Below are 57,671 nucleotides of genomic sequence, written 5' to 3'. Positions count from 1 at the left end.
GCGGTTAAAACACTGCCAAAATCTCCCACCCTTTTTTCACTCCTGATTACCCATGTTTTTATATCTTGGTGGTTCTTTATTGTAATAACCTATCTGCAAATTGCTTTCAAGTGTCATTAGTCTTTTGTCACTTGTCCTTCGTCCTTTGTTGCTTAACCAATGACAAAGGACTAATGACTAATAGCTAATGGTTTGAGTAGATTTTTCTCTACTAACAACTCGGCGATTTGTACTGCATTTAATGCTGCGCCTTTGCGGATTTGGTCGCCACACAACCATAATTCCAAGCCACAAGGATGAGAAATATCCTGGCGAATTCTTCCCACTAAAACTTCATCTCGACCTGTTGCTTCTATTGGCATCGGAAAATGGTTAGTTCCCCAATCTTCTACCAATTTTACTCCAGGGGAGGAATTTAAAATTTCTCTGGCTTCCTTCGCACTAAAAGGAGTCTCAAATTCTAAATTAATGGCTTCTGAGTGGGCGCGGAGTACGGGAACCCGTATACAGGTTGCAGTGATTCTGATTTGCTGCGTACCAAATATTTTTCGGGTTTCGTTGACCATTTTCATTTCTTCCTCACAATAACCCAAATCGTTTAATGGGGAGTTATGCGGGAATAAATTAAATGCCAATGGGTAAGGCAATATTTCGGCAATCGGTGGCTGTCCTTGTAGTATAGCGCTTGTTTGGGTTTTGACTTCTGCCATTGCCCTAGCACCCGCACCACTAGCCGATTGGTAGGTTGCAGCGACGATGCGTTGCACTGGTTTAACTTTATGCAATGGCCAGACTGCCACAGCCATTAAAATCGTTGTGCAGTTGGGGTTAGCAATAATACCTTGGTGATGCGCTGCGGCTTGAGGATTCACCTCTGGCACTACTAAGGGAACTTCCGGGTTCATCCGAAAGGCACTGGAGTTGTCAATCACCACTGCGCCCTTTTCGACGGCAACTGCTGCCCAAGCTTTGGATGTGGAACCACCTGCACTAGCCAGTACTATATCGACATTTTCAAAGGCGCGATCGCTCACTGCCTCTATTGGTATATTTTCACCTTTAAACTGTAGCGATCGCCCAACACTCCGCTCTGATGCCAATAACTTCAAGTCAGCAACCGGAAAATTACGACTTTCTAATAATTCCAGCAACTCTGTGCCAACTGCACCAGTCGCTCCCAAAATAGCTAAACGATAGGATTTCGACAAACTTGCTTCCTCCTTTAAGATACTTATCTGCAATTTCTTGGAACAATTGACAATTTAGTTATATTTAAATAGCGATCGCAGTCTGGAAATACATTTTTAATAGGTATTATATTTTTCTCTAATTTAGTCTATCTTTAGATATTTAATACATTTATTTTTTTGCTTATTTAATTAAGTTAAATGATATTGCATTTTTAAATAACAGTATATTTATTTTTTTCATCTATTCTAACTATAAATATATATTATACAACAATCCGCCATTTTTATAATAAATGGAGATATCTGCACTTAGGGGTTTAACAAGCATCCTACCTGTAAATAAACAAATGTATTGGCTACAAGCTTGCTTGCCAAGATGATGAATATACTATGATCTAAATCCATAAAGCCAGCACGAGGTCAAACTGAGCGATGTGGTTAAGTAACAGATGCACTCTCGTACCACACACAACTTAATAATAGCTAGATAATAGCTAGACTAAATACTATAACTTTAACCTGAGGTACTAACCACTATTTGAGAACCAGGATATCACGGCATTAGCCCACTGGATAATTAATTACCAAGTTTTAGAGTGAGTCGGGGGTGAAGAAGAGGATAGGTTACAGGGTACACTTTACAGATTTATTCCCTATCAACTGTCACCTCCCCTTAATCCAAATGCCCCATTAACTAAATTGTTATGAAGGTAAAATGTCAAGTCCTTGATAATTGGCAGTAAACTGGATGTTTGCCCCAGGACAAACATCCATCCTTGGATGTCACAAGACCTTTTGGCAAACTCCCATTACCCCTAAGAGACATCAAGCCATAAACGCAAACAATTATTTTATTGCGTTTTGTGTGTACTCGGAGTATAAAATACCAGAAAACTAGAGACGAAGCATGAAAGTCACCCAGGAAAAACTTCCCGCCAGCCAAATTGGTCTGGAAATAGAGATTACGCCGGAAATTACCAAGCAAACTTACGAACAGGTCATTAAAAACTTAGCGAGTACTGCCAATATTCCTGGGTTTCGTAAAGGCAAGGTGCCTCGGCCGATATTACTACAACGGCTGGGTACAACTCGAATCAAAGCAGCGGCGCTGGAAGAACTAATTCAAGATGGTATTGAGCAAGCAGTCAAACAAGAAGCCATTCCAGCAATTGGTCAGCCGCAATTGCGCTCCTCTTTTGAGGATTTGATTAATAATTATGAACCTGGAAAACCCCTGACGATTTCCGCTGCTGTCGATGTAGAACCAGAAGTGAATTTAGTTCAGTACACTGATTTGCAAGCTAAGGCTGAAGAAGTCAAGTACGATCCAGAGCGAGTGGAGAACACTCTGGATAAGGAACGTCAAGAATTGGCGACATTGATTCCTGTGGAAGGACGTGCAGCCCAAATCGGCGATATTGCCGTAGTCGATTTTAAAGGTTCCTTCGCCAGAGTTGAGGGCGAGGACGAAACAGCTGAACTAGAACCGATTCCCGGAGCCGAAGCAACTGATTTTCAAGTTGAATTGCAGGAAGATAAGTTTATTCCAGGCTTTATTTCGGGAATAGTCGGGATGAATCCTGAAGAAACCAAAGAAATTGCGGCGCAGTTCCCAGATCCTTATGCTAATGAAGAATTAGCTGGAAAAGCGGCAACTTTCACCGTGACGCTCAAAGAGTTAAAAGAAAAGGAGCTACCAGAAGTAAATGACGATTTCGCCCAGGAAGTCAGCGATTTTGAAACCTTAGAGGAGTTACGCGCTTCTTTGGTAGAGCAATATCAAAAAGAGGCGGACGACAAAACAAAAACCAATAAGCAGGAAGCCTTGTTAACGGAACTGCTCAAGCACGTAGAAGTTGACTTACCAGCAACTTTGATTGAGCAAGAAGTGGATGCGATGCTCACGCAAACAGCAATCCGGCTGTCTCAGCAGGGATTGGATGTGAGAAAGCTGTTTACTCAAGATATTATTCCGCAATTGCGGGAGCGATCGCGTACTGAAGCAATTGAACGCATCAAACGCTCCTTATCCTTGCGGGAAATCGGCAAACGCGAATCTATCGAGGTAACACCAGAAGAAATCGCAGCCAGAGTTACAGAACTTTTGGAACAATACTCAGAGGAACAGGATGTTGATGAAGATAAACTGCGCTCAATCGTAGAAAACGAACTGTTAACCGAAAAAATCATCGATTGGCTCTTAGAACACTCCTCAGTTGAACTTGTACCCGAAGGTTCCTTGAGTCTTGCGGAGGAAACGGAAGACACAGAATCTGATGCTGATGGTGATACACCTCAGACCGAGGAAGAAAGCAGCGAAGCTTCTACAGAAGTTACAGAAGGATAATAAAAAATCCCACAACCATGAGTTCACCAGTTCTGAGTTAAAGTACTGGTGAAATGGGTAAGGTAAGGGAGATGAGGAAGTAGAGGGAGAAATAACCAATGCCCCATGCCCCATACCCAATGCCCTATAACTCAGGGATGAAGTCAAAATAATTAAAGAATTAATGAATTTTCGGCAAATAGTGACACCTGTTATCACTTGAGCTTGATACTGTGTTACACGAGAGGAAATTATATGAGGCATAATGGTTAACACGTAGCTTATAAAAATTCCATTCGTTGAAAAGGCAGCATCTGCTGCTGAAACATTTGTCCTAAATAATTGTCAAAGAAAGCTTGTATGCTTGAATCGCAGTCGGGAAATTCCCCAATCAGCAACTTAAGTCGAATAAACATTAACTCCCAGTTAAGCAGCCCTAGCAACATCGTGCCGATGGTGATAGAGCAATCTGGTATGGGAGAAAGAGCTTTCGACATCTACTCCCGCCTGCTGCGAGAGCGGATTATCTTTTTAGGAACGCCAATAGATGATGCCGTAGCCAACTCAATTGTGGCTCAATTGTTATTCCTAGACGCCGAAGACTCAGAAAAAGACATCCAATTGTATGTTAATTCTCCTGGCGGCTCCGTCTACGCAGGGATGGCAATCTATGATACAATACAGCAAATTCGCCCTGATGTTGTTACCATCTGTTTTGGATTAGCCGCGAGCATGGGGGCATTTTTGTTGACAGCAGGAGCTGCCGGTAAGCGAATGTCTCTGCCCGACTCCCGGATTATGATTCACCAACCACTTGGTGGCGCTCAAGGTCAAGCCATTGACATTGAAATTCAAGCCAGAGAAATTCTTTACGTTAAGGCTAAGTTGAATCAGTTAATGGCTCACCATACTGGTCAACCCTTAGAAAGACTTGAAGCAGATACTGAGCGCGACTTTTTTATGTCGGCTGAAGAGGCAAAAAACTACGGTTTGATTGATCAGGTCATTTCCAGGCAAAATCTTCCCGTAGCAGGGGAAAACGTCACCATTCTGAAATAAGAGGCTGGTATGTCTAAGTACGACTCCCATTTGAAATGTTCATTTTGTGGCAAGTCTCAAGAGCAGGTGCGTAAATTAATCGCAGGGCCGGGAGTCTACATCTGCGATGAATGCGTTGACTTGTGTAATGAAATACTAGACGAGGAGTTACTCGATACTAATGGTGCGGCAGCACAACCAGCACCGAGAGCAGAGCCACCTGAAAAACGGCGTACTCACTCTGCTAGTATTTCGTTTAATCAAATACCCAAGCCAAGAGAGATTAAAAAGTATCTAGACGAACACGTTATTGGTCAAGACGAAGCGAAGAAAGTTCTGTCAGTAGCTGTTTATAATCACTACAAGCGGCTGGCAGTCATTCAGTCTAAAGCCAGTGGCAAACCTGGGTCAGATGATGCCATAGAACTGCAAAAGTCCAACATCTTGTTAATCGGCCCGACTGGTTGCGGCAAAACTCTCTTAGCGCAAACTCTAGCGAAAATCCTGGATGTACCTTTTGCTGTCGCCGATGCGACGACGCTGACGGAAGCAGGGTATGTGGGAGAAGATGTAGAAAATATCTTGCTGCGACTGTTGCAGGTGGCAGATTTGGATATAGAAGAAGCGCAAAGGGGAATTATTTACATTGACGAAATTGACAAAATTGCTCGTAAGAGCGAGAACACGTCAATTACCCGTGATGTTTCTGGCGAAGGCGTGCAGCAAGCCTTGCTGAAAATGTTAGAGGGAACGATCGCTAATGTACCACCCCAAGGAGGGCGTAAGCATCCTTATCAAGACTGCATCCAGATTGATACAAGTAATATTTTGTTCGTCTGTGGTGGTGCCTTCGTAGGCTTAGAAAAAATTGTAGATCAGAGAGTTGGCAAAAAAGCAATCGGCTTTGTGCAACCGGGAGAAGGCCAATCGAAGGAGAAACGAGCAGCAGACACTCTTCGCCATCTAGAACCGGATGATTTAGTAAAATTTGGCCTGATTCCAGAATTTATTGGGCGGATGCCAATGGTAGCAGTTGTAGATCCGCTAGATGAAGAAGCGCTGATGGCGATTCTTACTCAACCACGCAGCGCCCTAGTGAAGCAGTACCAAAAGCTGCTGAAGATGGATAATGTCCAGCTAGATTTTAAAGCAGATGCTTTACGAGCGATCGCTCAAGAAGCTTACCGCCGTAAAACTGGTGCTAGAGCATTACGTGGGATTGTCGAAGAATTGATGTTGGATGTAATGTATGAGTTACCATCCCGTAAGGATGTGACACGCTGTACAGTTACAAGGGAGATGGTCGAGAAGCGATCAACTGCTGAACTGATAATACATCCGTCTTCACTACCGAAGCCAGAATCAGCTTAATGAGTCATTAGTTATTGGTCATTAGTCATTGGTCAAAAAATAAGGAATAATAACCATATACCAGGGACTAATGACAACTGACAAAGGACAAATGACTAATGCCTTATATTAATGTTCGTGGCGTTGAGCATTACTACGAATGGGTGAAAAAACCATCCGGTTCTTTGGTAAAACCAGTGATGGTTTTTATGCATGGTTGGGCTGGTTCGGCTAGATATTGGCAAAATACTGCTGATGCTTTATCAGAGCAATTTGATTGTTTACTCTACGATATGCGGGGATTTGGCCGTTCTGGTGGAAAGCCAACCATAGCCGAAGCAAGTGAAGCTGTTACTGAATCTGAGTCCCCACAGGAAGAATCAGAGGCAATTAAAGAGCTAACCTATGAGTTAGAGGAATACGCTGATGATTTGGCAGCTTTCTTAGATGGGTTGCATCTTCAGCGTGTTTATATCAATGCTCATTCGATGGGCGCGTCTGTTGCTACTTTATTTTTTAACCGCTATCCCGAACGAGTAGAACGAGGAATTTTAACTTGTAGCGGCATTTTCGAGTACGACGAAAAATCCTTTAGTGCTTTTCATAAATTCGGTGGCTATGTAGTGAAATTCCGTCCCAAATGGTTAAGCAAAATTCCATTTGTTGACCGGATGTTTATGGCCAGATTTTTATATAGTTCCATACCACATTCTGAGCGGCAAGCTTTTTTGGAAGATTTTCTGGAAGCAGATTACGATGCGGCTTTAGGAACAATTTTTACTTCAGTCAGTAAGGCTCAATCTGAAGTGATGCCGCAAGAGTTTGCCAAGCTGACAGTGCCGACTCTGCTTGTGGCAGGGGAGTATGACAAGATTATTCCAGCCGAGATGGGTCGTCAAGCAGCGGCACTGAATGAAAAAGTGGAATTTGTGATGATTCGTAACACAGCGCATTTCCCAATGTTGGAAGATGCCCCAACTTATCTGCAACGGGTACAAGAATTTTTGCAAATTAACACGCCAAAACCACAAGTGGGGTAACTGCTGGCGATTTTTAGACAGTTAAGTGTACCTGCGTGATACCTTGACGCATTTTATATTGTCGCCTTAACCAAGACTTTTTAATTATTTTACGGAGTAAGGGAGCAAGTTGAATCAACAGCGATCGCAGCAGTGCATTTTTTCGCAGTAGTTCGCCTTGTTTAGCTTCTTCTAACTGGAGTTGCTGGGCACGGATAATTTCTGGCTGACGTTCTGCTTGGATGTGCGATAGTGCTATGTCAATATCCTGCTGTCCAGCTTCTTTTTGCAACAGTGGTACAAGATGATTAGCAGCGACAATCACATCACGGAATGCGAGATTAATTCCTTGGGCACGGACGGGAGACATTGGGTGTGCAGCATCACCTAGAAGCAGTACTCCTGGTGCGTGCCATTGGGGGCAATAACCAACCACAACAGAGAGCCGAATGGGAGATTCGATGGTGTCTGCATGATTACGGAAATGCTCTGCTAGCCATGAGGGTGATAAGGAGGCAAAAACCTCTGCCCAGTTGGCTTGTTTGGAGTCAGTGTTTTCGGTTGCCGACATCACCCAAGCCAGATGTAGTTTTCCTGATTCTGCTCCGTGAAAGATGGTAAATACGCGATCGCCATTTACAATAGTACGAAACACATTATCGGCTGCAAACTCAGGACTGGCGGCAAGTTTAAACCAAAGAATATCAATATTTTTGGGCTGGCGTACCAATTCCAATCCTATCCGTTGTCGTACAAGAGAATTTCGACCATCTGCCCCAATCACTAAGTCAGCAGCAAATTCTCTGCCATCGCTCAGTACTACACCTGCTACACGTTGGTTACTCCACAATAAATCCTTGACAGGAACACCTTGGATAAATTCAAACCCATCATTCGTTTGAGCTTCCGAAATCAGTGCTTTGAGTAGCGGTGGTTGTGAAACTAGTGTACAGGGTTGGCTTGCTCCCATTGGTTCATCAACTCGAAACAACTGCTTGTCCCCGATAATGAATTCCCACGCGTCGAGTTGCCGATGGGGAATATGTTCTAATAATGCCGATAGACGCATTTGCTCTAGAGCATCTAAGCCACTGGGCATTAATCCTTCGCCGCGAAATACACGATAAAAGTCTTTTGCTGCTTCAATTAACGTTACAGCAATACCACGTTTTACAAGAAGCAGGGCAAGGGTTACACCTGTTGGGCCTGCGCCCACAATCACAATTTGCACTACTTTATCCCTTCTGTATCAGTTGCTCTTAAAGATATTGGTCGAATTATCTTGAGATTAATAGGACTGGTACGAGTTGGAGAATAACGAACCGCAGAGGCGCAGAGGGCACAGAGAATGAGAGTTTGAGAAATATTTTGCGTAAGTTTTAATTAACTTAAACCCAGTTCTCGTTTTAGCAAGTTAATCGAGTTAGCGCCGATATAATTCTCAACCTTAATCAGCTTTGGCGGACGAATAATATCTTCATCAGAGGCTTGCACGGCTGCTTGTACTGCCGCAAAGCTGGCTTGATCGCTTATGATTACCTCAGCACGTTTAACCATTGCCTGAAGTTTGTAAGCATCTTTTGGTTGTGAAGTCATTACCAGTAGTTCATCACCGCGCAAACCGTGGAGAATGACTTCTGCGGCTCGTGCAATCCCAGAACTGAGGCTAACTATCCCAACACAGTTTTCTTTTGGTAAGGTTTTCAAGATGCTGAGTTCTTTGCTGTAGTCGTAGATATCGAGAGGAATTACTCGTGCGGCTTTTGGAGCTGCGATCGCTTCTACATTACTGATAAAATACCGACTGGTGACGACTGTCGCAGAGGTAGTTTTATCTAGCACGGCGGTTAATTCTTCCATTGCTACCAACTGGACTGGGATTTTTAGCGATCGCTCTAATTCATAAACCATCAACTCACCAGCACCCATATCATAAGATGGAACTGCAACCAGTACCCGCGCACTACAACGCAAGCGCCAGTCAATTTCCGCTAAAAATAGCTCTCTAGCTTGATTCAGCGAACATCCTTGGGAGAGCAGTTCGTCAAGTGCTTGCTGGACAACTTGATATGCATCAGGATTTTGTTTGAGAATTGGTGATTGCAGCCTACTACCGCCCTCATGACCTTGGGCACGAACATAAATACCCGAACCAGCCATGCTTTCAACAAATCCGTCTTCCTCTAGTTGACGGTAAACTTTACTTATGGTATTGCGGTGTAACCCCGTTTGCATTGCCAGCGCCCGTGTGCTTGGTAATTTGTAAGCCGGGGGATATTGCCGAGAAGCGATCGCAAATCGGATTTGATTAAACAGCTGGGTTGATGCGGGAATTTCGCTGTCTGGCTGAATACGGAATTGAATCATCACCAAACCTCCTGAATACTAAGTGCTAATGAGTGCTAAGTTCTGAGTGTTGCTTTTATACTCAACACTTTTTACTCAGCCCTCCCTTTGTGACCAGCTACATTTGCTACATCTCAAATATGTTTATTTACATATAAAGTTTTTCTGATACAAATTTCTAATGCGCTCACTATTGGTTATTGATAATTTAATTAGAAAAAAGCTAGGCATACTGGCATAGTTATATCAAATAAACACACGGTTAATCACATAGCACTGGTAAAAATTATTATGACAGAGCAAGCAACAAGTACCACAACGATTAATCTTTTGCAAGATAATATTCAAGTGTCTGCTTATCTAGCAGAGCCAAAAGAACCTGGCTCTTACCCAGGAGTTGTAGTATTACAAGAAATTTTTGGTATTAACGCTCACATTCGGGAAGTTACAGAACGGATTGCCCAACTTGGGTATGTAGCGATCGCACCTGCACTTTTTCAACGGATTGCTCCTGGTTTTGAAACCGGATACACACCCGAAGATATTGAAACAGGCAGAAGTTACGCCATGCAAACTCAAGCCTCAGAGTTATTGAGCGATATTCAACTAGCAATTGACTACCTCAAAAATCTGCCCCATGTGAAAAAAGATGGTTTTGGCTGTATTGGCTTCTGCTTTGGCGGTCATGTCGCATATCTTGCAGCCACCTTGCCAGATATTAAAGCTACGGCTTCCTTCTACGGTGCTGGAATTACTACTCGTACACCGGGAGGCGGCGCTCCTACTGTCACCCGCACTAGAGAAATAACAGGTACTCTCTATGCCTTCTTTGGCACAGAAGATGCTAGCATCCCAGCCGAACAAGTAGATGAGATTGCAGCAGAGTTAGAAAAATATAAAATTCTTCATCATGTGTTTCGCTACGATGGAGCTGATCACGGATTTTTCTGTAACCACCGTGCCAGTTATAATCCTAAAGCTGCGGCCGATGCTTGGGAGCAAGTAAAACAACTCTTTGGTCAACTAAACTGAAGCATACGCAGCCAAGTTAGTCATTGGTCATTGGTCATTGGTGAATACAAAGGACAAATGACAAATGACAAATGACAACATAAACTTCAGTTGCACCATATCAAATAACAACTAATCTTCAAAAGTCATGAATTCCGAATCGAAACTTTCTCAAACAGCCAATTCGCCCTTTACAATGGACGATTTTGCCAAAGCACTAGAAAAACACGACTACCAATTTCAAAAGGGACAGCTTGTACATGGCAAAGTTTTCCAACTTGACCATGATGGGGCTTATGTGGATATTGGTGGCAAGTCGTCAGCTTTTCTGCCGCGCGATGAGGCTTCTTTGAGAGCAGTTACCGATTTATCGGAAGTGCTGCCATTGCAAGAGGAAATGCAGTTTTTGATTATCCGAGATCAAGATGCAGAAGGGCAAGTTACCCTTTCCCGAAAGCAGTTGGAAATTCAGCACATCTGGGAACGACTGACTGAAATGCAGGAAAATGCTCAGACTGTACAAGTACGGGTTATGGGTGTGAATAAAGGTGGTGTCACCGTCGATATTCTTTCTTTGCGGGGATTTATCCCGCGATCGCACCTGGCAGAGCGTGATAATTTAGAAGCACTCAAAGGTCAAAATCTGACTGTGGGCTTTTTGGAAATTAATAAAAACACCAACAAACTCATCCTTTCTCAGCGTTTAGCAACTCGTTCTAGCAACTTCAGCTTATTAGAACTAGGTCAACTGGTGGAAGGTAAAGTTACTGGCATCAAACCTTTTGGTGTATTTGTCGATTTAAGTGGGATGAGCGCCTTACTTCATATCAAGCAGGTAAGCCAGAAATTCATTGATTCTCTAGAAAAAGTATTTCAAGTTGGCCAGCCAATTAAAGCTGTAATTATTGACTTGGATGAGGGTAAAGGGCGGGTTGCTCTTTCTACCAGAGTTTTGGAAAACTTCCCTGGCGAAGTGCTAGAAAATTTTGATGAGGTCATGGCTTCAGCTGAGGCGCGTGCTAATAGAGCTAATAACAAAGCGTCTGAATAGTTTTGAGGTGGGCTGCTTGCACAAAGTATAAATAGTGCGTAGGCGTAGCTCTGCGTAGACATCGCACCTGCGATATGTAGGATTAATCGGTGAATACTGCCCAAAAATTGAGCAAAAATCCAAATTGTGGGTTATTTTATTATTCCCCCTGCATCTATAAAGATGCGGGGGATTGAAATTGGGATAATTTTTTAATCTCTCACGTTTTTTAGTACTTTGTCAAGCTAGTATCGAGGGTTTTTAGTAAGCATTTTAGTGATTAGAAAATAAAGACTAAAGCTATTACTAAAAAATTTATTACCTACTAAGATAAACTTGACATCCTAATAGCCTCTAGCTAGTAATGTGGGTAAAATAATAATTTTAGTCAGCTTCAGATAACTTTCACTTTGAACTACAGAAATTATTCTGAGGAAGACGTGTAGGCAATGCCAAAATTATGCAAGAGGTCTACCGCAGAAATATTTTGTGTTACGATTTAGATACTTATCCTAGTTGTGAATTTAATTATTCCAGTTGAAAAACGCCACGATTTCCCGCAAAACTTTACCCAGTGAAATTATCTAACTGAAAAATTATTTATGAATGTTAGTACAGATCGGACACTTATTCACCAGAAAATATATGCGAAAGAATTACGTTCTCTGATGCCACCTGAAGCATTTATCCCCGATCCAAGCAAGTTAATTATATTGTTCATTAATCTGGCAATTTTGATATTAGGTTGGATGATAGCGGCGCGGTTAGATTCTTGGTCGCCATATCTTTTATGGCTTTATGTACCTTTAAGCATAATTATGGGCAATAGCGTGGTTGTCTTACTATTTAGCACCCACGATTTGATGCATGGTAGCGTCATTAAAAATCCTCGATTAATCTATATAATTGGTCTTCTAGGGCTAACAATGTTGTGGATGCCACCAACGTTATGGAAAGCAGTTCATAACCGAGTACATCATAATCACACTAACGATTTAGGCGACCCAGATCGTAATTACTTATATGAACAATCTTCAACCTGGGGAAAATGGATTCAGGACTTATTTGTACCTTCAACTGAAGTCAATCCTGTATGGTTCATAGTGGGAATGACTTCTGCTTGGGGAGTACATACTTTTCGCAATCTGACATCTGTGCTATTTTTCAATCATGAATCTGTCGATTATGTTCCGGCTGCATTTACAGTCAGTGCTAAAGATCGTCGAGCGATCGCAGGGGAATTATTGATGATGATAATGATTCATCTAAGTATCCTCATCTATCTCCAATTTGACCCCATAAAACTCATACTTGGTTACTTTTTACCGATTGCAATTGGTTATGCTGGAGTAATTTTTTATATTTATACAAATCATTTACTTTGTCGGATGACCAGCGTTAATGACCCACTAATTAATAGTATGTCTCTCCGGGTTTATAAAATATTTGACCTGTTGCATTTAAATTTTTCTTACCATACTGAACATCATATTTTTCCAGGAATGAACTCTGATTACTATTGTATGGTTAGAGATTTGTTAGAAACTCAATATTCTGAAAAGTTTAATTTATTGGATGCTGGAGAAGCTTGGTATTTGCTGCTGAAAACTCCCCGGCATTATAAGGATGAAAATACTCTTACAGATTGGTCAGGGAAAAAGTCTGTTACCTGTCCTACAAGCGACAGTTAAAAAGGTTTATTGCAAATGAATATGCTGCTAAATACTGAGGATTTTGCAAGAAATATCGACCACAGTTCAAGCCAGGGAATAAGCCGAAAAAGTCACGATGGACAATAACTAGTACTGCAAGGCGGAATTAAAAATTAAAAATGAATATATCATAAGCATTTCATTGATTTGCAATGGATAGTTTATTTCCGCTGTATTGTACTAGTTAATTTATCGAAAAAATATATAAAGTCGAATTTAATAAGCAAAATGGCATTTGACTTACTCAAACCCCAGTTTGCTTACTCAAAAGCTGTGTTTGCTTTCTCATTTCAGTGTTTTCCGCAAGCAAAAGAAGCTTTGACTTATTCAAACCCCGGTTTGCTTTCTCATTTTGGTGTTTTCCGCAAGCAAAAGAAGCTTTGACTTATTCAAACTCCGGTTTGCTTTCTCATTTTGGTGTTTTCCGCAAGCAAAAGGAGCTTTTACTTACTAATTTCAGTGTTTTCAGCAAGCAATCAAGCATATTGCTTTCTCAATATGCTTGATTGCTGACTCATTCCAGTAATTCACGCACTTGTGACAACTATCCCTTTGAAATTACTTTTCTCTATCTTTATCTAACGCTTCCTGGATTGCACGACGACAAAATTCTGGAGAATCATCCTTGGTGGATAGTTCTTCCTTCATCGTTTTTGTGACACGTAAGTTAAGACGCTCACTTAAAGGTTCTTCCCTCTCTGATTTAAATGGTTTTAAATTTTCTGGATGACCTTTAGGGTTAGGCATTTATGTAGAAATATAAATATAATTTGAATCACTGGTAGGCAGCAGATTAAATTGGTTTTTGGTGGTTATCACAACTTGCCGGAAGTACAACCACCAATATCCAATTTAAAAAATGGACACTACTATTTTATGTTCACGCGTTCCGAACTTGAAATCAAGACTATTAAAGAATTACGCGATTTGTGTCGTAGATACGGCATCAAACCAACTGGGAATGCAGGATACAAAACCTCGTACATCGTAACTCTGATGGCATTTCCACTTTTAGCCCTGCAACAAATGAAGCAAGGTAAAGGGTTAAAATTCCCTAACTTTAACGCTATCCAGATAATCAGTTCTGCTATAGATGAGATGAATTCACCCACAGATGAGCAAGCAGCACTAATTCGGATAACTTTAGAGGGCAGGAAAATGAGCTATCCTGACCGATACGACCAAGAGAACCTGCTGAATTTGCACAAGGCTAAGATGTTGCTTGAACAAACTATTGACTTGTTGAGCCAGTAAAACTAATCCCAATACTCTATCCCTGCATCTACAAAGATGTAGGGGATCATTTTTAGAGTATTAAAATGAATAAGGTGTGACTTATTGCCATGAGAATATCTTGAGCATGGTAACAAAGTATAAAAATATGCTCATATCTCGATTTAAGTATTGCTCAATGGGTTTTGATCATATATCGAGCATTTTGACAACTATAAACGCTGTAACTATTCAATTTAGGTATTTGTATGTTTCTGGTAACTGGAGCAACGGGAGGAATTGGTCGCAGAGTTGTGCGACTCCTACGACAACGAGAACAGTCTGTGCGGGCATTTGTCCGCCTTACGTCGCGCTATAGCGAGTTAGAACATCGGGGTGCAGAAATCTTCATCGGTGACTTGCTAGAACAAAAAGATATCCAGAAAGCTAGCCAGGGTGTGCGGTATATTATCAGCACCCACGGTTCTGATAGCGATGCCCTATCTTTAGATTACCGCGCCAATATTGAGCTCATCGACCAAGCCAAAGCCAATGGCGTAGAGCATTTTGTCTTCATTTCCGTACTGGGAGCCGATCGCGGTTATGAAGATGCTCCCGTTTTCAAAGCTAAACGAGCAGTAGAGCGATATTTGGCAGCTAGTGGCTTAAATTACACTATTTTACGCCCATCTGGATTAGCATCTAACTTGCTGCCACTGGTAGAAAGATTTCGGGAAACGGGATTATATCTGCTTGTTGGCGATCGCAAAAACCGTACCTCAATTGTCAGTACTGATGATTTGGCAAAAATAGTTGTGGATTCTGTGACAGTTGAAGGCGCTCGTAACCAGATTTTATCCGTCGGAGGGCCAGAGATTTTATTACGAGAAGATATTCCCCGGATTTTTGGTCGGATTTTCGCCAAAGAACCAGTAATAATTAACTCACCCCTATTTGTCATTGATGGGTTACAGGGTGCATTGGGTTTATTTAATCCCAAAATCCAAAAAGCTTTGGGAACTTATCGCACATTGCTAGCTAATGAATTTTTCTGTACAAAAGATGAAATTGCCAATTTAGAGGCGATTTTTAACTTCCAATTAGAGACATTAGACAGTTTTTTGCGGCGCTATTTAGCAGTTTGAATAGTCATTGGTCATTAGTCATTGGTCATTCGTGAATAATCAAGGACAAATGACAAATGACAAATGACAAATGACAAAGGACAAAAATATATGGTAAATGCTGCTCAAGCACGTCAGACAAAAGAACGATTCGCCAAACCGGAGGAACAACTTACTTATGAGTTGGGGAAGGCGGTACAGGAATTGCCACCCCTGTACACTAGATTATTAGCGGGAACGATGAGCGCCATCGTCTTTGGAGCGATCGCCTGGGCGTACTTCTCGCAAATAGATGAAGTAGCAACAGCACCGGGGGAATTAATTGCCTCCGCACAGGTAAGACCGGTGACATCTTTGGGTGGAGGGTCAATTGTCGCTGTTAAAGTGCAAGAAGGCGATCGCGTTACTAAAGGTCAAGTTCTGATTCAAAAAGATCCAGACTTGCAAATAACCGATGTTTCCCGCCTAGCCAAATCTACTAGATTGATTCAAGACGATTTACAGCGTTTGGATGCAGAACGTGTTGGAGGCAAAACTACTGGAACGAAAGTGCAAGATGAACTTTTAAGCTCCCGCCTGCAAGACTTCCGAGCGCGTCAAGCAGCGGCGGAAGCAGAAGCAAATCGTCAAATAGCACTCATCGATCAAGCTAAAGTCCGCTTGAGTCGATTGCAAGATAACTTAGTTAATGCTAAAAGCAGCTTTGGGAATGCTCAAACCAACCTTGTCAATGCAGATAGCATCCGAATTAAAATTGAAAGTAATTTAGCCCTCGCTCAAGAAAGGGAAAAAAGCCTACGTACTCTAATTACTCCTGGCGCTGTGCCTCGTGTCGATTATCTGGATGCCCAAGAAAGATTAACTCGTGCAAAGACAGAAATCACCAGAGCGCAAGATGAAGTCATCAACGCCCAGAATAGAATCACAGAGGCTCAAGATAAAGTCACATCATTAGAAAAAGATATTGCTGCTCAAGTCCAAGAAATTCGCCAAGCAGAACAAGCTTACAACGCTGCACGCAGTCAGGCCCAGCGTGTAGCATCAGAACGCCAAAGCGAAATTTTGACGCAGTTTAATAAGCGTAAAGAAGAACTAACAACTGTTCAAGGTCAATTAGAGCAGGCGAGGAAGCAACAAGCTTTAGAAACGATTGAGGCTCCCGTAGCCGGTACAATTTATAAAGTCAAAGCCACCAAGGGGCCAGTACAATCGGGTGAAGAATTGCTGTCAATTTTGCCGGAAGGCGAAGAAATGCTTCTAGAGGTAAAAGTTCTCAACCGCGATATTGGGTTTATTCGTCAGGGAATGAAGGCAAAAGTGAAAATGGCGACTTTTCCCTTCCAAGAATTTGGCATTGTGGATGGCGAAGTTATGCAAGTCAGTCCAAATGCAATTGCTGATAAAGAATTGGGTTTAGTTTTTCCGACGAGAATTAAGCTAAATAAACACGCAGTCAATGTTCGAGGTCAAGAAGTAGAATTTACACCAGGTATGGCTGCTACAGGTGAAATTGTCACTCGTAAAAAGTCAATTTTGACATTCATCACTGAACCTGTAACACGGCGGTTCAATGAGGCATTTTCCGTTAGGTAGGAAAGTCTGTTAGATTAGCCACAAGTAAGGGTTTAGCATTGTTAAACCCCTACATTTATTCACTAATGATGAGCAGGTTAATTTTCTTAACCGAGCAGTATTGAACTTAACTGCAAATCTCTATTCTATAATTTTCAAGCTATACCCAAAAATTTTCTATACTGATCTATTTGTTTTTGCATTCCCTCTAGTAGTTTGATAAAATCTGGATTATTCTCATCCTGATTGCTATTTACATTGATACTGCCCAGAATCTTCTCATAGTTTTGAAATTGTGACCATAATTCTGGATTTGTTGATATGTTATTACCTTCGGCTGATATCAGATATTTTGTGGTTTCTGTAATTGCCTGACCAATTACAGGGTTAAAATCAGAATTATTCCAACTAGCGATCGTTTCTGGTGTTAGATATATTGCATATTCTGTAACTCCCTGATCGATTAGAGAGCCAAAATTGGAATTATTAAAACTAGCGATCTTTTCTGGAGTTAGATATCTTGTGGTTTCTATAATTCCCTGACCAATTAGAGAGCCAAAACTGGAATTATTAAAACTAGCGATCTTTTCTGGAGTTAGATATCTTGTGGTTTCTATAATTCCCTGACCGATTAGTGAACCAACATTGGAACTATTAAAACTAGAGTTTGTAGTTTGTGTGTTATTTCCTGCGGTTTCTGCAATCACCTGACTCGCTAGAGAACTGACATTAGAAATTTTAAAACTAGAGCTTGTAGTTTGTGTGTTATTTCCTGCGGTTTGTGCAATTACTTGACTCGCTAGAGAATTAACATTAGAAATCTTCAGACTAGAGCTTGTAGTTTGTGTACTATTTCCTGCGGTTTCTGTGACAATCTGACGTACTTGGGCATCAGTCAGGGTGGAGTTAGCACTAAGCATCAGGGCAACGATACCAGCAACGTGGGGAGCAGCCATAGATGTGCCGCTATAAGTTGCATACTGATTATTCGGAACTGATGAATAAACCTTGACTCCTGGAGCTGTGACGTAAGCGATTGGATTTGTTCCAGAGCGGTTAGAGAAGTCGGCCAAATTATTATTTTTATCTACTGCCCCAACGGCAATTCCCGACTTGGATGCATAGCGGGCGGGATAGTCTGGTGATGAGTCACCATCATTACCTGCTGCCATGACGACAATTACTCCTTTACTGCTGGCATAGTTAATGGCTGACTCTAAAGTGCGATTAGAAGATGCGCCTCCTAAACTGAGGTTAATCACATTAGCTCCATTATCTACAGCGTAGCGAATACCTTTAGATATGGAACTATAGGAACCAGAGCCAGAGCTATCTAAAGCTTTGACAGGCATAATTTTGGCATCGTAGGCAATACCAGTGACACCATAGTTATTATTTTCTCCTGCGATCGTGCCGGAAACATGAGTACCATGACCGTTGTCATCTAGGGTGTTGTTGTTTTTATCAGCGAAGTTCCAGCCGTAATTATCATCAATATAGCCATTACCATCATCATCTATACCGTTACCCGCAATTTCCTTGGTATTTGTCCAGATATTATTTTTTAAATCCTCGTGGTTGTAGTCAACTCCAGTATCTACAACAGCGACAACAACGCCTTTACCTGTATATCCCTGTGCCCAAACTTCCGGTGCTTTAACCATGTCTGCTCCCCAATTATTGCCACCAAGATCGGGAACATCAGCAAAAGTATTCTGACCAATAGCTCTAGCCACTGCTGCTGCTCCATTAATCAAGCCATAGCCATTAGTGGAGTTATAATTTTGAGTGCTAAAAGCATTATTAGTAGCATTATTTCTATTTTTAGATTCATCGTTATTTAGCAACTGCACATCAGCATTGGCTGAGTTATAGCTACTACGTCTGCTGAAGTTGAGGGTGTAGTTATCTTTCGTATTAAAGCTATCTAATGAGGAAATTGAAGTGGCATTTAGCTGTTTATTTGATAATATATTGTTATTGACATCATCAATGTGCATAAATTTTTTCTCAAAGATAGCAACCGTTTTTTGACAGGTTGAAGCCTTGAAACCTTTACAATAAAAAGATTTCAATCTGTGAATAAAACTTCATTCTCAATAATTACTATGGAATCTAATAACAAAATGCTAATTCTATTACCAAAAAGCATTATGATAATTACGGTTTTTATTAAGGGTAACTTTATCGAGTAAATATTAAATATTTGAGGTGTATTAATAAAGACTAATGCAAAAATTGCAACATGGCGTTATCGACTCATTTTGTTACTCTTAGAACTGCTGCGATCGCTAGCTATAAAAATATTTATATTACTCAGACTGGAGCAAGGATAATTATTGAAATCAGCAACATTAAAATGGCGAATGGAGTTGTGTTCCATTCGCCAAAGGCTATCCTTAAGCCGCTTTGCAAACCTTTATCTTTTATATAACTACAAGCTTTGAGTTAGTTAAATCTATTAAATGTTTGCTTGCTGCCGTTGATATAGTGACCAATACAAACCCTTTTGTTGCAACAATTGTGAGTGAGTACCACGTTCGGCAATCACGCCTTGCTCCAAAACCAAAATCAAGTCGGCACGTTTGAGGGGAGCAAAGCGGTGAGCAATCAGGAACACGGTACGGTTGGCAGAGATTTTTTGCAGGTTTTGCAGTACTTGTTGTTCAGTTTCACTATCCAAAGCACTAGTAGCTTCATCCAAAACTAAAATCGGCGCTTGGGAAAGAAATAACCTTGCCAGAGCAATGCGTTGTCTCTGTCCACCAGATAAAGCTGTACCGCGTTCGCCAACATTGGTTTCGTAACCGTATGGTAATTGACTAATGAAGTCGTGTGCCACGGCTAATCTTGCCGCCTCTACAACTTGCTCTGCGGTAATGTCGGGACTACCGAGAGTGATATTTTCCAAAATAGAACCGTTAAATAAAAAGTCTTCTTGGAGAACTACACTAACTTGTTGCCGCAGTGAGGCTAAATCGGCACTTTTTATATCAAAACCATCAATCAGGATGCGTCCTGATTCAATTTGATAGAGGCGTTGCAATAGCTTAGATAGGGTACTTTTCCCAGAACCGCTACGTCCGACAATGCCAACAAACTGCCCTGGTTCAGCACTGAAAGAGATTCCCCGCAGAATTGCTTCAAAGTTGGGCCGGTAGCGGAAAAATACTTGCTCGAAGGTGATTTGTCCTTTCAGGGGTGGCAAAACTAAGCCAGTTCCCAGTTCAGCTTCTGGGGAGACGTTGAGAATATCACCAATGCGATCTACAGAAAGTAGCACTTGTTGAAGGTTTTGCCACAACTGTACTAAGCGCAAAAGCGGGCCTGTAACTCTACCAGACAACATTTGAAATGCAACAAGCTGTCCAATTGTGAGCTTTTGTTCGATGACTAACTTGGCACCAAACCAGAGAATCAGCATGGTGGACAAATTGGTGAGAAAATCACCAATGTTGCTGCTGATATTGGAGGTGGTAGAAGCTTTAAAACCTGTGCGAATGAAGCGGGCAAATAAGCCTTCCCAGCGATCGCGGGCTACTGGTTCGGCTGCGTGGGCTTTAACGGAGTGGATTCCGGTGATTGTCTCTACTAGAAACGATTGACTATCGGCACTCCGGTTAAAAGTTTCGTTGAGCCAGTTACGCAGAATTGGTGTTGCAACTATCGTTAATGTGGCAAATAGCGGCAGTACTGCTAAAGCCACAAAGGTGAGTGGGACGTTATAGTAAAACATCAATGCCAGGTACACCACAGCAAAGATGCTATCCAGAATCACAGTTAATGCTGTACCTGTGAGAAACTGACGAATTTGTTCGAGTTCCTGGACTCTTGCTACTGTGTCTCCAACGCGCCGCGACTCAAAATAAGCCAAAGGCAGACGCATTAGATGGCGAAATAGCTGCGCTGATAAACTCAAATCCAGACGACGAGCTGTATGGGTAAAGATGAATAGGCGCAAAATACCCAGTATGGACTCAAATATGGCTACGCATAAAAGTGCCAGCGCCATCACATCGAGAGTTGGCAAACTCCCCTGCACCATCACTTTATCAATGACGACTTGGGTAATTAACGGTGTTGTTAACCCCAAAAGCTGCAAGGTAAAAGATGCTAACAATACTTCCGCGAGCAATCCTTTATACTTCCAAACTGCTGGGGTAAACCAACTGAGGTTAAATTTTTCTTGCTGGGATATGAGTTCTACTTGCCACAATTGTCCATCCCAAGACGCCTCAACTATAGATTGCGGCAAGCTTTCACAAGTCCGTTCGGGATTTAGAGGATTAGCGATAATTAAGCGATCGCCTTTAACTCCATAAGCTACCACCCAGGATGGACTCTGGGGTGAGTCAGAATTCCACAGCAATAAAGCTGGAAATGACAACTGTCGCAACTCACCCCAACTCACTTGTAACCGCCGCATCACTAACCCTAACTTTTCTGCTGCTTCCACAACCTGTTTTGGGCGTTGTCCTCTGAGTTGACGCTGCACCCATTCCAGTTGCACAGAATTTTCTAACTGTTGCGCCACCATTGTTAAACACGCAGCAGCGGTATTCCAACTGGCAACAAAGGGATAAATTGCAGCGATTAAATTGGCGGCTGGGAGTCCTTTTTGGGGTTGGAGGCTGTGGGGGCTGGAAGTCCCGTCTGAGGCTGAAGTTACCGAAGGACTGCTAGAGAAGGAAAATGTCTCTCTTTGTCCTTCCATCTCTACTGGTAACGCTTGCCAAAATTCCTGAATTTGTGGGTGAGAAAATTCTGCCCACAGCGCAGTTTCCCAACAAACTACTACCACCTCTTTACTAGCAGCTACAGCTTTAAAATCCGCAGACAGCTTTTGGAAGTCGCCAAACCAATCCCCTGCATCTAGGGCGGCTATTGGTTTGCCAACGCCCTCTTCTCGCAAGCGGACTTTCCCAGCCACAATTAAAAATTGATAGCCACCGACATCGTTTGACCAGATTTTCTCTCCAAGACGATACTGGCGAGTTTGGCACTCATTTTCCAATCGCGATTGTTGTTCGGGAGTCAGCCAGGATAGCGGTGGCTGATTCCAAGGCAAAGAAGCTAGCACTTTTAATCGTAAAGATTCATTATCCAGAGTTTTTAACTCACTTGTAATTTGACTGTCAGTTTTTGAATTTTCTCTGCTAGCCATTTTTCAAACAACTCATTTTGTAGTGCTTGCTGTAGTTGAGTATCTTCTAAAGACGCTGGTAGAAATTGTTCTACTCGAAACAAACCATAAGGTCCTTCTCCTTGAGGGGAGTCTTTGCCAACGATTTCTATTGGGCCTATCAATTGTCCAGGACTGGCGACATCAATAGCTGCCCGTAATATGTCCGGCATACTGCCTCGGCTGACAATTCCCATCATGCCGTTCACAATTCGGTCATCTGAAAGGGAATACTCTTTGGCTAGTTGCTCAAAACTACCTCCTTCTTCTATTTGGGTTTGGAGTTCGTCTGCCAATTCTCGATTATCAACAACAATCCGGGAAAGTACTACCCGATCTAAAAAAATCTTGCGTTCAATAAAATATTCTGGGAGTTTTGTTTGTGTCACTACAGCTTTCAGCTTTTCTAACTTGTAACCAAAAGCAACCGATGTGTGAAAAGTAGCGTAATCTGTGTTATTTGTCTTTAACCATTCTTGAAAACTTTGGGGGTCAGTGAGTTGATTTTTCAGCCTAAAGTCAATAATTGACTGTTCAGTTATTGCGGTACCAATTTCAATATCATCTCGCGTTCGGATTTCTTCCTCAATTACGTACTGCCGGAGAATATCCCCAATGAACTGTCCCAATTTTCCAGAGGCTTGCAGGTACTTTACTGCTTGCTCTATAGAAATTATTTGGTCATTAATTGTCAAAAATGATAAAGATTCCATGAACTAATTATGTGAAAATTGTTAAACACTTATAGGACTTTTAAATTAAATCATATAGAAATCATCTGGTCATTCATGGATAAATATGATAAAGATTCAATGAACTAATTACATCTAAATGGTCAAAAAATTATATAGCTAGTAAATAAAATAATTTGCCACGATCACTTTTACAGTCTAGTGGGGACAAAATCAGGATTGAAAATATTAGTGGTGGCGCAGTAGTAAGGCAAATAGTTATTTTTTACCAATGCCTTTCAAGAGTGCTGAGTGGGGAATCTGGAACTGGTAACGGTCTAAATGCCCCACTTAAAGGAGTAATGGTAATTGTTTATTCTCGTCAGCCTAGTTAATGAAAGTTATCCATGTCCAAGCAAGTAGCACAGATGCGATCGCACCAATTAATGTATTAAAAATATTTACTACTTCATTGGTCAGCCAAGTATACTTAGATTGCAGTGTTGCCCCAATCACACTTTCTAGGTTGGTGGCAATAAATGCTGCCAGTACACACCAAGCGACTCCTAATAGATCGATTAAACCAACTCCCCAACCCACAAGTGCGATCGCTACAGAAGCTACAATCCCAGCTAAAGTTCCCTCCAAGCTTACCGCTCCTTCTGTGCCGCGAGGTACTGGTTGGAGTGTGGTAATCAAAAAGGTGCTTTTACCATAAGCTTTACCGACTTCGCTGGCAGTGGTGTCAGCCAGCTTTGTACTGAAACTCGCTACATAGGCTAGTAATAATAGGGACTGGAGACTTGTACTGAGCGAAGCCGAAGTATTGGGGATTAGCGACTGGGGATTAGGTACAAAGAATCCCGAATTTATTATTCCTACTCCCAAGGCACACAGCGCCCCAGTCAAAGCTGAACCCCAGACATTTTCTGGGCCTCTTGCCCCAGAACGCTTTTCGGCAATTCCTTCTGCTTCTTTCTGCGCCATCCCGATGCGGGTAACGCCAGAACCAACCAAAAAATAGAACATTACTACTGCATATCCTTGCCAGCCTAGAGTTACCCAAATTAAGATGGCCAAAAACCAGGCGTGGAATAATCCAGTAGGGGTAAGTAGCTTTTTCGGAGCAATCCAAGCTAAACCCAATAAAATTGTGTTTAATACTACTGCTACTAACCAGGGATTTACAGAATCTATTGAGGATGACATCAGCAATTAATCATGAGTAATTTTGTCTGAATATCAACAGAATAACGAATTTGTGATGCTTAGTGCTTTATTTTTGCAACCTCTCTAGGTAAAGTAATATGTTTGTATTATTAACTAAATTGCGTAGGCATCATTCTGAAAGCTGAGTGTCAAACCATCAATAATGTCTTAGAGGTTGTTTGAAAAGTCTGTAGTAATGTATCAAATATTTGTTTACCCCACCCTAACTCTATGCAAAACTTCTTTTGAGTTAGGTAGACTTTTCTCCGTAGCATCAGAGTACAGTGGCGGAAGTATTACTCAGTCCTCAATCTTAGTAATAAGGATAAAGAATATAAGTTAATGTCAATAAAAACTGTGTCCAAGTTAACCACAATCAAAACTTAATAGCATAAATTGTAGATAGCATAAATTACGAGTATTTTTCACATAAGCTATGAGCCAAACTTTATTCCATCTAGCTTTCCCTGTAACTGACATTGCCCAAACAAAAGCATATTATGTCGATGGTTTGGGCTGCATTCCTGGTCGTGAAAACCACCATGCCCTGATACTCAATCTCTACGGTCATCAATTAGTGGCTCATGTCACCAAAGAACGTTTGATACCGCAACAAACTATCTATCCCAGACACTTTGGGCTGATTTTTACCCAAGAACGCGACTGGCAAGACTTACTACAAAGGGCACAACAACAACAGCTACCTTTTCGTGAAGAAACCAAAAATCGCTTTGTCGGTTCTCCTCTTGAGCATCGCACTTTCTTTTTAGAAGATCCCTTTTATAACCTCATGGAGTTCAAGTATTATCGTTACCCAGAGGCGATTTTTGGGAGTTACGAACATACGCAAATTGGGGATAGAACTTAAAAAATTCGTAATTCGTAATTCGTAATTCGTAATTAAAGATGAATAAATCAAGCGCGGCAATAATTATAGCTGCTACTCGGTGTATTTTTTAGTCAGCAAGGGTAGCTTAATAGGCTTTGCTAAAGCTGCTGTGACTGCCGCTAAACTCCTGGAGTCTGTCAGCATCCAAGGGTGTAGAGTAACTGGTACTATTACTTGGCTTCCTACGGGCATTTGTGAACTATTTGCTGGGACAATCATTAAATCATAAGGTGTCCAGATAGACGTAAAATCTAGCTGCCGCAACATTACAGCATCAGAATTTAAATCCTTGAGAAAAATGCTGTCGGGGCGCATTTGTAGGCAACCAGGACGGCGGGAACCATAAGCTACCACAGTTCCATGATGGGGCGAAGAGATGGTAATAAACCGCTGCACGCGGTTAATTCCTCCTAATCGCTGAACATAGTAACGGCTGACAATTCCTCCCATGCTAAAGCCGATTAAATCTAGGCGTTGTTCTGGCGCAAAGGTCGCTGTAACATAATCGGCTACTTGTTTTGCCAATTCATCAAGACCCACATCACCATTATTAGGAACCAGATTCAGGCTATATACAGACCAACCCTCTAGTCTTAATTGAGCCGCCATTCTATGGAAAACTGCCTCTGTGTCGTCAATACCGTGTATTAACAAAACGGGATTGCGTTGTTGATTTTCAATGTTCATTTACAAAATCTAACTAAATTAAAGGGTGTATTTCACTTTTGTAGACACTTATTGCTCTACAAACTGAAGCTATTGCTTTTCGGATTCTTTAACAGATCCAAAGAGAATTTGTATAAAGTTTTACAAATTAATCTGTTCGTCTGCCAATAGCCTATGACACTCCTCTGACTGGGTGAGAGTAAACTGCTTGTTTAACTTCAATCGGGTATTTACCAAACAAAGAAATGTTAATTCTTGTAAAGCTTGCTTTCAGAATCTTGCTCTTAGCTACAGTAAAATTTAATAATTAGTTCTCGGTGTATGCAGGTTGCAAATGCTTGCAATAGAACATTTTGCCCTGTGGTTTTACTACAATGTTAATTAAGCACAAGCCTATAAGGGTTGTCACCAGAGCGAGGTGATACCAAGTAGATAATGTAACATTTTGTCGTAATTTTTAACAATTACGTTCGAGTTACAAATATAAAAGGTAAAAGGCAGGAGTAATTGTAATGGATTTTATCAAAAAGTTAATTTCGGGTATTCAGGGTTTTCTTGGCGGGATTTTGGGTTTCATTACCGGACTGTTACCAGGGAAGAAAAAAAGCAACGGCTACTTCTTAGAATTGGACGAAGCTAAAGATGCTGCCAAAGATGCTGCTAAAGAGGTAGCATCGAATGCTAAGAAAGTAGCAGAGACAGTTACATCCACAGTTGCATCGAATGCTAAGAAAGTAGCAGAGACGATTACATCAGAAGCACCAACTCCATCTAAGCCAGATTCATTGAACGGAACAAAAACTGCCGCGGCTAAGACTAAGGCTAAGGAAAAATCAGCTAAAAATCCCAAACCAGCCGACGTTCAACTAGTCCAGACTGCTGAGGGTCTTAAAGTTGAACCGGGCAAAAATGCAAAAGCCGCAGCAGCCAAAGTACTCAAAGAGCAGCCAACTGAAACAACCTTTGCACCAAAATATCTTGCTCCTTCGACTACTAGCTCTAATGGTCGTCGTCGTCCAGGAGCGAATATGAGTGCTTATCTAGACATGGCACGTCAGATTAAAACACCTAAATAATTCATAGAGACCGTAAAATTACGGTCTCTGTAGATTAGGCGTGAAGATGCAAGGTTAAGATAACTTTGCCAGTTGTAGATGGGGGAACTCTCCAAAGTAAGAGCGATCGCTTAATTTTCTCCACTACAACTGGATCTTTTAGGATTGAGGTTTCCTCATCCAAAACGACCCTTTCTACGCGACCTTTCTTGACGGTGAACTCAAAGACGATTTCACCACTGAAGCCGGAAGGAAAGTTTAGTTGTTGAAGGTGTTGGGTTAAGTCAGCAATTTCTGTGTCATCCAAACCAATAACACTGATGACTTCTAACTGATGGTTGATGGCTGCGTCTAATATTTCATCTTGTTCCATCTCCTCTAAATCAAAGCTCAAAGACATCTCAACTTCTTTGACTGCTGGAGACTGTGGCGATCGCCTTTTGTAGAGAACATCGGGAGCTTCTGCTGAAGCTGGTGCTGATAACGTTGATAATTTCATTTGAGGTGCAAAACCACCAGCCGGAGCATTGCCAAACACTCCTTGGTAACTAACTGCTTCCGGCATTTCTATCGGGACTTGCATAGACAAGTATTCGCTTCCTGGTTCAACTCGCACGTCATCACTGACAGCCACAAAAGCGGTGTATTGAGAAAGCAGTTGATAAGTTAAGGCTGTTTCTGTAACTGCTTCTATACCAGCTTTAGTTTCAAAGCTCACCATTTGATTCATCAAATCTTTGATGCAAGCACGTCCCCACAACTGCGCTACAGCAAGATTTCCTGTTTCCTTAAATATCAGGTGAAACGTTTTTTCATAGTGCTTACCGCCCGCAGCAATGCCGGAGATATGCAGATTTCCACTAGTTCTATCTTGTTTGCGACCAAATAAAACTAATGGTTGTTCGCAAAATAAATCAGGCGCTACCTTTGGGTAAATCACAGGCGATTCTGTGTCACCCTGCCAAGAGATTTGAATATTTGTGAGTACAGGATTGTTAATTTGCCTGTAAAACTTTTCGGCAACTTCTTCCGTGGGTTCATCATGACGAATAATTCTAGATATTCCCCGGCCAATTTCGGCAATGCGATTCAGTAAAAAACGGTTAACTGAACTACCAGCACCGAAACTATAAAGGCGATTTCCTGGTTGGAGATGCTGTTGTACTTCTGCTAAAATCTCATTTTCGTTGCCGATATAGCCATCAGTTAAGAGTACAACGCTGCGTAATCTTCCGACTGGTGTGGGGAAATTTATGGCTGTACGAATGCCACTGAGCATTTCTGTACTGCCATCAGCTTGTAAATTGTTAATGTAAGCGATCGCTTGGGCACGATTTTCTGGTGTATTCGGCAGAGGTTTTGGCGATAACTGTCTGACTCTATCGGAAAAATCGATAATTGTGAAAGTATCGTTGGGATTCAAGCCATTGATAAATCGCCGCATTAGTTCTTGACACTTCCATAACGGATCGCCAGATTGGGAACCAGAAGTATCCACCAAAAATACAACATCTTTGGGGACAATCTCATCAGTGGAATATTCCAAAGCTGGAATCAGGTATATTGCAAAATGTCCACCGCGATCGTCGGCTTGGCTTAATACTGTGGATTGAGTTTCTTTACCAGAAACTTGATAGCGGAGAATTAAATCTTTGTTGGGAATTGTATCTTCTCCAGCTAATTGAATCCGCACAATTTGATCTGAGTGTTCAATTTTTAATTGATGGGAAGGAGAACGCACTTCGGAAATTGGCAAACCTGCATAAATTTCGACTGTGACATTAATATTGTGACGCGAGCGCGTTCCTTCTGAGACTACAGGCGGTGTGATGCGAGAAGCATCAGGAATTTGGTCTGTATCACCGCTACCATCTATCGGCGTTCCTGGAATATATCTTGGCCCCACCACCATCGGGAAAACAAATTCGTAGTTTCCCGCCTCAAATTTTAAACTTTCGGTGTAACGAATTGTGACATCAATTTGTTCGCCAGGTTTGATGTTAGCCAGAGATTGGGTGAAAATGTTGTCTCGTTCCTGTTCTAGAAGTCCGGCGGTGCGTCCTTCTTGTTTTGCCTTTTCGTAGATGGCTACAGCTTCTTCACGTTTTTTTATATTACCTTTGATGATGCGATCGCCTATTTTGATTTCCATGTCATCCACCGCCGCCTCATCAGGTAACGGAAAAATATAGACTGCTTCTAAAGGCTGCGTGAAGGGATTTTCAAAGCTTTGGATGACATCAACTCGTGATAAATTACCGGCAATTTTTGCGATAACTTCTGTATGCTTGAGTGGAAAAACTAGTTGCTCTCCTTGAGGGGATTGAACATACAAACCCCCTAGCTGTTGATTTTTAGCACTTACTGTATTCATAGAACACTCCTATTTGATTTGTGAACTTACTTTTTAAAGTAGGTAATAAGTAACTTGATTACGAATTACGAATTACGAATTACGAATTATTTAACAAACACCAGTCCACTATACAAATGAAAAGCTGAATCCCAATTAGTCTGTTCCCTACGAAACAGCTCGATGTGAGACTTGATATGACTCAACATTTCTGTTTGATCTAATGTTGTATCTGCAAAAGACGTGAAATCTGACCAGATTTTGACTTGAGGTAGTTGCTGGTCAATCCAACTTGATAAACTATTCCAATTAATTCTGATTGTATTTTGGCTAGCTTGGGGAATGATTTCTAAACCTTGCTGAAATTCATAGCCGTTATCATAAAGTCGAAGAATAGAACGTCTAGCAGGTATGTGTAAATCACAAAACTGAGCATAGTCTTGTGTTTGGGTTTTCCATTCCAGTTTACGGCGGGCATCAACATCTATAACTTGTTCAAAAATGGGCAAAAGTCCTACTACTCTTGCTGTGACTTCTGACCAGTCAAAAGCGAGAGAACCAAGTTGATTTACCTCGTTACGGCAAACAACAGTAGCTTGTGGAGTAGATACTTGGAAATGTTTGACTTGATAAACTTGAATTTGCTGAATTTGCGCTATCGTTGCCCAAAAGCAAGGAATACCAGCCTGCTGTAGCTGTTTCCCATAAAATTTTAGTTCTCCTATTTGGCCAGTGCGGTACAACCTCCAGCCACGACTTGGCAGTATTAATCGTGCAGTGTAGGAGTCTATCTGCATAATCTGGGCAAATTTTCGAGACGCTTCTGTTTTCATCTCGGTACTGAGTGGCTCTAAAACTAGTACGCCAAGTTCGGTGTTATTTGGTTCAGATTTTGCTTGGGAAATAGCTCTTTGTCTTTCTTCTAGTTCAATTTCTTGTAGCCGTCGCAAACCTTGGCGTGCGAGCGTTACTATTTTGGCGTTCCTTGTATCTCGCAGCAGTTGCCGATAAATTTTTTCTGCATCTTGGCGCTTTTGAGATACTTCATGTAGCCGACCGAGATAATATTGTACCCAAGGATTTTCGGGTGATTCTTTTTGCAGCTGTTTGAGTAATTTAGCTGCTGTTTGATAGTCTTTATGCTCAAAGGCGATCGCAACTTGCTCAATCATCACTTTAAATACACGCTGGAGTGATGTCTCGCGCAAAAGTAATTTTGCGTGAGCTATAAATCATTTATACTTCACAAGCTGCGGAAATCAAGGATAATGCTACTACTGGGGCTGTAACTGCTCTCAGGATGCGGCGACCAAGGGAAACAGGCTGAAATCCAAATGCGATCGCATTCTCAATTTCTTGTGTTGTCCATCCCCCTTCTGGCCCAGTAGCAATGACAATCTCCTCAGAGATGCTACTCAGCACTTTGTTTAAATGAGGATACTCTCCACGAGCCTCACAAATATAACGGTGACTTGTCTGATTTCCGGTGACGGCAGTATTAAAAGCAACAGGTTCTAAAATTGTCGGCACGAATGAGCGCTCTGATTGTTCGGCGGCTTCCGCAGCGATGCGCCGCCAGCGTTCGAGCTTTTGAGGACTAGGATGAAGTAAAGTGCGATCGCTCAATACTGGTGCAATACAAGTTACTCCTAACTCTGTACAACACCGCACCACTTCATCAAATCCATTGCCTTTGGGCAACGCCACCATCAGCGTAATTGATACAGGTAATTCTGTTTCTACCAAAAGCGCTTCTAAAACCTGTGCTTGTTCCCCTGCAAGCTGCGCTAACCACCATTTTCCCTTACCATCCATTGCAATAAAGCGATCGCCTTCATGCAAGCGCAACACGCGCCCCAAATAATGCTGTTGTTCTTTTGTAAGTAAAATTTGTCCTTGTTGGAGTTGGGAGGGTGCGATCGCAATTCTTTGCAGTTGAGACATGGGATTTGGAAATTTCAAGAATATCAAATCAAAGATGGACACAGATAAATCCATCTGTGTCCATTCACGGTTTAATTATCTATTCGGCTTACGAAAGATTCTGGAAGTAAACCTCTAGCGCTTCAGTCACCAACTGAGTCATCGGCTTACCTTGGCTTTCTGCTACTTCCTTCAACTTACTATAAACCTCTTCTTTCAAATTGACCCGATGGCGCGATTTGTTTGCACCATTAGCTGTTTGCGGTTCGTAGCTAGCAGTAAATTCGCGGATGGCATCAAAACCAACGCGATCGCAAAAATCACCAAAGCTTTCCTTTGATTTCCGAGATTTCTTAAAGTAAACAAAAATCGGCTCTAAAAAGGTTTCCAAGTCATTATGGTGCAGCTTTTCTGTGTAAGGTTGTGCCAGTCGAGTCTGATTTGGCGAACCTCCTAACCATAGCTGGTAAGATTCTGGAGCGCTACCGACAAAAGCCAATTCTGCCAAGTAAGGACGAGCGCAGCCATTGGGGCATCCTGTCATCCTTACCACAAAATGTTCTTTTTGTAAACCTAGTTTATCCAACAGAGCGCGAATCCGCTCCAAAATACTCGGTATTGCGCGTTCTGATTCTGTGATTGCCAAGCCGCAAGTGGGTAAAGCCGGGCAAGCCATTGCATACCGCACTAAAGGTTCGATTTTACTAGGGTCGTCTCCGACCCCGTAACGACTGAGAATGTCTTGAATAGCTTCCTTGCTACCTGGTTCGATATCGTAAAAAATCAGATTGTGGTTGGCTGTCAGGCGGATGTGTAAGTTGAACTGTTCAACAATTTCCCGCAAAGCAGTTTTCAGTTGCAACGAACCTTCATCTTTGACTCGACCATTGTCAATGGAAATTCCTAAGAATAGCTTGCCATCACCTTGTTCATTCCAGCCGAGGAAGTCGTGAAATTTAAACTCTGGCAGTGGTTTGAAGGCTTCAATTGCTTTACCAAAATATTCTTCAACTTGGGTGCGGAATTTATCTACGCCCCAATCGTTGATTAAATATTTTAATCTGGCATGACGACGGTCGGTGCGATCGCCATAATCTCTCTGGGTAGCAACAATCGCTTTCACTATGTCGTAAACGTCATCTTTCGCCACATAACCGATGGGGTCTGCTAACCTAGCGAAAGTTTCTTCTTTACCGTGGGTTCTACCTAAACCACCACCAGCAAAAATATTAAATCCTTCCAATTGTTTCTTTTTATTGGTAATTACTACCAACGTCAAGTCTTGGGAATACAAATCTACTGAATTATCCCCTGGCACAGTCACGCAAATTTTGAACTTGCGCGGCATATAGTGCGTGCCATAAATCGGTTCTTCGTTGTCATGGATAATTGTGCCATTCCCATTTCTCTGTCGTGCTGCTTTCACCTCTGGGTCTTCTTCAGCACTAATTGCTTTTTCCCCATCTAACCAAATTTCGTAATAAGCACCCGTTTGTGCTGACAACAAATCAGCAATATTCTGGGCATAGTCCCAAGCATACTGATACTCTGGACGATTCTTAAAGGGGGCTGGTGGTGCCATCACATTTCGATTAATGTCGCCGCAAGCTCCTAAAGTTGAACCCAGGTTGTTGACAATGGTGGCAATTGCTGATTTAAGATTTTTCTTTAAAATACCGTGCAGTTGGAAACCTTGACGGGTAGTTGCTCGTAACGTGTGGTTGCCATACTCATCAGCGATTTTATCTAAAGCCAGATACAGCTGCGGCGGTACTAAACCACCCGGATTTTTTGTCCGCAGCATAAACTGGTAATCTTTTTCCTGTCCCTTGGTGCGGTTGTCACGGTTATCCTGCTGGTAAGAACCGTGAAACTTCAAAAGCTGTACCGCATTTTCAGTAAAATGGGTAGTGTCTTGAAGGATCTCAGTTGCTACAGGTTCACGCAAAAAATTACTATTTTCCTTGATCCCTTCTACTTTGGAAGGCTTGCGGCTAGCGATGGGGGAAGGAGCAGATTTAACCATTAGACTTGTATAGTATTCTCAATAAAGCATTAGTAGACGCCGAATCAGCACCCTTCGACTACTTGATCCCCGGTAATCCGGCCGGAATAATGAGGAATATTTTAATTTTATCACGGCAAAAGCTGGCTTTGTCAGTGATGTAATACTTAACAAAACCAGCTTTTTGGAGTAGTGAGTAAAGAAGTGCTGAGTCCTAAGTACTAAGTAAAGTATAAACTGACTGAGGACTCAATAATCTTTTATTTGAAGCGATAACCAATACCACCATTGATGCTAACAGCAGAAGCATCGCTATTTTGATAAGCACCAAGTCCGACTTTGGCATTAGTGTAGACGAGGAAGTTATTAGCAACTTCCGATTCAACGCCAGCACCTACAACTACAGAATCTTTGTTACCTATAGGAGTTGGTGAGCCATCTTTCTCTACAAAAGAATAACCACCAGTTAAATAGGCGTTAGTTCTATTAGCAATAGGCACATCCACAGAAAGTTCTGGAATTATGGCACTTGTTTTATCACTCCAGAGGACATTACCGCGTGCAGAAAACGGCGTAGTTCCTAATTTCACGCGACCTGTGACATTACCACCAAATGTGGCATCATCGTTGATACCTTGTCCGCCACTGGTAACGCCAGCTGCAACACCAGCACCAACATAACTAGCATCAGTACCCTTTTTAGTTTCAGCAGAAGCTTGACCAGCTGATAGGACAAAAGGAGAAACTATTAAGGAAGACAATGCAGAAATTGTCACGAAAGACTTGAGTAAGCGTTTCATAATTTTTACCAAATTTTGTATTTTTTACTTGTATATTCCAAGTCGAAAATAAAGTGACAATGTTCCAAATGATTCCCAGCTTTTATTAAATGACTGTTGTTATTAATGCATAAAGCTTACAGTACAACTATCCCTTCAATTGAAAAATAAGCTGTTATAATTACATCTCAATGTCTTTCAATTCTGGCTGTTTGTTCCCCTGATAGACGCTTTTAAAACTGTCACAATATTTGGAACTAAAACTAAGTCGGGATATGGTAAATAAAATACCCGATTAATAATTTTTGCCGAGCTTTTCAAAGATGATGAAAAAGTAGGCTGTAACATCTGTTGCAACAAGCTATAGAGGAAATCTATAAAGTTAATTTTGAGCAATTCTCGTGGAGATTGAATAATGCTAACCGCTGCAAAAACGTTGTCTGGTTTGATGGGTTTATGTGTCGGTGATGCGTTGGGTGTGCCAGTAGAGTTTACTAGTCGCGCTGAACGAGTAAAATCTCCAGTAACAACGATGTTGGGTTATGGCACATGGAATCAACCACCAGGAACTTGGTCAGATGATAGTTCCTTAAGCTTTTGCTTGGCAGAGTGCCTTTGCAGGGGGTATTCGTTGGATGCTATAGCCAATTCCTTCTGGCGCTGGTACAAGGAGGCTTACTGGACTCCCCGTGGCGATGTCTTTGATATTGGTCAAACTACCCACACAGCAATTATGCGGCTCAAGCAGGGAGTTGTTCCCCATCAGGCAGGTGGTAAGGTTGAAAATAGTAATGGCAATGGTTCGTTGATGAGAATCTTGCCAATGGCTTATTGTCATAGAAACTTCACTTTAGGCGAATTGCTGGCGCGGGTGCATGATGTTTCCGCGATTACCCATGCTCATGCGCGATCGCAAATGGCCTGTGGGATTTATATTAGTATTGCAGTGGCGCTCTTGGAAGGGGCTGACCTGCAAACAGCTTATTTACAAGGATTACAAGATATCCAAACAATTTATTCTGTGCGAGAATTTCTGTTAGAGAAGCCGCATTTTGGCAGAGTTTTTAGTGGTGAGATTGCCAAGATACCAGTAGAAGAGATTAATTCTGGTGGCTATGTGATTGATACCTTGGAGTCATCTCTGTGGTGTTTATTGAATAGCTCGTCTTATTCTGAAGCGGTACTGAAAGCTGTCAACTTAGGCGGAGATACCGATACTACCGCAGCCGTCACTGGTGGATTAGCGGGAATTTACTACGGCGTAGAAAATATTCCTAAACAATGGATGAACCAAATTGCTCGTAGACAGGACATTATCTACTTGGCAGAGCGTTTTGCAAGGGCTGTTTACAGTTAGTTTTTAGTTAAAAATTATACCAAGTATTTAAACAGCGGCTTTTCGCAAGTAAAATCAGTGGTAGAAAAGTTTCATACTGGTTGAACAATGCTAACCGCTGCAAAAACGTTGTCTGGTTTGATGGGTTTATGTGTTGGTGATGCATTGGGTGTACCAGTGGAGTTCACCAGCCGCGCTGAACGAGTAAAATCTCCAGTCACATCGATGCTGGGTTATGGAACTTGGGATGTTCCTGCTGGTACGTGGTCAGATGATAGTTCGCTGACCTTTTGTTTGGCAGAATGTCTTTGTGAGGGATTTTCGCTGGATGCGATTGCTAATTCCTTCTGGCGCTGGTATCACGAAAGTTATTGGACTGCTCAAGGCGAAGTATTTGATATCGGTAACACCACATTTTTAGCAATTGTGAACTGGAAACAAGGAACTCCACCCGTGAAAGCAGGTGGTAGTAGTGAGAATAGTAATGGCAATGGTTCTTTGATGAGAATCTTGCCGATGGCTTATTGTCACAAAAGTTTATCTCTGGATGAATTGATTGCACGGGTACATCAAGTTTCTTCCATTACCCACGCTCATCTCCGTTCTCAAATAGCCTGTGGCATTTATATTAGTATTGCAGTGGCGCTCTTGGAAGGAGCTGACCCCCAAACAGCTTATTTACAAGGATTGCAAGATATTCAAACAATTTATTCTGTGCGGGAATTTTTGTTAGAGAAGCCGCATTTTGGCAGAGTTTTCAGTGGTGAGATTGCCAAGATACCAGTAGAAGAGATTAATTCTGGTGGCTATGTGATTGATACCTTAGAATCATCCTTATGGTGTTTATTAAATAGCTCGTCTTATTCTGAAGCGGTACTGAAAGCTGTCAACTTAGGCGGAGATACAGATACCACCGCTGCTGTCACTGGTGGGTTGGCCGGAATTTATTACGGAGTGGAAAATATTCCTCAAAAATGGCTCAACCAGATTGCTCGTAAGCAGGACATTATTAACTTGGCAACTCGTTTTGAAGCAGCTGTTTACGCTTAAAGTCAGTAGTTGAGAGTAAAGAGTGAGGAGTTATGAAAATCTTAAATCTTCACTCTTTACTTTTAACTTGCTGAGAAATCCACTGCAAGTAGGCTTGAGAACTGGCAACAATTGGTAAAGCAATAATTTCTGGCACTTCATAGGAGTGCAGTTCCTTAATTTTGGCCTCCATTGCCGGAAATTGCGCCAAATCAGTTTTAATCAGTAATTGCCATTCTTGCTCTTTATGCAGTTCTCCTTGCCAAGTGTAAATTGAGTGGATTGGTAATAGACTCACACAAGCAGCGAGTTTAGCTTCCACAAGGGCATTTGCAATTGCTTCTGCCTCCTGTATGTTGCCAGCTGTCACCAATACCACACCATAGTCAGCAGGTGTCTCCATGACCTCTAAACCGTCGTAGACAAGGAATAGACCTGACCATCAATTAGCAATCGTGTGATGCCCTTAGCTTCCAAATGAGTACGAGCCTTATGGAGCATTTTACTATCTGGAACCTTAATCACGCGATCGCGCTTGGTAGAAAAACGCTTGGCGACGCGATGGTTATCAAACACCGGCAGAGTTCTTTGCTGGGTTTCCAGGCTGGGAATTTGTCCCAAGTCACCAAAGTCCTTCAGAGGACGGGTAATTAATTCTGAGGAACGGTCAATTACCAAATAGCAAGTTTTGGGCAAATTGGCTATCGACAGTGGTAAAACTTCAACTGATGCTTCACCTGGTCTGCGTTTTGTGACTAAAGGTCTTTGGTCATCCAGGTCATCGTCATCAAAGTCTTCTTCCTCAAAGTCGTCATCCTCTAAATCATCATCTTCTAAATCCTCTAAATCCTCTGATTCGTCGAGCAAATCTTCGCCCAGCATGTGCGCAATGACGGCCGCTCCTGGATGTTCATTCTTGAGCGGTGGGATAGGAATGCTGACTATCTCCGGCGGTTTTGGCTCTGGAGTTTCTAATTTCTCTGTAACTCGGAGTTTGGGTTTTTCCGCAGCCGAGGGGCGTCGCCGCACCCGTCTACTAGCGGCGATTGACTCCGCCGTTTCCTCTGAGTACAGTTCCTGCTCTACACGAATTATCTTACGTGGCTGTGGCTCAACCTTTGGCAATTCCAAGGGTTGGCTTTCACTAGGTGGAACTTCTATGTCCGGCTCTGGTTGACTCAGCAGCGGTAACTGCTCGTAGCTTACCTGTGCCCTTCCCTCAGGAGTTCTCGCAGCCCGCTTTAAAGAGACTAAGTATTCATACTCATCCTCTGGCAAAGTGCTTTTGAGTAGGCGACTAATTGTCGAGTTACTCACACCATAGCGGTCTGCCAAAGTTGAGGTTGTTTCGGCAGTCTCTCGATATAACTTCAGAATTTCTTGCTTGTCAGAGTCTGTTAATTTTCTCACGGTAGATACCAAAAATCCTTACTTAAGCTCGTTTCCGTCCGCTGGTACGCCGCGTTCGTCTTAGTGATGCGTCATATTCTAAGACAGCGCCCATGCCAAATAACACTCCACTAAACACCCAAAACACTTCTAATATCTCCCCACTTTGATAATTGGGGCCTTGGGCGTATTTAAACCACATATCTGCAATGTAGAGCGAAAAGGCGGCCGCCGCAATCATTCGCCAAGACTGGGAAACTCTTCCCCCCCAAAAGGCTAGTAGCAGAGTGGTAGCAATAATTAACAAAACTACATCGCTAACTACGTAAAACCAATTCAAAATAGCGACTAGCAGTTCTGAGGGTGTTTCCTGTTGCATAGAAATCCACCATGCCAACAAACTACCGAACACTGCAATTGCTAATACAATTAGCCACTGCCATTTTTCCAGATTGATTCGCCTGGAAGCCACAGCTAAAATCATGCCTGCGCCAAGTAATAGATAAGTCAGTACAAAAAATATATCGCCTACAGACACATCCGGTTCATCTTTTAAAACTATTTCGGTATAGCCGAAAATTATCCCCCCAACGAAATAGGAAAGCATACCTAGCCCAATTAAGAGCCAAACATTCCGGCCACTGACGATTTGCGGACTCAGCCAGTTCCTCAAGCATAAGATACTGGCACCCAAATAAGCTAAAGCTTCAAAAATATTTGTACCAATCACATACCACTCGGCCCGGCTTTCTATGCCATCGGCTCCAGGAACTTTGGCACTAAACAACAAAAAGTATAACAGTGCCAGTACGGCCCAGCCAATATTAGCTAAGACAATGTTCTGAGTAGTGAAAATTGATTTAGAAAGGAACGAATTCTCGTAAGAGTTATTCATAGGAGCAAGACTTATGTAGATGCACTCTGGCAGTATTTTGAGTTAAATGACTGTATATCTAGCAGTGTGTCTGCTAGGTAATACACAATCGGACACCAAAAGCAAGTGCCAGTGGCAGGAATTTTGTGAAAAAATTTCCATGCTACTGCCATAGTTTACCTAGTGGCGATTGATTTAGCCAAGTGATAAACAGCGATCGCTCGGCTTCTGGCATATCTTCTAGCTTATAAATTACTTGTTTGGTAAAATTAGCATTGCCAAAATAGGCTTTTCCTAATCTATGCAGTTCTTGTAACAGGATAACTACATGATTTTCTTGCCAATCAGGTATTTTGGCTGTTGGCAAAGGATTAGTAGATACCAGATATTTCACTGCTTCTAGGGAAGATGCTTGAGGAAATTGTTTTTGCTTGAACACCTCCGCAATATCTTTTTCAAATAATGCAGCTTGTCTAGCACCTAAAAATTCTTCAATGTCGATAGCAACACCCTGCAACAGCAAAATACCGGCTTGGATTAAAATCGCCGTTTTGCCATGACCACCTGTGTCACTATCCAGTTGCTCTAAACGGATTTTACCCCAAACACTAAAGCGTTCCGGTTCCTCCAGCAAAACACAGGCTTTACCTCGGTTATCCGTTAATTCTCTCCATAAGGCTCTAGCTTCTTCCTCTTGACTAGCTTTGAAAACACTAATCAAGCGGAAAGTCTGCCCTTGATAACTGAGAATCGGCACCTGCTGATCCTTTTTTGGGTGCTGAATGCTTGATATTTCAACATCCTGCCGTTTGAGAATAAACATGGCACTAGCAAATAACTCCTCACAGGGGCACTCTTAATATGGAATATATAATGGCATTTGGCAGTATCGCCAAGGCTGAAATTACCTAGCATACTGTGGAAATGAGCCTAGCGATCGCCAGATCCTTCCCGAAGGTAGCCGCCCAGAGGACGTTAGCGCTAACGGGCAAATAACCCCTTGACAACACAATATATCTAAACCAATACCCCATCTGTTTCGTTTTCGGTGTAGATTGCACTAACTAGCGACTAGCATCTTAGCCTTGCTAGTAGTAAATCTGCAATTTTTGATTGCTTCTTGGTAGGTGAAGACGATATAATAGTGTAGGTGACTCCTTCGGGAGCCATTATTTTGTTTTGGGCGCGTAGCTCAGTGGATAGAGCAATTGCCTTCTAAGCAATCGGTCGCAGGTTCGAGCCCTGCCGCGCTCGTTTTAACTCAATATGAACCCTCAAGGGGTGTGAAGTGATATGATGATTTCCACATTGAGGGTTCGTTATTGTTGCATCATACCAAGAACAAAGGCGATATTGCTGCTACGAAAGCGATCGCGGATCTAACGCTTAAAGGATACTTGATTCTGACACCACTTGTTTGTGAGCATTTACCTTTCGATTTTGTTGCTTACAAAGACGATAAATTTTACAAAATCCAAGCTAAATACGCGGGAGATAATAGAGTAGTCAATAAAACTATTTGGGTAGATAAAAACGGGACTCATCAGAAGAAGTACAAAGTAAATGACTTTGACTTTTATGCTGTTTATCTGTCTGACATAGATAAAGTTGTTTATCCATCAGTTCACTTTAATGGTTGCTACATAACTACCCAGATACCTAATTCAGCTACACCGTTTTACTGGTGGGAGGATTTTATAGACTTTACTGAAGCAGCGTCTAAGCGAACCTACAAGGAGTTTGGTGTTGATTTAACAACTAGAAAGGTTAACCCGGACTCTAGAATTCATACTAGAAAAGTTGAAAGACCATCAAAAGAAGAACTAGGAAAACTAGTTTGGGAAAAGCCAACTGCACAAATTGGGAGAGATTTTGGCGTGTCTGATAAGGCTGTAGAAAAGTGGTGTAAGGCTTATGGGGTAGAAAAGCCACCTAGAGGATATTGGATTAAGAAAGCTTATGGAAAAGTAGAAGGATAGTTAAAATCTGGTGAGGAGGAAATTTAGGGGCTAGCCATTATTAGGTTAATAAGTATGGTTTTAACAGTACCTAAATAAACCCCAGTTGACTGAATTGTAACAGAGGCTATTCTATATACTGATTAACTTTGCTCCAATCAAAATTACCTTTTGAATCCTTCAAAATAATTCCATCCACTAAACATATCTCCGCTATATGTTCCTTGATTTGGTTAGTGGATTTTTGAATTGAGTCTTTAAATACAGTAGTGTCTTCAGATAGTTTGTCTTTATCTCCACTAATATAAACATCATGTAATAACTCATAAGCATTACAGAGATTTTTAACCGCTTCCTTTCTCTTTTGCAGCATATTGTACCTATATATTTAATTTCTTCAAACGACCCAATATTTTTAAATAATATCTATTATACTCGCTATTTCAATTAGTTCAGTTCTTAATTCTTGAGCTTCCTGTTCAGTAGTTATAGGTCCCTCATTTATCTGTTCTACTTCTAAGATCCCTTTCCTAGTTTTGATTCTTAACTTTAGATCGTGAAAGGTAGTATCATTTTTTATTTTAGAAGGGTCTTCTATATCAAAGTTACAGCTAACTGGCTTACTTGTTTGAGCTACTGCTGGGTATACTAATGTGCTAGCCAGTATCATAGGTAAAATAATTTTAGTCAGTCTCATTTTTATCAGCAATGGGATTTTATACTTAAATTACCCCAATACCAGGCTGGTATATCAGTTGACTGAAAATTTGGGGGTTTTTCGCATATTTACTCAATGATTTATATAACTGAATAAAATCTCCTTTCAGAAGATGGCATAAAATGGCATACTCTACTGAAGGAGATTTTAGTTAATTGGCTGAAAGCATTGCTAAATAAAAGCCCGTGACGAGGATTGAACTCGTGACCTCACCCTTACCAAGGGTGTGCTCTACCACTGAGCCACACGGGCGAAATATGATTCCGATTTCTCAGCTAAAAGTTAAAATGCTGGGAGTTTTGATGCTTACCCAGACATTATAACTTATAACTTCGTAAGTGGTGGGCCGGGCTGGATTTGAACCAGCGTAGGCGCAAGCCAACGGATTTACAGTCCGTCTCCATTAACCACTCGGACACCGACCCGATTTGTCTCACGATTTAAAATCTTAGCACCATGTTTTATAATTAGCAAGTGGTTAGAAAAAATAACTTGCAGGTAGAGAACGCAACAAAACTGCGTCTCTACCATCGGTATAAAAAATACTGGTTACACGCTCATCTCCAGCATTCGTTGCATTGGTCGCAGTGCAGCCAGCCGAATATCCTCTGACATGGTAATTTCGGGAGTACGATTTTTCATTGCCCAGTAAAGCTTTTCTAAGGTGTTTAACCGCATAAACGGACATTCGTTACAAGCACAGTTATTCATCGGCGGTGCAGGAATAAAATGCTTGTCAGGAGCTAATTTTTGCATTTGGTGAATGATTCCCGGCTCCGTAGCAACGATAAATTCTTTGGTGGGGCTGGTTTGACAATACTTGAGTAAAGCGGCTGTGGAGCCAATAAAGCTGGCGTGGCGCAATACACTACTTTCACATTCTGGGTGTGCGATCGCCTCTGCTTCGGGATGGGCAATTTTTAACTGGACAATTTTCTTTTCCGAAAAGGTTTCATGGACAACACAGCTACCTTGCCATAGCACCAAATCTCGTCCTGTCTGTTCCATGACGTACCGCCCCAAATTCCGATCTGGGGCAAAAATAATCGGCTGTTCTTTCGGTATCTGCTGCACAATTTTCACAGCGTTGGAGCTAGTACAAATAATATCGCTCATTGCCTTGATATCAGCAGAACAGTTGATGTAAGACACCACCAAATGATTCGGATGTGCTGCTTTAAAAGCTGCAAATTCATCTGCTGGACAACTGTCTGCTAAAGAACAACCAGCATTCAAATCTGGTAAAAGTACTAATTTATCGGGATTAAGTATCTTTGCTGTTTCTGCCATGAAGTGAACACCAGCAAAGACAATTACATCCGCATTGGTTTTTTCGGCGGCTCTTGCCAGTTGTAATGAATCCCCAATAAAGTCTGCAATATCCTGAATATCTGGCTCTTGATAATAATGCGCCAGGATAACGGCGTTGAGTTCTTTTTTGAGACTCTGAATCGCGGCAAACAAATCTAGTGGTAGTTCACCCAGTTGGGTGTTTTCTCGTTGAGCTAGTGCAGTGGTAAACACAGTTTAGGGGTGCTTTATGTTGCAAATGTATGTCCTGTGGATTCAATTATAGTAGTTTTTACCAAAAATAGTGGACGGTTGATATTTTGGGGTTGTGTCCAAATCGGGCTGAGTTTCATATCCTGGAGATAGACGGCAAGGAAAGTGGCATGACCAGTCAGAAAACTCAATCGATAAACCTCAAAATTGCTGTAGTTGGAGATATTCACGACCAATGGGAAGTGGAAGATGGCGTTGCACTCAAGCATTTGGGTGTTGACTTAGTGCTGTTTGTCGGGGATTTTGGCAACGAGTCGGTGGAAGTGGTCAGAGCGATCGCATCTCTCGATATTCCCAAAGCAGCCGTGATGGGCAACCACGATGCCTGGTACACCGCCACCGAATGGGGACGTAAAAAGGCTCCTTATGACCGCTCTAAGGAAGACTGGGTACAGGAACAACTCGATTTATTAGGTTCGTCCCATGTTGGTTACGGTAAGTTGGATTTTCCCGCTTGGAATTTAACTGTAGTGGGGGGTCGTCCCTTTACTTGGGGTGGCCCAGAGTGGAAATTTGCGGAAATCTGTAAAGAACGTTACGGTGTGACGAGTTTGGAAGAATCCGCCGATCGCATCGTGAAAGCGATCAAAAGCGCCGCTTACGAGACAATTATATTTTTGGGTCACAATGGGCCTAGTGGGTTAGGCGATCGCCCCGAAGACCCCTGCGGCAAAGACTGGCACCCAATTGGCGGCGACTTTGGCGATCCAGATTTTGGCGAGGCGATTTCTCATGCCTTGACTGCTGGTAAAACCATTCCTCTGGTGACATTTGGTCACATGCACCGAGATTTACGCCATACCAAGAAGGTGCAGCGCAAACCCATCTTTAGAAGTCCAGAGGGAACAATTTACTTAAATGCGGCAAGTGTCCCCAGGATTGTGGAAAATGACAGCGAGAAGTTGCGTAACTTTTCCATTGTCACCCTAGAGGCGGGTGTGGTTTCGCAAGTTTCCCTAGTTTGGGTGGGGAATGACTTTCAGGTGGCTTCAGAGGAAATTTTGTATGAGCGATCGCGTATTGTGTCGTAGACATTCGCATCCAGTAGTGCAATCTGCGTAGATAATAGGGTATAGTATTATCTGTCAAGTTTAGTGCTAACCAACAAAAACGCCTGAATAGCGTCTGAAAGTAGGGTATGCATAAGTTTGACAGATTTACTGGAGAGGTGGCAGAGTGGTCGATTGCGTCCGACTTGAAATCGGATGAGGCTAAAACCTCCGGGAGTTCGAATCTCCCCCTCTCCGTTGAGGAATTAAAAATTGAAAATTAAAAATTAAAAATTGAAGAGGTTAGGTGGAGCTTTTGGTGGAGATGATGATGGCACCAAGAATTTTTGTTAGTTCTTCGGCTTCGGATTGGAGTTGACTAATTTTTGATTGAGGTACTATTTCGGCAGCAATCAGTAACCTTAACCAATACCGAGTTTCACGGGATTCTTTTAGTGCAATCATGAGCTTGCTGATAAAATCTGCTTTGCTTTGAGCAGCTTGTGCTTCTTCTACATTAGCTCCAATCGATGTTCCTGACCTTAATAACTGTTGAGCAAGTGTTCGCGCTACTCCTGGTTTGTCATCTAAAAACTGGCACAATTTAACTATGCGAACTGAAAAAGTAAAAGTGCGATCGCAAATATCTTTTTTCACAAATGATATTAAAAAAATAAATTATAAATTAATAATTAAATCTTTAATGATTTTATACTTGATATAAATAGTTTATTTAACAGGGTTTAATTTTTATTGGTAAAAACAGTGAATTTTCTATTTTATCTCTGACTTCACGGCTAACGTAACAATCACTATTTAGACAATCATTCAGTAATAGATTAGCGTTATAGTAATTCCATATTAATTCTATTTGTTCATCATTTAATTCTTCTCGATAACAAATTTTTCTATATTTTATAATCAACTCTCTCAGTTGATTCAACCATTTCTTTATAATTTTGTCTTCCCGTTCTATCCTCTTTTCTGGATTATCCTGAAAAGGAATTTGTTCTTTGAGTTTTTGAAGTAAGTTCTGAAATTCAGGTTCTAAGTTCAGATTAAGAGAAAGAGCATAGGTAAAACACTCTTGATAATCAGAGTCTGTCATTTCAAGAGCATCAGTGAGTGCATCATCAAAATCTATCTCTGGATCAATATAATCAGTAAAACCAAACGCTCTAGCAAATTCACCACAGGAATCTATAGCTGAGTAACTAAAAAAAAGAGCGTGTTCTAGGTAAAAGGCTCTTACTCCTGCTCCTTTATTGTTATATTTGACTGATAAAAATTTGTTATATACTGTATCTAAAATATACTGTAACTTATTATCAAAAGCTACAATTGAGTCAATTTTTGACTTCATCAAAACTAATAAATCATCTGCCTTCCGCATCATTCCAGCAGCAAGCAAAAATACTTCCTGCCAACGTATCTCTGTAATATGCTCTACCAAACTTTCCCAAGCAGAGTTAGCAACTATTTCTCTTGCAGCAAAATACTCGTGAAACGTTAAATGAGAAAAGGAATAGATACCTTTTGCTCGTTCTACTAATAACCCATGCTGTGCTTCAATAGACTTTAAAACAGCTTCACTATCGAGTTTCAATACTTCTGGATCAGTGTCAGCATTGCGTAAGTTGCGAATAAAATCAGCAATGTATGTTTCGGCAGTTTTCTGCTTAAAGAAATAGTCTTTCTGCTCAAACGTAGTTAAGCCTATTTGACTCAGTAAGTCTTCCTTACGCTGCAAAGACAGGTTTTTATAGACCTGTTCTCTCTCAATGTTGCGTTTGGCATCCCATTTTTTCAGCAATACATCTAATCCTTCTTGATAAAGTTCAGAACGGTTTGCAGGGAAATCTCCACTATCTCCAAACACCAAACACAGCAATGTCAACAGTAAGGGACTACTAGCTAGTTCTTGAATTGGTTCATTCTCCTTAAGTTTTTGAATGAATCTTTCACTTTTAACTGGATTAGTTAATTGGAACCAATTTTGAACAAAAATGGCTATTTGCTTTTCGTCAAAATCTGCCATTTCCACTTCTGTGAAACTTTCAAATGTGTATTCTTTAGCAGCAATACGACAGGTAATTACAAACTGATTGGTGTGAAACAGGTCAGAAAATTCCCGAATTTGTCGTAAAACACGGTTGGTGTCTTCCTCTCGTACTTCATCTAGCCCATCCAGCAGTACCAATCCCTTGCCCTGTTTCAACAGTTTTTCTACTATCACACTGGCATGAGTTACCCCACAGCTTGATAATTGTTCAGCAATAAATTTCAAAATATCTGGTTTTTTGGGTGCTTCTGCAAAATCTTTTAATGTAATAAACAAGGGAACTCTATTTGCTTGATATCTCCCTTCAATACACTGCATTGCTAGATATTTTAAAAAAGTGGTTTTTCCTGCTCCTGGTTTACCTAAAACCATCAACTTACTATAACGCTGTACAACCTCTAATCCTGAGACTCGTTTCTGTTTTACTCTGCTAAGTCCAAGTCGCTCAAAGTTATCATGGTCACAGCTTTGCATTAGTTCCGCAACTTTTAGCCGTCTTCGTCCTGTTATTGCCTCCAGAATATTGACATTTGTGTAAATACCTTGTTTTCCTGTTAGCTCAATTGGCTTAGGCATATCTAATACCCTCATGGTTCCGCACTTTTCTTTGATGTAGGGTTTGATTTGGTTGCGGATTTCTTGCACTAAAGTATCAATAGAATCATCTACGTCATCTGTAGTTAAGTCGCCAGAGGGTTTTTGCTGTGAGTATCTTTTGCTCAGATACTCCCGTAAGCGGCTTTCTTTAACAGGGCCATTACCAGTAATGCAAAATTTTTTGTAAATACCTGTGAGGCAAGTGCTGACGTTACTTTCAGAAATGTTTAATTCTTGAGCTACGTTGACTCGATTCTTACTATTACCGAATATTTCCAGAAAGACTTCTTTCTCTCGGTGCGACAATTCACTGTATTGCTCCAGTTGCTTAAGAAAGTCTTCTGGTATAGACATTGACCACTCCCACTATTACTTATAAGCCAGTGTAGCCAAAGTTTTTATCAAAATGTGGAGTTAAATCAGTGTAAGTCAGGCTAAGTCAAGGTAAGTCAGATAAATAACTACAAAAGAAAATTGCGACATTGAACTCAGTCAAGCTACTGAGGCAATCGCAATGCTAGAAACACTAATCCCTCTGGTTATAAATAAGTCTGTTGAAGTTGTTCTTGGAATACTGCTGGAAAAGTTTTGTAAATGGCTACTGAGTGATGCAAATATCAAAAATGCTAACAACTTTCTGAAAATGCAAATTCTTGTACTTTATCTTGATTGGGTTTTACGAAAAACATCACTAAAATCTCTGTCAGAGGAATCAGAAGAGAAGGATCAAGAAACAGGTGGGTAGTAGAGATAATGAAGCGATCGCACCCACAAACCAAAGGCGATCGCTCCCTAACCTCTCCCCCTACTGCTATCGTGCTACCATTACCAATAAATTCTTTTGGGAGGTCAATCAATGGCTACCATTCATGCGCTCAATATACCTGATGAGTTATACGAACAACTACAACACTTAGCTAAAGCTGAAAATAATTCAATTGATGCTCAAGTTATTACAATCTTGCAGAACGCTTTGCAGGCAAAAACACAGCCAACGGAAGAGGAAAGGCGAAAAAATGTCCCAAAACTCCTAGAGGAAATTAGTCGCCGTCGCCGCCGCTTGAATCCAGCAGACTTTGGATTACCTGATAGTACTGAACTAATTCGAGAAGACCGCGATAGATGAGCAATCCTCTTAGATGCGTGGTAGATACCAGTGTGTGCATCAAGTATTTTATTGCTGACCCACTAACTGCCAAAGTTAATCAACTCTTCGGTCATCTCGCCAATCCACAGACAGAAATTTTTGTTCCAGACCTTTTTTACATTGAGTGTGCTAACACGTTCTGGAAGTATGTCCGTGCAAGGATGTACACTGCTGCTGAGGTTCAGACAGATTTAGCTACTCTGAAAGCCTTTCCGTTGCGTGTTGTTTCAACAGCTGATTTGATGGCGGATGCAGTTACTATAAGCTTGAGTTATGGAACTTCTGCCTACGATGCTTCTTATGTCGCGCTTTCACAGCAGGTAGGTGCTACTTTGCTAACTCTAGACGGCAAGCTGGTAAAGGCTTTAGGCACTTCGTCTTACAATATTTCCTCGTTTAATGACTTCGAGGTTCCGCCGTTGGAGTCAATGTAGAAGCGATCGCCTTTCCTCACCATATATTTAACCCCAAAGCATTGGATGAGGCTAAACAAATCGATACAAACTTAAAATTGGGGAAATTAGATTTTTATCACCGACTTACTTAGTTGCAATAAAATTAGTTTGTAGAGTAGGCAATAATCCTACTGTTTTTTAATATTCAATTGTCAAAAATGCCTTTTACTTATAACCGCACGGTTCGCTTTCAAGATACTGATGCTGCTGGGGTAGTCTATTTTGCTAACGTTTTGGGTATTTGCCATGAAGCTTATGAAGAATCTTTAGAGGTATCAAGTATTAATCTCAAAGATTTTTTTACTAATCCTTCTGTAGCTTTCCCTATTGTTCATGCTAGTGTCGATTTTTTGCGCCCTATGTTTGGTGGGGACAAGTTACTGATTAGCTTAATTCCCCAAAAAATAGGTGTTGAGAAATTTGAAATTACTTATGAAATTACTGTGGGTGATGTGGTAGTTGCTAAGGCTATTACTCGTCATGTTTGTATTGATGCAAGTAGTAGAAGTAAGCAGGAATTAACTGATGAGATCGTTCAGTGGTTGGAGACGAACCGCAGAGACGCAGAGGACGCAGAGAGAAGAAGGTCGAGAGAGATTATGTGATAGGCTTTTGGAGGAATTCTGTGGCTATTTGTTGTAACTTTTGGCGGTTAATTTTACCTTGGGAGTTGCGGGGTAAGTTTTGCTGGGGAATCCAATATTTTGGGATTTTAAATTTGCTGAGTTTGTCTTTGAGTAGAGTTTGGATTTTTAAGGCAGAGGTATCTGATTTTTTGGGAATGTAAATTGCTGTTAAGGCTTGTCCCCACTGTTTATCTGGAATGCCAATGACACAGATATCGGCAACCATTTGAGTTGATTGTATTGCGGATTCAATCTCTGCTGGGTAAATATTTTCTCCACCTGTAATAATTTTGTCGCTGTTACGTCCGACTATATTTAAATGACCTTGTTCGTCTAAAAAACCTAAATCATCTACTTGGAAATCAATTTGGTTTTCTCTACTTTTAGGATAGTAACCAAGGGCTAAAGATTGAGCATGAATGGTGACATTTCCGATTTGATTAGAATTTAAAATCTCGCCTTGCTGATTGCGAATAGTTACTTTGGCATGGGGAAGAATTTGACCACTGCTAATTTTACCTCTCAGAAAATCATCTGGTTTAAGGGTAGCAATTTGAGAGGCGGTTTCTGTCATGCCATAGGTAGGTGCTAATCGAATACGATGAAATCTGGCTTTTTCTAATAGTTCATTCCATGCTGGCGCACCTCCTAAAAGCACAGTATTAAATTGGGATAGCCATTCAGTTAATTCTGGATTTTGCAGGAGGCGTTGTAACTGTGTTGGTACTAAAGATGTGAAAAACTCTGATTGTTTAATATTTAATATTTGACCGATTTCTACGGCTTTAAATGGTTGAATAGCTAGTTTACCTGCGGTGGTGAAAGAACGCATAAATTGCATTAAACCGCTAACGTGATGTAGCGGTAACACACAAAATGAATTGACTTGTTTGATTTGAAAGTATTCTGTAAATCCTTGTACCGATGAGATGAGAGTTTCCCAAGTGTGAATGGCAAATTTAATTTCTCCTGATGAACCACCTGTAGGAATCATGATGCTGTTGGGAATTGGGCATTGGATATTATTATTCCCATTTCCCATGCCCCATGCCCCATGCCCCATTCCCAAAATAATATCTGGTTTTACTAAATCAAAGACTTGTTGCCATTCTTGTGTCCCCCAGTCGGGGTTACAAAGAAAAACTGGACAATTAGCTGCACAAGCGGCAATAAAGCTTGCTAAAAATCGTACTGGTTCGCGTTCAGCTAAAATGATTTTTGGTGGCGTTCCACAGGCTGATAATTGTGTTAGTTCTAAGTATAATTCTTGAGATATTTGATTAAATTGATGGCTGTTGTAACCAATAAGCCAATCATCCTGAGTTAGGTTATTAAGACAGTCTAAAGGCTGTTGCATAAACTTTGAAGCCAGGTTTCTTCTTGTTCAAAAAAATGGTCAATACCAAAACCAACTGCTCTGTTGTTTCGGGATAATTCGGCTGCTAGTTGGAGTGCTGCAAGTCTAGCGATCGCAGTCTCAAATACTGATGAAAATACAGTATCAATTTGATGCTGGTGGCAAAACTTTCTCAGACGAGATGGCGATCCAACGATCCCAGGCTTGATCACAAAAATCCCTCGCCAACCTTGTTGATGACAAGCGGCGAGTTGTCCAAGTGTGGCGACAGATTCATCTAAAGCGATCGCAGTTTCATAACTCGTACTCAATTCCAACATCCCCTGAAATTTCTCAACGGGTAGTGGTTGTTCGATAAATTCAATTTCTAGGGGTAATTCTGCATTTGCCTTGAGATTGTCGCAAGTCAACAGCCATAAGTTAGCCTCTTCATAGCTGAGTCCACCGTTGGCGTCTAATCGCAGTTTGGTAAAGGCTGGTAAGGTGTGTATCAATGACTCAAAAATTTTTAGTTCATCAGCGATCGCATCCACACCAATTTTCCACTTGAACGTGCGATATCCCTGCTGCCATAAAGTTTCCCATTGATTTAAAGCCGCTTCACCAGATGGTAATAAGGCACTGTAGAAGAGTGAGGAGTTAGGAGTTATAAAATTATCTCCCCCACTTCCCATCTCCCACGCTGACTCAAAGCCAAATTGACAAGCAGGTAACTCATCTGGGATGGAGAAAATTATCTCGTCTGTGATTTCTCCTGGGAGTTGACGACAAAAATTTAAGGCTTGTTCTAGGGTTTCGGAACCGAACCAACTAATAGGGGCGATTTCTCCCCAGCCGACTTTGAGAGTTTCATCGGTGAGACGCAGGATAATACCTTCACGAATATCCCACTTACCGTGATTGGTGGTAAGCGATCGCAAAAATCTTCGCTGATAGGGACGAAATTTAAATTGATAACGCATCAATTAGTAATTGCTAAAGCATAAATCCCAAGCCGAACAACGAGCAAGCCCAGAAATGCACAGCTACGGCGATGAATTTACAGTTACTAACTTTGTCCGGCTGGTTGTGATTTTCTTGAACGTGGCGGCATAATTTGACAGCAAAGGGTAAACTCACCCAACTTAGCAATGTCCAAGCTGGAAAAATCCCCAATAGCACAAATAGCAAGGTGAGGGGATAAATGCTAGCAGTGAACCAAACTAAGAGTTGGGCCCCTTTTTGGGTTCCGAGACGGACGATAGGCGATCGCTTACCTGCGGCGATGTCATCCTTAACTTGGTGAAAGTGTGAGCAAAACAAAATTAAGGTTGTGGCAATCCCGACAATTACTGAAGCTGCTAAACTTGTCATTGACCAAGTTTGGGTTTGGCTGTAGTAAGCTGCCTCCACTGCTAAAGGGCCAAAGGCAAAAAAGCAAATAATCTCGCCTAAACCCTGATATCCTAAGCGAAAGGGAGGGCCTTGGTACGTATAGCCTAAACCGCAGCAAAGTAGTATTATACCGATAACAGTTAGGTCATGTTGCCAAAAGGCGATCGCTAGTATGCCCAGCAACCCCAAACCTAAACACAAATTTCCTATCCAAAATATCAATGGCTTATTGCCTGTTAAGTTCACCAGAGAATGATGCTTATTTTGGTCAATACCTGTTTCGGAATCAAACACGTCATTACTGATATTTTCCCAGGCAAGAATTAAGATTGCCGCAGCTACAAAAGTAGAAAATACTACACCATTGAAAATTTTAGTTTCGGCAAATGCCACTGCTGTTCCTACCCAAATGGGCATAATGGCAACGCTGTACATTGGCGGTTTAATCGCTGCCATCCATAACTTAGTGTTGGGATATAAAATTTGCTTGGTAGTCATCAGCTGTGATTAATTAAATTACCAGAATATTTACTCGCACTTTAGATTTTATGATTTAAAGAGACGATTAGATATGGGTGATATATAAACAACTGTCACTTTTACTATGGCTTCTTAACCTTGTGTTGTTAACACTCACCTTCACGTTGCAGTCTCAGGCTGAAACTGTCTTATCATAGTCTGAGAACACCACAAATAAGGCAAACCCTACGCTGGTGAAATAGCAACTTAATATGTTACCTATAAAAATACGACCACGATTAATTACACTTTAGGAAGTTAACTTAAAAAAAATTTACTATCGTTAAATCCATGACAGTTTCACCATGTCGTAGCAACTTCTTTGTCAAGCACAAAGATTTATATCAATTTCTGGTAGCGGTGCAAGAAAAGTGCGTCAAAAATAATTGCAGACAAATTGTCAGTGTCTCCCAAGAAATTGATTTAGTTGACCCTTTACTTGTATTAGATAAACTTACACAAGCAAATGAAATAAATTTTTACTTTGAGGATAGAAGTAAAGGAGAAGCGATCGCAGCAATTGATGCTGTAGCAAAATTACAGATTGATGGCTCAGACCGTTTTAATCAAGCAGAATATTTTATCAAATCTTGTCTAAAAAATATAATTAATTTTGGTAACGCAAACCAACCTTTTTCTGGGCCTCACTTTTTTTGTTATTTCAGCTTTTTTGATAAAAATGCCCAAGTAGATTATCCATTTCCATCTGCTACCATTTTTCTTCCACGTTGGCAAGTAGCCGTAAAAAATCAGCGTTGCATATTTGTAACAAATATAATTATCAATCCAAATGTAAATATTGAAAGATGGTTGGAGAAAATCCAAAATAAAATTGAATTTATCCAAACTTTAGAAAATTACTCTACTAATATTGATTATTTTCCTACAAACTTATATAAAAAATCTGTCACCAACTCTGCCCAATTTAAACGTTCAGTAGTATCTGTTTTGGAAAAAATTCAGTCTACTCATTTAAGTAAAATTGTCCTAGCAGATATATTAGATGTAAAATCAAGTAACCACTTTAGCTTAGTTAAATCCTTAAATAATCTTAGAAAAAACCATCCTAATTGTTATATCTTTTCTATAAGTAATGGCAAAGGACAAAATTTTATTGGTGCAAGTCCAGAAAGATTAATTAGTATTAATAATCAACAGTTGATCACTGATGCTTTAGCTGGTTCTGCACCACGAGGTAAAACCCCTGCTGAAGATGCAGCTAATGCCAATCGCTTACTAAATAGTGAAAAAGAAAAGCACGAACATTCGCTAGTGCTTGATTTCATTACACAACGCCTATGCCAGTTAGGTTTATTACCGCAAATATTAGCACCACGACTGCGACAATTATCGAATATCCAGCATTTATGGACACCAATCAGTGCTATGGTTCCCGCTGACATACACCCATTAAAGATTGTCGGACAATTGCATCCTACGCCAGCCGTTGCAGGTGCAGCCCAAGATGTAGCTTGTGCCGAAATTCGTCGTTATGAAAGCTTCGAGAGGGGTTTGTATGCTGCACCTTTAGGTTGGATAGATTCTGAAGGGAACTGCGAGTTTATTGTGGGAATTCGTTCAGCATTGATTGATGGCGATCGCGCGAGATTGTATGCTGGTGCTGGTATCGTGGCTGGCTCCGATCCTGACAAAGAGTTTGCAGAGGTGCAACTTAAGCTTCAAGCATTACTGAAAGCCTTAGTTTAAAGTTAATTACTAATCTTGTATGCCAGCTAAAGATATTTACTATCTATGTGAGTTGATTTTTATCATGCTTCCGAGTTGTAGGCTTCATTCAGTTTGGTGGCTGACTCTTCTAATAAACGTTGTTCATGAGCATTTCTTGGTAACACCAGTTGGCGCTCAATACCTTGGGAGCCAATGATACATGGAAGTCCAAGAACAACTTCACTGCCAACTCCATAGTTAGAATCTGCTCTCACCGATACTGGAAATATCTGCTTTTCATCTCGCAGGATGGTATCAACTAACTGACAAACTACTATTGATATACCATAGCTAGTATTTCCTTTACGTTCAGAAATGTTATAACCTCGCTTACGGGTTAACTCTGCGTACTCTTGCTGAATTTGTTCCAGCGTTGCTCCTTGTGGTATGGGAAATTCAGCTAACAAAATTCCCCCAATAAATGCACTAGACCAAACGACAAATTCACTGTCTCCATGCTCTCCAATCACATAAACACGAACGTCTTGTTTACTAACATTCAATCGCTTACCAAGTTGATATCTCAGTCTAGCAGTATCAAGAACGGTTCCTGAACCGAAAATTAGATTTTCTGCTCTAGTGGAACAGTCGATCGCAATCCGTGTTAGTACATCCACTGGATTGCTAACGATAAGTATGATTGAATTCGGTGCAACTCGATCCAATTCTTTTATTGTTGAACGCATTATCTGTGCATTGTCGCTCAACGTATCTAATCGGCTTTGTCCTTCTTTTTGCTGCACCCCAACAGTCACGACAATAATATCAGAATCTGCTAAATCTTCATACTGATTTGATGGTGTAATTTCCATGTCTTTAAGTAGGGGAATGGTGTCTTCAATATCCCATGCTTGCCCCTCAGCTTTTGATAAAGTTCGGTCAAAAAGGACGACTGTTACACATTTACCAAGTAGCACTAAATCATTTGCTACATTTGCACCCACATTACCCGCACCAATAATACCGACCTTGGATATTTTGCTACTCATGTCAAATCTGCTTTTTTGTAACTAGCCTAATAGGTTAATGTTAACTCTAGAATTAACCCTTTCGAGTCAAGATTCTTGAAGCGATCGCTTGTCTCAAAGATTTAATATGTTGATGCAAGACAGAATTGATGAGTGTTTTGTGTTCGACACTCTGAAATTGAAACCAAGCTATCATATCTGGAATAATAGGAATTAAGTTATGTGCTTGAATTGCTGGCGATCTCAACATTATTTTCTCCAAAAACTCATCGTTGAATAATGGAATATTCAGAATAATAAATGTCGTCATCTGACCTCAATCCTAAAGCTTCCCAATTAAAAATTTTGACAACTTAGAGAAACTATTAATATAAAATATATACCGATTTATCTAGTCTATTTATAGTGAGACTCATTGATGCAATTGCCTCATCATATTCTGTATAGAAAATACAAGTAAGCCACCCAATATCAAAATAAATGTATTACTAATCAACCCCAAAATATTAAAGCCGTTATAAACATTGAACTTAGCTGCTGATGAGACTAATTTTTGTAAATTGGGAAAAAAAAATGCTAAAGATACAATTACAGCGGGAGTAACACAAACTATAATTACATCCTGGAAAACTGTAACTTTGTTTAAATTCGCTCTGAGAATGACGCAAATAGCTGCAAATGAAATTTGTACGATAAAAGGAATAAGATAACCAACAATAGACCAAGGATTGATTAATAATTCACTAACTGTTCCCCATAAATTAGTAAATATCCTGATAAAGGAGGCTAAAAATATTAAGTGAATATGCATCATTACATAGAATATAATCGTAAATTCGTAAAATATGCATAAACTTATACAAAGCAGTAATCCGATTGAAAAATCTAAAAGCAATGCTTCAGTCATGAGTTTTTTTAAATGACGATCGATGGCATGTCCTAATTAAAACTTTTGATAACTCAAATAAACTATTAACATAAAAAATACACCGATTTATCCGGTGTATTTCTAGCGTTACTAGAGCATATACTTTTGATGATATTTTACACTAAATCCTGATGAGTAAAAGCTTTAGCATTCGCCCCGGTGTAAGTAGCTACAATATGACCATCACCAGTCATTTGATATTTGTATGTCACTAATCCTTCTAAACCAACAGGGCCGCGGGGAGGCATTTGTTGCGTACTAATTCCTACTTCTGCGCCGAAACCATAGCGGAAGCCATCAGCAAATCGGGTAGAGCAATTGTGGAATATATTCGCTGAATTTACCAATCCAAAGAAAGTTTCAACAGACACTGAATCTTCAGAGATAATGGCATCGGTATGACGAGAACCATATTCGTTAATATGTGCGATCGCATCTTCTATAGAGTCTACAATCTTTATTGACAAAATATAATCGCTATATTCTGTTTCCCAGTCAGTTTCTGTTGCAGTTACAATGTTAGGCAAAATTTTCAAGGTGCGTTTATCGCCTCTTAATTCCACATGGCGTTCTTGCAAAGCCTCAGCAACTTTTGGCAAAAATTCTGTAGCAATTGATTGATGAACTAGCAAAGTTTCAATTGCATTACAAACAGCAGGATATTGTGCTTTAGCATCGACAGTAATCGGAACTGCTTTAGAAATATCGGCGGCTTTATCTATATAAAGATGACAAATCCCATCAGCGTGACCTAGTACCGGAATACGAGTATTTTCCTGCACAAATCTGACAAAGGAATTAGAACCTCTAGGAATAATTAAATCTACATATTTATCTAACTTCAAAAGTTCTAGAGTTTCTTCTCTAGTTGTGAGCAACTGCACTGCATCTGGATTAACAGCAGTTTGCGATAATCCCTGTTTAATTGCCTTAACTATCGCTTCACAAGAACGTACAGCTTCCTTTCCACATTTGAGGATTACACCATTTCCTGATTTGATTGCTAAAGAAACAATTTGAATCGCCGCTTCTGGACGGGCTTCAAAAATAATCCCCAAAACGCCTAAAGGACAAGTAATTCGCTTGAGAATTAAGCCAGTGTCAAGTTCGCGGTGAATCTGCACTTTACCAATTGGATCGGCTAGCTTACCAACATCTCGTACCCCAGCGATCGCATCTCTTAATTTATGTTCATCCAACTGCAAGCGCTTATACAGTGGTTGGGAAATTCCTTCGGCGCTAGCAGCTTTACAATCAGCAATATTTGCTTGTAAAATTTCATCTCTAGCTGATTCTAAAGCTTGAGCGATCGCCTCAATCGCCTGATTTTTTGCTTCAGTGGAGAGAATCGCTAGCTTACTTGCAGCTTGGCGGGTTTGCCCAGCGATCGCAATTAGGGGAGAAGCTATATCAAAAATAGTCATAGTACAAATCTTTACCTTTTCCTCATCTTATCAATCTCAGGTTATGTTCATCATTCGTCTTCCTCCAATCGGGTGAACCATTTGGGTAATCAGTAATTACTCTAATCGGGTGAAGTAAGACTGGGTTCAAAACATTTATTCTCTAAATATCAAACACGGACAAAAAGTACTAAGTTTACCGCAAGCAAAAATATTATAAGTATTATTACAGGTTTTATTTGAAAGTCCTAAACATGATTTATGCGTTCCCCAGGCTAGAGAGACATAGTAATGTATGTTTCTCTAGTCTTTTACTTAAGTAAATATTTTATACTGTTATTATTTAAATTTTTACGAAATTGCAGTGACGATCGCTGGATCTATTGAGTATTGATAGATCAAATACCACTCCTTTAGTAGGGAGATCCTATGTCATTGCAATCTGCATTAGATGCTTTAAACCAAAAACGTTATCAAGAAGCGGTTGAATTACTCGAACAATTCTGCCGCGATTCTGTTGAACACAATTCCTCAGATTATCTTTCAGCACAGATGTGGCTGATGAAAGCTTATCAAGCCACAGGCGAAAGCGAAAAAGCCAAGGCCTTGTGTCAAAAGTTAATCATGAGTGAAAATCCACAGGCTCGCAGTTGGGCAGAACAAGCTAGTCAATCCTTCCGCCAAACGCCACCTAAAGCTAGCCAAAAAGCTGGTCGTGCCGTTACCACTGGGATGAAATTAGCAATGGGGGGAGTGGGTGGTAGTTTGGCGTTAGCTTCTGGTGTCACCATGACCTTGCTGTTTGGCATGGTGTTGGCTTTAGGTTTGAGCATAGTATTTATTTTGGGTAACAATAATCCACTCCAAGGATTAGCGATCGCTATTGGTATTACCCTAGTTTTTAATATCGCCGCCTTTTTCATATCTCCATTCATGGTAGAGTCGATGCCCGGTATTATCCGGGGCACCTCTCTGTTAAATCTGGGCGT

The 57,671-nt window shown here is 41.1% G+C and carries 54 protein-coding genes, 4 tRNA genes and 1 pseudogene (1 of these 59 running past the window's edge); 24 read left to right on the top strand and 35 right to left on the bottom strand.

Annotated elements, in window-relative coordinates; all coding sequences use genetic code 11:
• Both dapA and ACM0OX_RS08240 read right to left on the bottom strand, forming a co-directional pair.
• Positions 1-29 carry the start of a 4-hydroxy-tetrahydrodipicolinate synthase gene (dapA, locus tag ACM0OX_RS08245; protein WP_414514447.1) on the bottom strand. The gene continues 856 nt to the left of window position 1, outside the view, so only the first 29 of its 885 coding nucleotides appear in the window; the start codon lies at positions 27-29; the stop codon falls past the left edge of the window.
• Between the two features lie 141 nt (positions 30-170).
• Positions 171-1,208 carry an aspartate-semialdehyde dehydrogenase gene (locus ACM0OX_RS08240; RefSeq protein ID WP_414514446.1) on the bottom strand — a complete coding sequence of 346 codons (1,038 nt, stop codon included), beginning with the start codon at positions 1,206-1,208 and terminating at the stop codon, positions 171-173.
• Between the two features lie 889 nt (positions 1,209-2,097).
• On the opposite strand from ACM0OX_RS08240, the gene tig reads away from it, so the two are divergent.
• The 4 genes from tig (at position 2,098) to ACM0OX_RS08220 (ending at position 6,944) form a co-directional block, all read left to right on the top strand.
• Positions 2,098-3,537 (top strand): trigger factor, encoded by a 1,440-nt coding sequence (gene tig / locus ACM0OX_RS08235; RefSeq protein WP_414514445.1) that lies wholly within the window; start codon positions 2,098-2,100, stop codon positions 3,535-3,537.
• Positions 3,538-3,876: 339 nt separating this feature from the next.
• Positions 3,877-4,575 (top strand): ATP-dependent Clp endopeptidase proteolytic subunit ClpP, encoded by a 699-nt coding sequence (gene clpP, locus ACM0OX_RS08230; protein WP_069071412.1) that lies wholly within the window; start codon positions 3,877-3,879, stop codon positions 4,573-4,575.
• 9 nt (positions 4,576-4,584) lie between these two features.
• Positions 4,585-5,925, top strand: a complete 1,341-nt coding sequence (clpX, locus tag ACM0OX_RS08225; protein ID WP_292730369.1) for an ATP-dependent protease ATP-binding subunit ClpX — start codon at positions 4,585-4,587, stop codon at positions 5,923-5,925.
• Positions 5,926-6,023: 98 nt separating this feature from the next.
• On the top strand, positions 6,024-6,944 hold the full coding sequence (locus ACM0OX_RS08220; protein WP_414514444.1) for an alpha/beta fold hydrolase: 921 nt from the start codon (positions 6,024-6,026) through the stop codon (positions 6,942-6,944).
• Between the two features lie 13 nt (positions 6,945-6,957).
• Here the strand turns inward: ACM0OX_RS08220 and ACM0OX_RS08215 are convergent, their stop codons facing one another.
• Positions 6,958-8,154, bottom strand: a complete 1,197-nt coding sequence (locus tag ACM0OX_RS08215) for an FAD-dependent monooxygenase (protein ID WP_414514443.1) — start codon at positions 8,152-8,154, stop codon at positions 6,958-6,960.
• Positions 8,155-8,306: 152 nt separating this feature from the next.
• Positions 8,307-9,290 (bottom strand): GntR family transcriptional regulator, encoded by a 984-nt coding sequence (locus tag ACM0OX_RS08210; protein WP_292732563.1) that lies wholly within the window; start codon positions 9,288-9,290, stop codon positions 8,307-8,309.
• Between the two features lie 270 nt (positions 9,291-9,560).
• On the opposite strand from ACM0OX_RS08210, the gene ACM0OX_RS08205 reads away from it, so the two are divergent.
• The 3 genes from ACM0OX_RS08205 to ACM0OX_RS08195 all read left to right on the top strand — a co-directional run bounded on the left by ACM0OX_RS08205 (position 9,561) and on the right by ACM0OX_RS08195 (position 13,001).
• Complete coding sequence (locus ACM0OX_RS08205; protein WP_414514442.1) at positions 9,561-10,301, top strand: dienelactone hydrolase family protein; 741 nt, start codon at positions 9,561-9,563, stop codon at positions 10,299-10,301.
• 127 nt (positions 10,302-10,428) lie between these two features.
• Entirely contained in the window at positions 10,429-11,331 is a 903-nt protein-coding gene (locus ACM0OX_RS08200; protein WP_335007826.1) for a S1 RNA-binding domain-containing protein, read from the top strand.
• Positions 11,332-11,912: 581 nt separating this feature from the next.
• Complete coding sequence (locus ACM0OX_RS08195; RefSeq protein ID WP_414514441.1) at positions 11,913-13,001, top strand: fatty acid desaturase family protein; 1,089 nt, start codon at positions 11,913-11,915, stop codon at positions 12,999-13,001.
• A gap of 579 nt (positions 13,002-13,580) precedes the next feature.
• Here ACM0OX_RS08195 and ACM0OX_RS08190 read toward each other — a convergent pair.
• Positions 13,581-13,769, bottom strand: coding sequence for a hypothetical protein (locus ACM0OX_RS08190; RefSeq protein ID WP_334964361.1), 189 nt, complete (start codon positions 13,767-13,769; stop codon positions 13,581-13,583).
• Positions 13,770-13,898: 129 nt separating this feature from the next.
• Here ACM0OX_RS08190 and ACM0OX_RS08185 point away from each other — a divergent pair, with 129 nt between their 5' ends.
• The 3 genes from ACM0OX_RS08185 (at position 13,899) to ACM0OX_RS08175 (ending at position 16,951) form a co-directional block, all read left to right on the top strand.
• Positions 13,899-14,276: a hypothetical protein gene (locus ACM0OX_RS08185; protein WP_414514475.1), complete on the top strand. Its 378-nt coding sequence runs from the start codon at positions 13,899-13,901 to the stop codon at positions 14,274-14,276.
• Positions 14,277-14,503: 227 nt separating this feature from the next.
• Complete coding sequence (locus tag ACM0OX_RS08180) at positions 14,504-15,379, top strand: SDR family oxidoreductase (protein ID WP_414514440.1); 876 nt, start codon at positions 14,504-14,506, stop codon at positions 15,377-15,379.
• Between the two features lie 63 nt (positions 15,380-15,442).
• On the top strand, positions 15,443-16,951 hold the full coding sequence (locus ACM0OX_RS08175; protein WP_414514439.1) for an HlyD family efflux transporter periplasmic adaptor subunit: 1,509 nt from the start codon (positions 15,443-15,445) through the stop codon (positions 16,949-16,951).
• An 820-nt stretch (positions 16,952-17,771) separates the two neighbouring features.
• On the opposite strand, the pseudogene ACM0OX_RS08170 reads toward ACM0OX_RS08175, so the two are convergent.
• Positions 17,772-18,930, bottom strand: a pseudogene (locus tag ACM0OX_RS08170) (S8 family peptidase); the annotation flags it as partial.
• A gap of 245 nt (positions 18,931-19,175) precedes the next feature.
• Here ACM0OX_RS08170 and ACM0OX_RS08165 point away from each other — a divergent pair.
• Positions 19,176-19,364: a hypothetical protein gene (locus ACM0OX_RS08165; RefSeq protein ID WP_414514438.1), complete on the top strand. Its 189-nt coding sequence runs from the start codon at positions 19,176-19,178 to the stop codon at positions 19,362-19,364.
• A 27-nt stretch (positions 19,365-19,391) separates the two neighbouring features.
• On the opposite strand, the gene ACM0OX_RS08160 is transcribed toward ACM0OX_RS08165, so the two are convergent.
• From ACM0OX_RS08160 to ACM0OX_RS08150, 3 genes are all read right to left on the bottom strand, one after another.
• Positions 19,392-22,094: a type I secretion system permease/ATPase gene (locus ACM0OX_RS08160; protein WP_414514437.1), complete on the bottom strand. Its 2,703-nt coding sequence runs from the start codon at positions 22,092-22,094 to the stop codon at positions 19,392-19,394.
• Positions 22,043-22,825, bottom strand: a complete 783-nt coding sequence (locus tag ACM0OX_RS08155; RefSeq protein WP_099102542.1) for a peptidylprolyl isomerase — start codon at positions 22,823-22,825, stop codon at positions 22,043-22,045. The genes ACM0OX_RS08160 and ACM0OX_RS08155 overlap by 52 nt, the downstream gene beginning before the upstream one ends.
• A 345-nt stretch (positions 22,826-23,170) precedes the next feature.
• Positions 23,171-23,992: a DUF92 domain-containing protein gene (locus tag ACM0OX_RS08150; protein WP_414514436.1), complete on the bottom strand. Its 822-nt coding sequence runs from the start codon at positions 23,990-23,992 to the stop codon at positions 23,171-23,173.
• A 436-nt stretch (positions 23,993-24,428) separates the two neighbouring features.
• Here ACM0OX_RS08150 and ACM0OX_RS08145 point away from each other — a divergent pair, with 436 nt between their 5' ends.
• Positions 24,429-24,860, top strand: a complete 432-nt coding sequence (locus ACM0OX_RS08145; RefSeq protein WP_414514435.1) for a VOC family protein — start codon at positions 24,429-24,431, stop codon at positions 24,858-24,860.
• Between the two features lie 72 nt (positions 24,861-24,932).
• On the opposite strand, the gene ACM0OX_RS08140 is transcribed toward ACM0OX_RS08145, so the two are convergent.
• Positions 24,933-25,568 (bottom strand): esterase/lipase family protein, encoded by a 636-nt coding sequence (locus ACM0OX_RS08140; RefSeq protein ID WP_414514434.1) that lies wholly within the window; start codon positions 25,566-25,568, stop codon positions 24,933-24,935.
• Between the two features lie 491 nt (positions 25,569-26,059).
• Here ACM0OX_RS08140 and ACM0OX_RS08135 point away from each other — a divergent pair, with 491 nt between their 5' ends.
• Positions 26,060-26,623 (top strand): hypothetical protein, encoded by a 564-nt coding sequence (locus ACM0OX_RS08135; protein ID WP_334836775.1) that lies wholly within the window; start codon positions 26,060-26,062, stop codon positions 26,621-26,623.
• A 34-nt stretch (positions 26,624-26,657) separates the two neighbouring features.
• On the opposite strand, the gene ACM0OX_RS08130 is transcribed toward ACM0OX_RS08135, so the two are convergent.
• From ACM0OX_RS08130 to ACM0OX_RS08110, 5 genes are all read right to left on the bottom strand, one after another.
• Entirely contained in the window at positions 26,658-28,976 is a 2,319-nt protein-coding gene (locus ACM0OX_RS08130; protein ID WP_414514433.1) for a VIT domain-containing protein, read from the bottom strand.
• Between the two features lie 86 nt (positions 28,977-29,062).
• On the bottom strand, positions 29,063-30,127 hold the full coding sequence (locus ACM0OX_RS08125) for a tetratricopeptide repeat protein (RefSeq protein ID WP_414514432.1): 1,065 nt from the start codon (positions 30,125-30,127) through the stop codon (positions 29,063-29,065).
• 64 nt (positions 30,128-30,191) lie between these two features.
• The gene (locus tag ACM0OX_RS08120) at positions 30,192-30,899 is read right to left on the bottom strand and encodes a 16S rRNA (uracil(1498)-N(3))-methyltransferase (RefSeq protein ID WP_414514474.1); all 708 of its coding nucleotides are present in this window, start codon (positions 30,897-30,899) and stop codon (positions 30,192-30,194) included.
• 88 nt (positions 30,900-30,987) lie between these two features.
• Positions 30,988-32,904, bottom strand: a complete 1,917-nt coding sequence (gene sir, locus ACM0OX_RS08115) for a sulfite reductase, ferredoxin dependent (RefSeq protein WP_414514431.1) — start codon at positions 32,902-32,904, stop codon at positions 30,988-30,990.
• 239 nt (positions 32,905-33,143) lie between these two features.
• Positions 33,144-33,683: a hypothetical protein gene (locus tag ACM0OX_RS08110; RefSeq protein WP_414514430.1), complete on the bottom strand. Its 540-nt coding sequence runs from the start codon at positions 33,681-33,683 to the stop codon at positions 33,144-33,146.
• A gap of 394 nt (positions 33,684-34,077) precedes the next feature.
• Here ACM0OX_RS08110 and ACM0OX_RS08105 point away from each other — a divergent pair, with 394 nt between their 5' ends.
• Entirely contained in the window at positions 34,078-35,019 is a 942-nt protein-coding gene (locus tag ACM0OX_RS08105) for an ADP-ribosylglycohydrolase family protein (protein WP_414514429.1), read from the top strand.
• Positions 35,020-35,106: 87 nt separating this feature from the next.
• Positions 35,107-36,048: an ADP-ribosylglycohydrolase family protein gene (locus tag ACM0OX_RS08100; RefSeq protein WP_414514428.1), complete on the top strand. Its 942-nt coding sequence runs from the start codon at positions 35,107-35,109 to the stop codon at positions 36,046-36,048.
• A gap of 49 nt (positions 36,049-36,097) precedes the next feature.
• Here the strand turns inward: ACM0OX_RS08100 and cutA are convergent, their stop codons facing one another.
• From cutA to ACM0OX_RS08080, 4 genes are all read right to left on the bottom strand, one after another.
• Positions 36,098-36,430: a divalent-cation tolerance protein CutA gene (cutA, locus tag ACM0OX_RS08095; RefSeq protein ID WP_414514427.1), complete on the bottom strand. Its 333-nt coding sequence runs from the start codon at positions 36,428-36,430 to the stop codon at positions 36,098-36,100.
• 5 nt (positions 36,431-36,435) lie between these two features.
• A complete protein-coding gene (locus ACM0OX_RS08090) occupies positions 36,436-37,437 on the bottom strand; it encodes a transposase (RefSeq protein WP_414514426.1) in 1,002 nt (333 codons plus the stop codon).
• A gap of 22 nt (positions 37,438-37,459) precedes the next feature.
• Complete coding sequence (locus ACM0OX_RS08085; protein ID WP_104908316.1) at positions 37,460-38,311, bottom strand: hypothetical protein; 852 nt, start codon at positions 38,309-38,311, stop codon at positions 37,460-37,462.
• Positions 38,312-38,453: 142 nt separating this feature from the next.
• Positions 38,454-39,113, bottom strand: a complete 660-nt coding sequence (locus ACM0OX_RS08080) for an Npun_F0813 family protein (protein ID WP_414514425.1) — start codon at positions 39,111-39,113, stop codon at positions 38,454-38,456.
• Positions 39,114-39,471: 358 nt separating this feature from the next.
• Here ACM0OX_RS08080 and ACM0OX_RS08075 point away from each other — a divergent pair.
• Both ACM0OX_RS08075 and ACM0OX_RS08070 read left to right on the top strand, forming a co-directional pair.
• Positions 39,472-39,544: transfer RNA gene (locus ACM0OX_RS08075), tRNA-Arg, on the top strand.
• A 68-nt stretch (positions 39,545-39,612) separates the two neighbouring features.
• Positions 39,613-40,269 carry a group I intron-associated PD-(D/E)XK endonuclease gene (locus tag ACM0OX_RS08070; RefSeq protein WP_414514424.1) on the top strand — a complete coding sequence of 219 codons (657 nt, stop codon included), beginning with the start codon at positions 39,613-39,615 and terminating at the stop codon, positions 40,267-40,269.
• A gap of 106 nt (positions 40,270-40,375) precedes the next feature.
• Here ACM0OX_RS08070 and ACM0OX_RS08065 read toward each other — a convergent pair whose 3' ends face one another.
• From ACM0OX_RS08065 to ACM0OX_RS08040, 6 genes are all read right to left on the bottom strand, one after another.
• Entirely contained in the window at positions 40,376-40,621 is a 246-nt protein-coding gene (locus ACM0OX_RS08065) for a hypothetical protein (protein ID WP_414514423.1), read from the bottom strand.
• A gap of 42 nt (positions 40,622-40,663) precedes the next feature.
• Positions 40,664-40,945 (bottom strand): hypothetical protein, encoded by a 282-nt coding sequence (locus ACM0OX_RS08060; protein ID WP_414514422.1) that lies wholly within the window; start codon positions 40,943-40,945, stop codon positions 40,664-40,666.
• A 201-nt stretch (positions 40,946-41,146) separates the two neighbouring features.
• Positions 41,147-41,218 (bottom strand) — tRNA-Thr (locus ACM0OX_RS08055).
• Positions 41,219-41,305: 87 nt separating this feature from the next.
• Positions 41,306-41,391 (bottom strand) — tRNA-Tyr (locus ACM0OX_RS08050).
• A gap of 124 nt (positions 41,392-41,515) precedes the next feature.
• On the bottom strand, positions 41,516-42,490 hold the full coding sequence (gene nadA, locus ACM0OX_RS08045; RefSeq protein WP_414514421.1) for a quinolinate synthase NadA: 975 nt from the start codon (positions 42,488-42,490) through the stop codon (positions 41,516-41,518).
• Positions 42,491-42,504: 14 nt separating this feature from the next.
• Positions 42,505-42,660: a hypothetical protein gene (locus ACM0OX_RS08040; protein WP_163937771.1), complete on the bottom strand. Its 156-nt coding sequence runs from the start codon at positions 42,658-42,660 to the stop codon at positions 42,505-42,507.
• Between ACM0OX_RS08040 and ACM0OX_RS08035 the strand changes: the two genes are divergently transcribed.
• Entirely contained in the window at positions 42,640-43,560 is a 921-nt protein-coding gene (locus ACM0OX_RS08035) for a TIGR04168 family protein (RefSeq protein WP_414514420.1), read from the top strand. The genes ACM0OX_RS08040 and ACM0OX_RS08035 overlap by 21 nt on opposite strands.
• Positions 43,561-43,691: 131 nt before the next feature.
• Positions 43,692-43,776 (top strand) — tRNA-Ser (locus tag ACM0OX_RS08030).
• A 45-nt stretch (positions 43,777-43,821) separates the two neighbouring features.
• Here the strand turns inward: ACM0OX_RS08030 and ACM0OX_RS08025 are convergent.
• The 3 genes from ACM0OX_RS08025 to ACM0OX_RS08015 all read right to left on the bottom strand — a co-directional run bounded on the left by ACM0OX_RS08025 (position 43,822) and on the right by ACM0OX_RS08015 (position 47,034).
• The gene (locus tag ACM0OX_RS08025) at positions 43,822-44,175 is read right to left on the bottom strand and encodes a four helix bundle protein (protein WP_414514419.1); all 354 of its coding nucleotides are present in this window, start codon (positions 44,173-44,175) and stop codon (positions 43,822-43,824) included.
• 76 nt (positions 44,176-44,251) lie between these two features.
• Complete coding sequence (locus ACM0OX_RS08020) at positions 44,252-46,531, bottom strand: NACHT C-terminal helical domain 2-containing protein (protein WP_414514418.1); 2,280 nt, start codon at positions 46,529-46,531, stop codon at positions 44,252-44,254.
• A 272-nt stretch (positions 46,532-46,803) separates the two neighbouring features.
• Entirely contained in the window at positions 46,804-47,034 is a 231-nt protein-coding gene (locus ACM0OX_RS08015) for a hypothetical protein (protein WP_414514417.1), read from the bottom strand.
• Between ACM0OX_RS08015 and ACM0OX_RS08010 the strand changes: the two genes are divergently transcribed.
• The 3 genes from ACM0OX_RS08010 (at position 47,034) to ACM0OX_RS08000 (ending at position 48,384) form a co-directional block, all read left to right on the top strand.
• A complete protein-coding gene (locus ACM0OX_RS08010; protein WP_181927931.1) occupies positions 47,034-47,303 on the top strand; it encodes a hypothetical protein in 270 nt (89 codons plus the stop codon). The two genes, ACM0OX_RS08015 and ACM0OX_RS08010, sit on opposite strands and share 1 nt — an antisense overlap.
• The gene (locus ACM0OX_RS08005; protein WP_414514416.1) at positions 47,300-47,758 is read left to right on the top strand and encodes a type II toxin-antitoxin system VapC family toxin; all 459 of its coding nucleotides are present in this window, start codon (positions 47,300-47,302) and stop codon (positions 47,756-47,758) included. The genes ACM0OX_RS08010 and ACM0OX_RS08005 overlap by 4 nt, the downstream gene beginning before the upstream one ends.
• Positions 47,759-47,937: 179 nt before the next feature.
• Positions 47,938-48,384: an acyl-CoA thioesterase gene (locus tag ACM0OX_RS08000; protein ID WP_414514415.1), complete on the top strand. Its 447-nt coding sequence runs from the start codon at positions 47,938-47,940 to the stop codon at positions 48,382-48,384.
• On the opposite strand, the gene ACM0OX_RS07995 is transcribed toward ACM0OX_RS08000, so the two are convergent.
• The 3 genes from ACM0OX_RS07995 to menA are packed head-to-tail and all read right to left on the bottom strand — an operon-like array spanning position 48,377 to position 51,634.
• A complete protein-coding gene (locus ACM0OX_RS07995; protein ID WP_414514414.1) occupies positions 48,377-49,762 on the bottom strand; it encodes a 2-succinylbenzoate--CoA ligase in 1,386 nt (461 codons plus the stop codon). The genes ACM0OX_RS08000 and ACM0OX_RS07995 overlap by 8 nt on opposite strands.
• Entirely contained in the window at positions 49,747-50,724 is a 978-nt protein-coding gene (locus tag ACM0OX_RS07990) for an o-succinylbenzoate synthase (protein ID WP_414514413.1), read from the bottom strand. Before ACM0OX_RS07990 ends, ACM0OX_RS07995 begins: the two co-directional genes overlap by 16 nt.
• A gap of 13 nt (positions 50,725-50,737) precedes the next feature.
• Positions 50,738-51,634 carry a 2-carboxy-1,4-naphthoquinone phytyltransferase gene (gene menA / locus ACM0OX_RS07985; protein ID WP_414514412.1) on the bottom strand — a complete coding sequence of 299 codons (897 nt, stop codon included), beginning with the start codon at positions 51,632-51,634 and terminating at the stop codon, positions 50,738-50,740.
• A 312-nt stretch (positions 51,635-51,946) separates the two neighbouring features.
• Between menA and ACM0OX_RS07980 the strand changes: the two genes are divergently transcribed.
• Positions 51,947-53,362 carry an isochorismate synthase gene (locus ACM0OX_RS07980; RefSeq protein ID WP_414514411.1) on the top strand — a complete coding sequence of 472 codons (1,416 nt, stop codon included), beginning with the start codon at positions 51,947-51,949 and terminating at the stop codon, positions 53,360-53,362.
• Positions 53,363-53,424: 62 nt separating this feature from the next.
• Here the strand turns inward: ACM0OX_RS07980 and ACM0OX_RS07975 are convergent, their stop codons facing one another.
• The 4 genes from ACM0OX_RS07975 to ACM0OX_RS07960 form a co-directional block, all read right to left on the bottom strand.
• The gene (locus tag ACM0OX_RS07975) at positions 53,425-54,372 is read right to left on the bottom strand and encodes an L-lactate dehydrogenase (protein WP_334836753.1); all 948 of its coding nucleotides are present in this window, start codon (positions 54,370-54,372) and stop codon (positions 53,425-53,427) included.
• Between the two features lie 52 nt (positions 54,373-54,424).
• Positions 54,425-54,661: a hypothetical protein gene (locus ACM0OX_RS07970; RefSeq protein ID WP_414514410.1), complete on the bottom strand. Its 237-nt coding sequence runs from the start codon at positions 54,659-54,661 to the stop codon at positions 54,425-54,427.
• A 102-nt stretch (positions 54,662-54,763) separates the two neighbouring features.
• On the bottom strand, positions 54,764-55,258 hold the full coding sequence (locus ACM0OX_RS07965; RefSeq protein ID WP_414514409.1) for a hypothetical protein: 495 nt from the start codon (positions 55,256-55,258) through the stop codon (positions 54,764-54,766).
• A gap of 137 nt (positions 55,259-55,395) precedes the next feature.
• Positions 55,396-56,703, bottom strand: a complete 1,308-nt coding sequence (locus ACM0OX_RS07960) for a glutamate-5-semialdehyde dehydrogenase (protein ID WP_414514408.1) — start codon at positions 56,701-56,703, stop codon at positions 55,396-55,398.
• Between the two features lie 408 nt (positions 56,704-57,111).
• Between ACM0OX_RS07960 and ACM0OX_RS07955 the strand changes: the two genes are divergently transcribed.
• Positions 57,112-57,671, top strand: a 560-nt coding sequence (locus tag ACM0OX_RS07955) for a tetratricopeptide repeat protein (protein ID WP_414514407.1), incomplete at its 3' end; no start/stop codon positions are given.

The sequence above is a fragment of the Nostoc sp. PCC 9305 genome (assembly GCF_963920915.1).
Classification (GTDB): domain Bacteria; phylum Cyanobacteriota; class Cyanobacteriia; order Cyanobacteriales; family Nostocaceae; genus Nostoc.
This window is presented reverse-complemented; position numbering and strand designations above follow the sequence as displayed.

Bases quoted from the DNA above. Each gene is read 5' to 3' on its own strand.
- tig (WP_414514445.1), top strand. From the start codon at position 2,098: ATGAAAGTCACCCAGGAAAAACTTCCCGCCAGCCAAATTGGTCTGGAA.
- clpP (WP_069071412.1), top strand. From the start codon at position 3,877: ATGCTTGAATCGCAGTCGGGAAATTCCCCAATCAGCAACTTAAGTCGA.
- clpX (WP_292730369.1), top strand. From the start codon at position 4,585: ATGTCTAAGTACGACTCCCATTTGAAATGTTCATTTTGTGGCAAGTCT.
- ACM0OX_RS08220 (WP_414514444.1), top strand. From the start codon at position 6,024: ATGCCTTATATTAATGTTCGTGGCGTTGAGCATTACTACGAATGGGTG.
- ACM0OX_RS08210 (WP_292732563.1), bottom strand. From the start codon at position 9,290: ATGATTCAATTCCGTATTCAGCCAGACAGCGAAATTCCCGCATCAACC.
- ACM0OX_RS08205 (WP_414514442.1), top strand. From the start codon at position 9,561: ATGACAGAGCAAGCAACAAGTACCACAACGATTAATCTTTTGCAAGAT.
- ACM0OX_RS08200 (WP_335007826.1), top strand. From the start codon at position 10,429: ATGAATTCCGAATCGAAACTTTCTCAAACAGCCAATTCGCCCTTTACA.
- ACM0OX_RS08195 (WP_414514441.1), top strand. From the start codon at position 11,913: ATGAATGTTAGTACAGATCGGACACTTATTCACCAGAAAATATATGCG.
- ACM0OX_RS08190 (WP_334964361.1), bottom strand. From the start codon at position 13,769: ATGCCTAACCCTAAAGGTCATCCAGAAAATTTAAAACCATTTAAATCA.
- ACM0OX_RS08185 (WP_414514475.1), top strand. From the start codon at position 13,899: ATGTTCACGCGTTCCGAACTTGAAATCAAGACTATTAAAGAATTACGC.
- ACM0OX_RS08180 (WP_414514440.1), top strand. From the start codon at position 14,504: ATGTTTCTGGTAACTGGAGCAACGGGAGGAATTGGTCGCAGAGTTGTG.
- ACM0OX_RS08175 (WP_414514439.1), top strand. From the start codon at position 15,443: ATGACAAATGACAAAGGACAAAAATATATGGTAAATGCTGCTCAAGCA.
- ACM0OX_RS08165 (WP_414514438.1), top strand. From the start codon at position 19,176: ATGGCGTTATCGACTCATTTTGTTACTCTTAGAACTGCTGCGATCGCT.
- ACM0OX_RS08160 (WP_414514437.1), bottom strand. From the start codon at position 22,094: ATGGCTAGCAGAGAAAATTCAAAAACTGACAGTCAAATTACAAGTGAG.
- ACM0OX_RS08155 (WP_099102542.1), bottom strand. From the start codon at position 22,825: ATGGAATCTTTATCATTTTTGACAATTAATGACCAAATAATTTCTATA.
- ACM0OX_RS08150 (WP_414514436.1), bottom strand. From the start codon at position 23,992: ATGTCATCCTCAATAGATTCTGTAAATCCCTGGTTAGTAGCAGTAGTA.
- ACM0OX_RS08145 (WP_414514435.1), top strand. From the start codon at position 24,429: ATGAGCCAAACTTTATTCCATCTAGCTTTCCCTGTAACTGACATTGCC.
- ACM0OX_RS08140 (WP_414514434.1), bottom strand. From the start codon at position 25,568: ATGAACATTGAAAATCAACAACGCAATCCCGTTTTGTTAATACACGGT.
- ACM0OX_RS08135 (WP_334836775.1), top strand. From the start codon at position 26,060: ATGGATTTTATCAAAAAGTTAATTTCGGGTATTCAGGGTTTTCTTGGC.
- ACM0OX_RS08130 (WP_414514433.1), bottom strand. From the start codon at position 28,976: ATGAATACAGTAAGTGCTAAAAATCAACAGCTAGGGGGTTTGTATGTT.
- ACM0OX_RS08125 (WP_414514432.1), bottom strand. From the start codon at position 30,127: ATGATTGAGCAAGTTGCGATCGCCTTTGAGCATAAAGACTATCAAACA.
- ACM0OX_RS08120 (WP_414514474.1), bottom strand. From the start codon at position 30,899: ATGTCTCAACTGCAAAGAATTGCGATCGCACCCTCCCAACTCCAACAA.
- sir (WP_414514431.1), bottom strand. From the start codon at position 32,904: ATGGTTAAATCTGCTCCTTCCCCCATCGCTAGCCGCAAGCCTTCCAAA.
- ACM0OX_RS08110 (WP_414514430.1), bottom strand. From the start codon at position 33,683: ATGAAACGCTTACTCAAGTCTTTCGTGACAATTTCTGCATTGTCTTCC.
- ACM0OX_RS08105 (WP_414514429.1), top strand. From the start codon at position 34,078: ATGCTAACCGCTGCAAAAACGTTGTCTGGTTTGATGGGTTTATGTGTC.
- ACM0OX_RS08100 (WP_414514428.1), top strand. From the start codon at position 35,107: ATGCTAACCGCTGCAAAAACGTTGTCTGGTTTGATGGGTTTATGTGTT.
- cutA (WP_414514427.1), bottom strand. From the start codon at position 36,430: ATGGAGACACCTGCTGACTATGGTGTGGTATTGGTGACAGCTGGCAAC.
- ACM0OX_RS08085 (WP_104908316.1), bottom strand. From the start codon at position 38,311: ATGAATAACTCTTACGAGAATTCGTTCCTTTCTAAATCAATTTTCACT.
- ACM0OX_RS08080 (WP_414514425.1), bottom strand. From the start codon at position 39,113: ATGTTTATTCTCAAACGGCAGGATGTTGAAATATCAAGCATTCAGCAC.
- ACM0OX_RS08065 (WP_414514423.1), bottom strand. From the start codon at position 40,621: ATGCTGCAAAAGAGAAAGGAAGCGGTTAAAAATCTCTGTAATGCTTAT.
- ACM0OX_RS08060 (WP_414514422.1), bottom strand. From the start codon at position 40,945: ATGAGACTGACTAAAATTATTTTACCTATGATACTGGCTAGCACATTA.
- ACM0OX_RS08035 (WP_414514420.1), top strand. From the start codon at position 42,640: ATGACCAGTCAGAAAACTCAATCGATAAACCTCAAAATTGCTGTAGTT.
- ACM0OX_RS08020 (WP_414514418.1), bottom strand. From the start codon at position 46,531: ATGTCTATACCAGAAGACTTTCTTAAGCAACTGGAGCAATACAGTGAA.
- ACM0OX_RS08010 (WP_181927931.1), top strand. From the start codon at position 47,034: ATGGCTACCATTCATGCGCTCAATATACCTGATGAGTTATACGAACAA.
- ACM0OX_RS08005 (WP_414514416.1), top strand. From the start codon at position 47,300: ATGAGCAATCCTCTTAGATGCGTGGTAGATACCAGTGTGTGCATCAAG.
- ACM0OX_RS08000 (WP_414514415.1), top strand. From the start codon at position 47,938: ATGCCTTTTACTTATAACCGCACGGTTCGCTTTCAAGATACTGATGCT.
- ACM0OX_RS07995 (WP_414514414.1), bottom strand. From the start codon at position 49,762: ATGCAACAGCCTTTAGACTGTCTTAATAACCTAACTCAGGATGATTGG.
- ACM0OX_RS07990 (WP_414514413.1), bottom strand. From the start codon at position 50,724: ATGCGTTATCAATTTAAATTTCGTCCCTATCAGCGAAGATTTTTGCGA.
- menA (WP_414514412.1), bottom strand. From the start codon at position 51,634: ATGACTACCAAGCAAATTTTATATCCCAACACTAAGTTATGGATGGCA.
- ACM0OX_RS07980 (WP_414514411.1), top strand. From the start codon at position 51,947: ATGACAGTTTCACCATGTCGTAGCAACTTCTTTGTCAAGCACAAAGAT.
- ACM0OX_RS07975 (WP_334836753.1), bottom strand. From the start codon at position 54,372: ATGAGTAGCAAAATATCCAAGGTCGGTATTATTGGTGCGGGTAATGTG.
- ACM0OX_RS07970 (WP_414514410.1), bottom strand. From the start codon at position 54,661: ATGACGACATTTATTATTCTGAATATTCCATTATTCAACGATGAGTTT.
- ACM0OX_RS07965 (WP_414514409.1), bottom strand. From the start codon at position 55,258: ATGACTGAAGCATTGCTTTTAGATTTTTCAATCGGATTACTGCTTTGT.
- ACM0OX_RS07960 (WP_414514408.1), bottom strand. From the start codon at position 56,703: ATGACTATTTTTGATATAGCTTCTCCCCTAATTGCGATCGCTGGGCAA.